Annotated in this window: 47 protein-coding genes and 3 pseudogenes (2 of these 50 cut by a window edge); 20 read left to right on the plus strand and 30 right to left on the minus strand. The window is 68.8% G+C overall.

Annotated features, from left to right (window positions below; genetic code table 11):
• From MFF26_RS08260 to MFF26_RS08275, 4 genes are all read right to left on the minus strand, one after another.
• A protein-coding gene (locus tag MFF26_RS08260; protein WP_210236181.1) for a ChaN family lipoprotein crosses the window boundary here: on the minus strand, positions 1–550 show its 5' portion. The gene continues 335 nt to the left of window position 1, outside the view; the window shows 550 of its 885 coding nt (coding positions 1–550); the start codon lies at positions 548–550; its stop codon lies off the left edge, out of view.
• Complete coding sequence (locus tag MFF26_RS08265; protein WP_137827902.1) at positions 543–1,268, minus strand: hypothetical protein; 726 nt, start codon at positions 1,266–1,268, stop codon at positions 543–545. Before MFF26_RS08265 ends, MFF26_RS08260 begins: the two co-directional genes overlap by 8 nt.
• Positions 1,269–1,279: 11 nt before the next feature.
• On the minus strand, positions 1,280–3,403 hold the full coding sequence (locus MFF26_RS08270) for a TonB-dependent hemoglobin/transferrin/lactoferrin family receptor (RefSeq protein ID WP_238307869.1): 2,124 nt from the start codon (positions 3,401–3,403) through the stop codon (positions 1,280–1,282).
• Between the two features lie 1,488 nt (positions 3,404–4,891).
• Positions 4,892–5,563 carry a hypothetical protein gene (locus tag MFF26_RS08275; protein ID WP_238307870.1) on the minus strand — a complete coding sequence of 224 codons (672 nt, stop codon included), beginning with the start codon at positions 5,561–5,563 and terminating at the stop codon, positions 4,892–4,894.
• A gap of 569 nt (positions 5,564–6,132) precedes the next feature.
• Between MFF26_RS08275 and MFF26_RS08280 the strand changes: the two genes are divergently transcribed.
• The 9 genes from MFF26_RS08280 to MFF26_RS08320 all read left to right on the plus strand — a co-directional run bounded on the left by MFF26_RS08280 (position 6,133) and on the right by MFF26_RS08320 (position 18,479).
• Positions 6,133–7,587 carry a tyrosine-type recombinase/integrase gene (locus tag MFF26_RS08280; protein ID WP_238307871.1) on the plus strand — a complete coding sequence of 485 codons (1,455 nt, stop codon included), beginning with the start codon at positions 6,133–6,135 and terminating at the stop codon, positions 7,585–7,587.
• 436 nt (positions 7,588–8,023) lie between these two features.
• Entirely contained in the window at positions 8,024–8,836 is an 813-nt protein-coding gene (locus tag MFF26_RS08285) for a hypothetical protein (protein ID WP_238307872.1), read from the plus strand.
• Positions 8,837–10,283: 1,447 nt separating this feature from the next.
• Complete coding sequence (locus MFF26_RS08290) at positions 10,284–10,664, plus strand: hypothetical protein (RefSeq protein ID WP_238307873.1); 381 nt, start codon at positions 10,284–10,286, stop codon at positions 10,662–10,664.
• Positions 10,665–11,147: 483 nt separating this feature from the next.
• Positions 11,148–11,840 carry an RNA polymerase sigma factor gene (locus MFF26_RS08295; RefSeq protein WP_238307874.1) on the plus strand — a complete coding sequence of 231 codons (693 nt, stop codon included), beginning with the start codon at positions 11,148–11,150 and terminating at the stop codon, positions 11,838–11,840.
• A 35-nt stretch (positions 11,841–11,875) separates the two neighbouring features.
• The gene (locus MFF26_RS08300) at positions 11,876–12,469 is read left to right on the plus strand and encodes a hypothetical protein (RefSeq protein WP_238307875.1); all 594 of its coding nucleotides are present in this window, start codon (positions 11,876–11,878) and stop codon (positions 12,467–12,469) included.
• On the plus strand, positions 12,456–15,887 hold the full coding sequence (locus tag MFF26_RS08305; RefSeq protein WP_003596988.1) for an ATP-dependent helicase: 3,432 nt from the start codon (positions 12,456–12,458) through the stop codon (positions 15,885–15,887). Before MFF26_RS08300 ends, MFF26_RS08305 begins: the two co-directional genes overlap by 14 nt.
• Positions 15,888–16,031: 144 nt before the next feature.
• Positions 16,032–16,745, plus strand: a complete 714-nt coding sequence (locus MFF26_RS08310) for a multiubiquitin domain-containing protein (protein WP_003596987.1) — start codon at positions 16,032–16,034, stop codon at positions 16,743–16,745.
• A gap of 1 nt (position 16,746) precedes the next feature.
• Positions 16,747–18,141, plus strand: coding sequence for a ThiF family adenylyltransferase (locus tag MFF26_RS08315; protein WP_238307876.1), 1,395 nt, complete (start codon positions 16,747–16,749; stop codon positions 18,139–18,141).
• The gene (locus MFF26_RS08320) at positions 18,141–18,479 is read left to right on the plus strand and encodes a ubiquitination-like system serine protease family protein (RefSeq protein WP_003596985.1); all 339 of its coding nucleotides are present in this window, start codon (positions 18,141–18,143) and stop codon (positions 18,477–18,479) included. The genes MFF26_RS08315 and MFF26_RS08320 overlap by 1 nt, the downstream gene beginning before the upstream one ends.
• Positions 18,480–18,854: 375 nt before the next feature.
• On the opposite strand, the gene MFF26_RS08325 is transcribed toward MFF26_RS08320, so the two are convergent.
• The 8 genes from MFF26_RS08325 to MFF26_RS08360 form a co-directional block, all read right to left on the minus strand.
• Positions 18,855–19,334, minus strand: coding sequence for a hypothetical protein (locus MFF26_RS08325; RefSeq protein ID WP_003596984.1), 480 nt, complete (start codon positions 19,332–19,334; stop codon positions 18,855–18,857).
• A gap of 227 nt (positions 19,335–19,561) precedes the next feature.
• The gene (locus MFF26_RS08330) at positions 19,562–21,961 is read right to left on the minus strand and encodes a heavy metal translocating P-type ATPase (RefSeq protein ID WP_003596983.1); all 2,400 of its coding nucleotides are present in this window, start codon (positions 21,959–21,961) and stop codon (positions 19,562–19,564) included.
• A 148-nt stretch (positions 21,962–22,109) separates the two neighbouring features.
• A complete protein-coding gene (gene copM / locus MFF26_RS08335) occupies positions 22,110–22,487 on the minus strand; it encodes a CopM family metallochaperone (protein ID WP_003596982.1) in 378 nt (125 codons plus the stop codon).
• 91 nt (positions 22,488–22,578) lie between these two features.
• The gene (locus MFF26_RS08340; RefSeq protein WP_003596981.1) at positions 22,579–22,821 is read right to left on the minus strand and encodes a hypothetical protein; all 243 of its coding nucleotides are present in this window, start codon (positions 22,819–22,821) and stop codon (positions 22,579–22,581) included.
• A gap of 159 nt (positions 22,822–22,980) precedes the next feature.
• On the minus strand, positions 22,981–23,346 hold the full coding sequence (locus tag MFF26_RS08345; RefSeq protein ID WP_003596978.1) for a hypothetical protein: 366 nt from the start codon (positions 23,344–23,346) through the stop codon (positions 22,981–22,983).
• 18 nt (positions 23,347–23,364) lie between these two features.
• On the minus strand, positions 23,365–26,514 hold the full coding sequence (locus tag MFF26_RS08350; RefSeq protein ID WP_003596977.1) for an efflux RND transporter permease subunit: 3,150 nt from the start codon (positions 26,512–26,514) through the stop codon (positions 23,365–23,367).
• 12 nt (positions 26,515–26,526) lie between these two features.
• Complete coding sequence (locus MFF26_RS08355) at positions 26,527–28,266, minus strand: efflux RND transporter periplasmic adaptor subunit (RefSeq protein WP_238307877.1); 1,740 nt, start codon at positions 28,264–28,266, stop codon at positions 26,527–26,529.
• Positions 28,267–28,351: 85 nt separating this feature from the next.
• A complete protein-coding gene (locus MFF26_RS08360) occupies positions 28,352–28,822 on the minus strand; it encodes a hypothetical protein (protein ID WP_017484333.1) in 471 nt (156 codons plus the stop codon).
• Between the two features lie 394 nt (positions 28,823–29,216).
• On the opposite strand from MFF26_RS08360, the gene MFF26_RS08365 reads away from it, so the two are divergent.
• The 3 genes and pseudogenes from MFF26_RS08365 to MFF26_RS08375 all read left to right on the plus strand — a co-directional run.
• Complete coding sequence (locus MFF26_RS08365; RefSeq protein WP_096486613.1) at positions 29,217–29,558, plus strand: hypothetical protein; 342 nt, start codon at positions 29,217–29,219, stop codon at positions 29,556–29,558.
• 131 nt (positions 29,559–29,689) lie between these two features.
• A complete protein-coding gene (locus tag MFF26_RS08370) occupies positions 29,690–31,054 on the plus strand; it encodes an efflux RND transporter periplasmic adaptor subunit (protein WP_238307878.1) in 1,365 nt (454 codons plus the stop codon).
• A gap of 12 nt (positions 31,055–31,066) precedes the next feature.
• Positions 31,067–31,630 (plus strand): annotated as a pseudogene (locus MFF26_RS08375) (efflux RND transporter permease subunit); the annotation flags it as partial.
• Here the strand turns inward: MFF26_RS08375 and MFF26_RS26620 are convergent.
• Positions 31,555–31,737, minus strand: a complete 183-nt coding sequence (locus MFF26_RS26620) for a hypothetical protein (RefSeq protein ID WP_017484334.1) — start codon at positions 31,735–31,737, stop codon at positions 31,555–31,557. The pseudogene MFF26_RS08375 and the gene MFF26_RS26620 sit on opposite strands and share 76 nt — an antisense overlap.
• A 35-nt stretch (positions 31,738–31,772) precedes the next feature.
• Here MFF26_RS26620 and MFF26_RS26625 point away from each other — a divergent pair, with 35 nt between their 5' ends.
• On the plus strand, positions 31,773–31,985 hold the full coding sequence (locus tag MFF26_RS26625; RefSeq protein WP_158022301.1) for an efflux RND transporter permease subunit: 213 nt from the start codon (positions 31,773–31,775) through the stop codon (positions 31,983–31,985).
• Between the two features lie 90 nt (positions 31,986–32,075).
• On the plus strand, positions 32,076–32,399 hold the full coding sequence (locus MFF26_RS08380; RefSeq protein WP_003596966.1) for a YnfA family protein: 324 nt from the start codon (positions 32,076–32,078) through the stop codon (positions 32,397–32,399).
• 127 nt (positions 32,400–32,526) lie between these two features.
• Here the strand turns inward: MFF26_RS08380 and MFF26_RS08385 are convergent, their stop codons facing one another.
• The 4 genes from MFF26_RS08385 to MFF26_RS08400 all read right to left on the minus strand — a co-directional run bounded on the left by MFF26_RS08385 (position 32,527) and on the right by MFF26_RS08400 (position 37,149).
• Positions 32,527–33,249, minus strand: a complete 723-nt coding sequence (locus MFF26_RS08385) for a cytochrome c biogenesis CcdA family protein (protein WP_238307879.1) — start codon at positions 33,247–33,249, stop codon at positions 32,527–32,529.
• 36 nt (positions 33,250–33,285) lie between these two features.
• On the minus strand, positions 33,286–34,353 hold the full coding sequence (locus MFF26_RS08390) for a L,D-transpeptidase family protein (protein WP_238307880.1): 1,068 nt from the start codon (positions 34,351–34,353) through the stop codon (positions 33,286–33,288).
• 88 nt (positions 34,354–34,441) lie between these two features.
• Positions 34,442–34,954, minus strand: coding sequence for a signal peptidase II (gene lspA / locus MFF26_RS08395; RefSeq protein WP_003607368.1), 513 nt, complete (start codon positions 34,952–34,954; stop codon positions 34,442–34,444).
• Positions 34,954–37,149 (minus strand): heavy metal translocating P-type ATPase, encoded by a 2,196-nt coding sequence (locus MFF26_RS08400; RefSeq protein WP_238307881.1) that lies wholly within the window; start codon positions 37,147–37,149, stop codon positions 34,954–34,956. The genes lspA and MFF26_RS08400 overlap by 1 nt, the downstream gene beginning before the upstream one ends.
• Before the next feature lie 100 nt (positions 37,150–37,249).
• Between MFF26_RS08400 and MFF26_RS08405 the strand changes: the two genes are divergently transcribed.
• Positions 37,250–37,651, plus strand: coding sequence for a MerR family transcriptional regulator (locus MFF26_RS08405; RefSeq protein WP_007557643.1), 402 nt, complete (start codon positions 37,250–37,252; stop codon positions 37,649–37,651).
• Positions 37,652–37,669: 18 nt separating this feature from the next.
• Here MFF26_RS08405 and MFF26_RS08410 read toward each other — a convergent pair whose 3' ends face one another.
• Entirely contained in the window at positions 37,670–37,858 is a 189-nt protein-coding gene (locus MFF26_RS08410; protein WP_238307882.1) for a hypothetical protein, read from the minus strand.
• 272 nt (positions 37,859–38,130) lie between these two features.
• On the opposite strand from MFF26_RS08410, the gene MFF26_RS08415 reads away from it, so the two are divergent.
• Positions 38,131–38,790 (plus strand): NYN domain-containing protein, encoded by a 660-nt coding sequence (locus tag MFF26_RS08415; RefSeq protein ID WP_238307883.1) that lies wholly within the window; start codon positions 38,131–38,133, stop codon positions 38,788–38,790.
• Positions 38,791–38,883: 93 nt separating this feature from the next.
• On the opposite strand, the gene MFF26_RS08420 is transcribed toward MFF26_RS08415, so the two are convergent.
• From MFF26_RS08420 to MFF26_RS26710, 6 genes and pseudogenes are all read right to left on the minus strand, one after another.
• Complete coding sequence (locus tag MFF26_RS08420) at positions 38,884–39,360, minus strand: DUF411 domain-containing protein (RefSeq protein WP_238307884.1); 477 nt, start codon at positions 39,358–39,360, stop codon at positions 38,884–38,886.
• Between the two features lie 19 nt (positions 39,361–39,379).
• Positions 39,380–42,553 (minus strand): efflux RND transporter permease subunit, encoded by a 3,174-nt coding sequence (locus MFF26_RS08425; protein ID WP_238307885.1) that lies wholly within the window; start codon positions 42,551–42,553, stop codon positions 39,380–39,382.
• Positions 42,550–44,031 (minus strand): efflux RND transporter periplasmic adaptor subunit, encoded by a 1,482-nt coding sequence (locus MFF26_RS08430; protein WP_166060454.1) that lies wholly within the window; start codon positions 44,029–44,031, stop codon positions 42,550–42,552. The genes MFF26_RS08425 and MFF26_RS08430 overlap by 4 nt, the downstream gene beginning before the upstream one ends.
• On the minus strand, positions 44,028–44,438 hold the full coding sequence (locus MFF26_RS08435; RefSeq protein WP_096486602.1) for a FixH family protein: 411 nt from the start codon (positions 44,436–44,438) through the stop codon (positions 44,028–44,030). Before MFF26_RS08435 ends, MFF26_RS08430 begins: the two co-directional genes overlap by 4 nt.
• An 81-nt stretch (positions 44,439–44,519) precedes the next feature.
• On the minus strand, positions 44,520–44,930 hold the full coding sequence (locus tag MFF26_RS08440) for a hypothetical protein (RefSeq protein WP_166060452.1): 411 nt from the start codon (positions 44,928–44,930) through the stop codon (positions 44,520–44,522).
• A 183-nt stretch (positions 44,931–45,113) separates the two neighbouring features.
• Positions 45,114–45,266: pseudogene (locus MFF26_RS26710) on the minus strand (response regulator); the annotation flags it as partial.
• Positions 45,267–45,366: 100 nt separating this feature from the next.
• On the opposite strand from MFF26_RS26710, the pseudogene MFF26_RS08445 reads away from it, so the two are divergent.
• Positions 45,367–45,749 (plus strand): annotated as a pseudogene (locus tag MFF26_RS08445) (IS3 family transposase); the annotation flags it as partial.
• On the opposite strand, the gene MFF26_RS08450 reads toward MFF26_RS08445, so the two are convergent.
• On the minus strand, positions 45,722–47,233 hold the full coding sequence (locus MFF26_RS08450; protein WP_166273455.1) for a T6SS phospholipase effector Tle1-like catalytic domain-containing protein: 1,512 nt from the start codon (positions 47,231–47,233) through the stop codon (positions 45,722–45,724). The pseudogene MFF26_RS08445 and the gene MFF26_RS08450 overlap by 28 nt on opposite strands.
• Before the next feature lie 892 nt (positions 47,234–48,125).
• Between MFF26_RS08450 and MFF26_RS08455 the strand changes: the two genes are divergently transcribed.
• The 3 genes from MFF26_RS08455 to MFF26_RS08465 are packed head-to-tail and all read left to right on the plus strand — an operon-like array spanning position 48,126 to position 53,491.
• Positions 48,126–49,853 (plus strand): efflux RND transporter periplasmic adaptor subunit, encoded by a 1,728-nt coding sequence (locus MFF26_RS08455; RefSeq protein ID WP_166060450.1) that lies wholly within the window; start codon positions 48,126–48,128, stop codon positions 49,851–49,853.
• 12 nt (positions 49,854–49,865) lie between these two features.
• Complete coding sequence (locus tag MFF26_RS08460) at positions 49,866–53,093, plus strand: efflux RND transporter permease subunit (RefSeq protein ID WP_166060449.1); 3,228 nt, start codon at positions 49,866–49,868, stop codon at positions 53,091–53,093.
• Positions 53,094–53,125: 32 nt separating this feature from the next.
• Positions 53,126–53,491 (plus strand): hypothetical protein, encoded by a 366-nt coding sequence (locus MFF26_RS08465; protein WP_003596849.1) that lies wholly within the window; start codon positions 53,126–53,128, stop codon positions 53,489–53,491.
• A gap of 66 nt (positions 53,492–53,557) precedes the next feature.
• Here the strand turns inward: MFF26_RS08465 and MFF26_RS08470 are convergent, their stop codons facing one another.
• The 5 genes in view from MFF26_RS08470 to MFF26_RS08490 are tightly spaced (at most 42 nt apart) and all read right to left on the minus strand, a layout consistent with a single transcriptional unit that may run on beyond the window.
• Complete coding sequence (locus MFF26_RS08470) at positions 53,558–53,728, minus strand: hypothetical protein (protein WP_003596848.1); 171 nt, start codon at positions 53,726–53,728, stop codon at positions 53,558–53,560.
• 12 nt (positions 53,729–53,740) lie between these two features.
• The gene (locus tag MFF26_RS08475; RefSeq protein ID WP_003596846.1) at positions 53,741–54,682 is read right to left on the minus strand and encodes a cation diffusion facilitator family transporter; all 942 of its coding nucleotides are present in this window, start codon (positions 54,680–54,682) and stop codon (positions 53,741–53,743) included.
• Between the two features lie 42 nt (positions 54,683–54,724).
• On the minus strand, positions 54,725–55,267 hold the full coding sequence (locus tag MFF26_RS08480; RefSeq protein ID WP_003596842.1) for a hypothetical protein: 543 nt from the start codon (positions 55,265–55,267) through the stop codon (positions 54,725–54,727).
• Between the two features lie 27 nt (positions 55,268–55,294).
• Positions 55,295–55,648 carry a hypothetical protein gene (locus MFF26_RS08485; RefSeq protein WP_003596841.1) on the minus strand — a complete coding sequence of 118 codons (354 nt, stop codon included), beginning with the start codon at positions 55,646–55,648 and terminating at the stop codon, positions 55,295–55,297.
• A 5-nt stretch (positions 55,649–55,653) separates the two neighbouring features.
• On the minus strand, positions 55,654–57,283 hold the 3' portion of the coding sequence (locus tag MFF26_RS08490; RefSeq protein ID WP_003596840.1) for an efflux RND transporter permease subunit. It continues 1,619 nt past the right edge of the window; only the last 1,630 of its 3,249 coding nucleotides appear in the window; its start codon lies off the right edge, out of view; the stop codon is at positions 55,654–55,656.

Consider the following 57,283-nt stretch of genomic DNA (forward strand, 5'->3'; position numbering starts at 1 on the left):
CGCCCCCCGCCGCGCCGATGAGATCGAACAGGTAGCGGCGATGATCGTCCGTCGCCGGCCGTGCCGGCGTGACGCCGTCGCGCTCGTCTTCCGGGATCGCCGCCCAGCCTTCGCGTCCGACACGCGACACCAACGGTCGGGGACAGTTCATCGCCACCATCCGGATGCGATGCTGGCGGCAGAAATGGAACAGTGGAAAGTAGAGGTTTGGATCGAACCCCCAGATTTGCGACCATTCGCAGGTCTGCAGAAAAGTCGTGGCGTCGAAGCACCCTTCGATCCAGGCATCCAGCACGGGTTGGAGACGGCGCGGAAACATCTCGAAAGCGACCGCGAGGTTCGGCCGATACAGGTGAAGCGCAGCGAGGATGTGCAGCTGCCAGCGATGGATCTCGGCGATGTCGTGGGTCTCGCCGAGAAGGACGACCCTGCGCTCGGCCATACGCATCATCAGATCGCGATGGGCGATCGGATTGCCCGTATCCGGGATCAACCAGGTGCCGCGCGGATGCCGAACCGTGTCGGCGGTCGGGGGAGCGATCTCAATCAAGGTCGATCACGTCCGCATGTTCAAGGAAGAGGCCGAGGGGCGCTCCCGACGGATCGAGTGCCTGCATGACCTGGGCGTCTGCCCTCCTCTCGGAATGCCAGCCACCGATCGCACCGGCGCGCAGATGCAGGTGGAAATCGGCCTGGATGACGTTGAGGAAGCCCATGGCCGGCAGCACGGACCCGATCGACCCGCTCCACCTCTGCCGAACACCCGGCACCACAAAGCGCAGCTGGGCGATGCCCGGCTTTGCGGCTGCCCGCTCCAGTGCGAGACCTCCGGGATCAGGCCCCTCACCGGATGCGTCCGCGACCGGCTGTGGAGCGGCTACGATGGTCGGCGCTGCGGAAGGATCGAAAGCGAGTTCGTCCGCCGCACCATCGAAAGCCGCGAGGCCGTCGAGGGCGATGAGGGCGAACAGAATCGCGCCGTCATGGCCGAGGGCCTGGAGGCGGGGTAGTACCCGGCTTCCCATACGCGGCGTCCGATCGGCCAAGATCGCCTTGAGGGCGGACAGATCGATCACCGCGTCATGGGCCGAGCCTCCCAGCCGCAGCGTGTGATCGACACGCTGCACCATCTCAACGGCACCGATGCGCTCATGGGTGATGCCGTGCCGGGCAACCGCCAGCATCACGCGACCCATCCGCGTGACGCTGGCGATCGCCGCGGATGGGTCGCCGACGACGAGCGCCCGTTCGAACGTCAGGGCGTTCAAGACGTTCTCGCTCAGAAGTCGAGGGTCGCGCCGATTTTCCAGGTGCGGCCGGCGCCGACTTGGAGTTCGAGTGGATTCTGAGCGAACACCCGCATGTCCGTCGTACCGAGATCGTAACCCCTTATGGTCGGAAAGTAGCGCGCCTCAAAGATATTCTGTACGCCGGCACGGATCTTCAAATTCTCGGTTGGCCGCCAATTGAGATAGGCGTCCCACACGGTGTAGCCATCGGCCTTGAAGTATGTCGGTATACTCGCGCGTGAGACCGGTGACGCAAAGGTCGCCAGCACCTCCGTCTCTAGGCCATAGCGCGGACTGATCCACTTCAAGCCGACTACGGCTTTGAACGGGCTAGCCGCATCGAAGGCTGTGCGAATGGCGCCAGGGCGAACTTTCTGATTGCCGTACTGGTAGGACAGTGAGGACGTGGCGACGAGGGATTCGGTAAAGGCCCACTCTGCCGAGGCCTCGATACCGCTCAGCTGCACCCTGGATAAGTTGCGTGACGTATAATCAGTCGTTCCGGGGATTTGAAAAAGTTCTTGGATAAAGTCTTTGTATTCAGTGTGGAAGGCGCCCAACGAGAACCAACCGTCCTCGAACCGGCCTCTAACACCCGCTTCGTATGATCGGACAGTTTCTGGTCGGAGATCGGGATTAGGCACTAAATTAGAGCTGCCGAAGGGCATTGAAGTGAAGAGTTGTTGTGATGTCGGCATCTTGAAGCCTTCGGCATAACGTCCGTAAAGGGCGTAGACATCGTCAAGCCGGAACACCGCTCCGATCTGAGGAATCAGGCGGGAGGAATCGAGACGCCGCGGAGCTTTGCCGGGGACGATACGGTAATCCCGGTCGGGGCGCGGATCGATCGTGTAATTCGCGAAACGCAGACCGGGTGACACCGTCAGCCGCCCGTTCATGAGAGCGATTTCGTCCTGCAGGTAGCCGTCGGCGCGGGTCGTCGTTGCGTTCGCAAAGTTGAAGCCGCCACCGCGAGTCACGGTCGTGACGTTTGTCGACAGATTACGCACAATGTCCTGGCGCCGGTAATCTGTTAGGATTCGGTCGCCTTGGAAGCCGTAAGTAAGCCGATGTTCGGTGCCCAGAAGCCTGAAGGAAGAGCTGAACTGAATATCGCCTTGCAGAAATTCTTCACGATAATTTAGTGTACCGAGCGTGTAACGCGTTTGATTGTTCGACGTGAACTGTGTCCGGCGGTTGGTGAGGGAGCGTTCCTGGGGTGAGTATGAAACGTTCCAACGGATGCCATCGAGAAGCGGCAATCCGACGTTCCATTGATGGGCGAATTGGATTCGATACCGGCTTAGATCCTGATCGCGCGAGTAATCACCGTTACGGATGCTGGACGACACGATTCCGTAATCATAGAGCTGCGTGACCGTCGACTTGCGGTCGAACAGCTCGCCAGTCAGCTTGAACTGCTGATCCGGTGTCGGCCGAAAGACGATCTTGCCGAGAAAATTGATGCCGGAGGTGTCGACCGGATCGAGCACGTTGCAAGGGAGGAAGCGCAGTGTCCGTGGGCATCCGGCGACACCGCCATCGGCTCGCGCCGTGGTCAGCTTCGGCTCATGCGCGGTCCGATGGTTGAAACCGGCGAGCACTTGCCACTCGCCAGCCTGCACGGCGCCGATCACCGACTTCGAGAAGGATCGGTCGAAGCTGTCGTAGCCCACATCGCTGCGGACGGCCCAGTTCTTCCTCTTGCCCGCCAACAGATCGTCGGGTTCGAGATTGCTGTAGGAAACGATGCCGCCGAGCGCGTCGGCGCCCCACAGAGTGGAGCCGGGTCCGCGCAGGATCTCGACTTGGCGAATGAAGGGAAGATCGACCAGATCGCGGGTCCCGTCGGTGATCCGCTCGATGACACGCGTGCCATCGACCAGGATCTGGACGCGATTGTTCGTGACCCCGCGGATCGTGAAGCTACCGAGATTGTGCCAGGGGTCCGTTGCCGACGTCACACGGCCAATATCGACGCCGGGCTGATACCGCATCAGATCCTGCACATCGCGGGTGACGCGGCTCTGGATTTGCTCGCGCGAGATGACGGTGACCGTGGCCGGTGCGTCGAGCGCAAGGGTCGGCTGCCGCGTCGCCGTGACCGTGATCATGTCGAGGTCGACAGCTCCAGTCGAGGACGCGACCGGTTTGAGCGAGGCCGGATTGTTGGCCGCGTCGTTCGCGGTCTGAGCGGCGACCGGGAGTGATATAATGCACCCCAGCGACAAAACTGAAAGAAATACTGTTCTAGACTCGGACATATTGACCGCCCTCAATCAATGGGGTCGGCCTATGTGTTGAAAAAACAATCGAGTCAAAGATATGTTTTTTAAATCGACATATTATAAAGTATCGATATGAAAGTATCAGATTATCACACACGATCGAACGTCGTACAACTTTAAATTATCTCGTTTGAGACGGTGGATAGAGGGTCAGGCACGCGCGCCATTCACGACGAGGCGGATACGGGCATTCCTCGCGGCGGCAGGGTAGCGGTCTCAGCCCCTCCGTTCGATGGGTGCGGGCGAGGTGTTCGTGAAAGGCGTGGACGAGTTCGGGCCGTTGATCCCCACCGTGCGAACAGGCCCTGCAATGTTGCGATGGTGCCGGCCCCACCAATCCCGCCGCAGGCCTCGGCTCGGCTGAGCGAGCGATCTGGTTCGTCGGGCTGGGCGATCACAGGGCCAATGTGGGCTCGACGCTTCGTCGATGGATCCTTCGGCGTGATGCGTGGCAGCTCGATCCGTGATCTGTCAGCATCCGACCTGAGTTGAATAGCCATCGATCGGTGACGCCGCCGACCTAGGCGGGCACGACAACCCACTCGGATGTTCCGGAGCTACCGGCGGTTGGCTGGTTTCCCATAGATCCACGGCGATCGAAGCTGGCATACGCGCCGATGATCACGCGTTTCGCGCGGTACCGAATGAAGCGCGGTAGAGGCGCTCAAAGAGCTGCTATTTTCGAGGGGCAGATTAGCCTCGAAGTTCGTGCCCCGCCGAACGCTCAGCCCCTAACCCGGTCAGGAGTGCGTTCAAAATGAAGAATGCAGGCTGGACTTCAATTGCCACCATTTCCCCGCATGTGACGGGAAACCTGGTGGAGCTGAGGGGACCGTTACCCCGGTCGGAGCTAAGCCATTGAACTGAAAAAATACTCTTTCCCCTCCGTGACTTGTCGGGAGATGGCTTGGGAGGGCCGTGGGATTTATGGACCCTTGGGCCTCGTCTTACCACCCCCAGGGGTTCCCCGCCTCGGATGTGGATCAGCGGCCTTCGCCGCCAGATCCCGTGGTCATGCTCGACCCGGTCCGTCGTGGTTCCATCCGGCTCGGATGCCGGCGCGGCGACGCTTCGAGAGACCCGTCCCCGGAACAACGCATCGCCGTGTTCGTGTTTTGGGTTCGTCCGCCTGAGGAGGGTGGCAGACCGCGAAGCCTGCCGACCGTCCTCGATCCCGGGCGCGTGCAGGTCATGCCGCCTCCTCGTCCCCGGCGAGAACCGCAAGCCCATGCGCCGAAGGCTCGTGTGACCCCGGGTCGGCAATGCCACGCCGCTCGCCCGCGACTACGGGTGAAGCCGAACGCGAAGGCCGGTTCAGGATGCCTGGCTCATCGCGCCGCGTCCGTCGCCGTAAGTGAGCCAAGCTTGCTCGGCCTGCATGCGGTCGAGGAACCGGAGGGCCACAGCTCTGGTGGGAACGCCCTTGGTGCCCTGGCTGATGAGCATGAGCCGGCCTTCGCCCTTGGCCAGCATCTTGCCGACCCCACCGGGAGAGGATGGGTCCGACCAGACCGCGTGCACCACGTCGGCCCGGAGGAAAAGGTCTTCCACGGTCACCTTTCCGTCCCTCACCAGATCGCCGTTTCGGTTCGCCTCATCGACGAGGCGGCGCATCTCGGTCGTGTTCGCACGCAGCAAGGCCGCGACTTCAGGAGAGGGTTGCGCAGTTCCTGACAAGGTGGTGGATCCGTCGCCGTAGGCATCGTTCAACGCCTCCGCCATGAAGCGGTCGATGCATGGAACCGCGGTCACCTTCCCCTTGAGCCGGCCGGACTTCTCCATACGCCGGCCCACGCGCTTCCCCTTGACGAGGATCACGTGCGGGACGCCCGATCCCTCCCCGTCCGGGAACACGGCCCAGGCACAGTCAGCCGACCCGACGAGCGAGCGCATGTATTCCATGCGTTCCCGAACGGGTAAGGCGTTCAACGCCTGAGCGTGCTTGTTGGCCATTCCGGTTAGCTGTGCCAGGAGCCGCTGGTCCATGTATCCCCCCAAGTTGCGAACAGGGTGCACGGAACAAGACTCGCAGTCGTGAACGCCCAGGCTACCCGCGCCGCAAAAACGATGGCGTGGTTGAGAGCGCGTAACCGGTCTCGGACCCTGTGGACGCTGCTGCATACCCGCGTCGGCACGGTCCCGAGGCTTCCGGAGAAACCCACATCCATATCCCGGTGCACGAGGCGCCCCTCGGCGCGTGATGCGTCCTGCCAAAAGGGAGCAAAGCACCGGCATGACGGGTCCGGTCGTGTCATCGGCCCTGTAATTCGGTGGGCATGAAGTGACATGAGCTCGCTCTCGCCGACGCGCATCGGTCCGAGCTGCGCGCCGGGCGGTGGCCATCGTTTTTTATCTCCGGTATAATTTACCATCCACGAATAGCACGGCGAACGGTTTGCGGACCGGGGCGGAACCGGGTGGCGGCAGCACGACGCGTTAGCGTTGGATCAAGGTACTCGCTCCATCATCGGCACTGCAGCGGACCGACGATTGACTGTCTGAGGTGCCCGGCATCCCGCTTGGCAGGAGTGAAGCGTCGCCGCGCTGGACTCCGCATGGAGTACGTCTTGGCCCGCACGCCCGACCCGAAGAAGGCTTACCTGGAATTGCACGGCGGCACGTGGCGGGTCACGGTCTCGGTTCCGGTACCGGTGCGGCGCGCCCTCGGGGCCACGAAGCTCGTGCACAATCTCGGCACGGACAGCCTCAGGGAGGCGAACGTGCTCAAGAGGAAGCACGTGGAGCGCTTCAAGCGGCGGATCGCGGAGGCCATGGAGGCGGTGGGGCGTCCCAGCGTGGACGACATGAAGATCGCCGTTGAGTTCTCGAAGGTCGCCGAGGAACTCAAGCGGAACGGCAGTGCCGAGGATTGGCAGGAGTTTCAGGAGGCGGTCTACGAGCGCCATGCGGAGATCCGCTGGAAGGACGCGCGTTGGGTTAGGGTCGAAGATCCCGAGGAAGGTCCGAACGAGGTCGAGGAGGCGCTTCCCGAGCAGACCGAGAAGGCCATGCTCTTCTCGGCGATCTCGCACGGTCGGGCGACTCCCGTCGACCTGATGCACGAGGACTACCGCAAGCAGCTCTTCGTCAAGGACCGGACCCGGGCGGACGACGCCCGCGCGCTGCGCCTCCTGCAGGAATGGTGCAAGCGCGAGCGCATCCCGGCCACGCTACAAGAGATCGACGTGAGGCGCGCGCACGCCTTCGCCGACGCGCTGGTCGAGATGACCGGCCTCCACCACGTGACGCTCAACAAGTACATCGGCCGGCTCTCCGGCTACTGGCAGTGGATGGTGCCGAGGACGGCGGCCGTGTCGGGCAACGTGTTCGCCAACGTCCGCCTCAAGGGCCCGAAGGAGAAGCACGACCAGAAGGAGAGGCCCTTCAAGGACAGTGAAGTTGCGGACCTGCTACGCGGGCCCGCCCCGCCGAAGCTGCGAGACTTGATGATGATCGGGGCGCTGACCGGGGCGCGGCTCGACGCCATCGTCGACCTGAAGGTCCGCGACACGGCGTACAATTGCTTCCTGTTCAAGCCTCAGAAGCAGGAGGCGTCGGCCCGCTACGTCCCGATCCATCCCGACCTGGCGGAACTCGTCGCCCGGCGAACGGCCGGCAAGCAGCCCGAGGACGACCTTTTTCCGGAATGGCCCCCAGTCAAGAAGGCCGGCTCGATGCGCGAGCGCAGCTTCAAGGCCTCGAACCGGTTCACGGAATACCGCCGAAGCGTCGGGGTCGACGAGGTGGTGCCCGGCAAGCGGCGGTCCCTGGTGAATTTCCACTCCTTCCGGCGCTGGTTCAGCAGCCGCATGGAGCAGGCCGGGGTGCCGGGCGAGATGATTTCCGCGATCGTCGGGCACAAGCGCAGCAGCATCACCCTGGACGTGTACAGCGAGGGGCCGCACATGCGCGCGGCGCGCCGAGCCATCGCCAAGCTCAAGTTGCCCCCGCTGGACGGCAGCCCGATCCGCGATGAGATGACCCTCAGGCCGCGGGCGCATCCCAGGTAGGGCGCGGTTTCGACGGGCGGGCAGGCGCATCCGGCATCCGCACGGGCAACCGTCCGCGCGACCGGCTTGCTCCGTCCCCCCCAAGGAACCGTTATGGGCATCGAGTCTCGCCTCGCCCATCGGCGTCGCCCTCGCGTGATGGCCTCGTCCCGGGAGCAAGCGCCTGGTCGTTGCCAGCCACGCGACGTGACCCAAGGTCATTTGTCTGCATCCTGGAGGTTTGCGGTAACCTTCATGGCGGCTTCGGGTCGGCTCCGCGCCACCTCCACCTTGTCGCAGATATTATACCGATGGTATAAATAAGCGTCGCTGAGGGACGAGGTTCGAGCGTGCACTGACGGAGGTGGCAATGGTCGTGGGGTTCTTTTCTGACGATGGTTCCGCTCTTTACGCCGCGCTGCTGGCCAGCTGCGGGCTCGCGTGCGTAGGACGGTTCATGACCGTCATCGACGGACACGAGATCGGGCGGCCGACCTGCGGTCCATCCATGGAGGACGCGGCGGCATCCCGGGCGGACATGTCCGCGACGCTCGCGCGGGCCGCGGTCGGCGGCCAAGCCGACGTCGCCTTCGTCGCCCCGCTCGGCTTCCTGCATGAGGGCGGCGTCTGGACCCACCTCGACGTGGCCGTGGTCTCCGGAGGGGACCCCCTGCAAGCCAGGCGCGCTAGGCGGTCCGCCGGTCACGCTGACGGCGGAGAGCTCGCGTCCGGCGCGAAACGTCGGAACGCATCCGACTGCTGCGCGCGGCGCCCGTGGCTCCTGACGTTCGGGGCGGGGCGGCCTCATGGGCCTGCCGCATCGCCCAAGCATGGCCTGCAGGGACGCGGCACCGAAGCCGCCGCGAGGACGCTGCCGGTCCGGGTGCCTTTGCCCGGCCGATCCGTGAAGGCCGCCATGGACCGCGGGCTTCCGACACTTGAGACCCTACGCATCGGGATCCTGCTGGCGGCGACCTTTGAGGTCGCCGCTGCGGTTCCCGACGCGGCCGCCGTCGAACTCGCGACGATGTCCGACCTGATGTCCCCGGCCTCTCATCCGGCTGACCAAGCCCTGGCCGGACGCCTGTCCGATCTGGCGGATCGACTGGTCGACATCGAACGGGCGCTGGGTACGCCGGCATCGCCGGCCGCCTCCAACAGGCGGGATCGGGGCATGCGGAGGATTGCCAGGTCCTGTCGCGACGCCGTCCCGGAACTGCCGACGGCATCCTGGCCGACGGGCAGCGCATCCGCCGCCGGACGTCGATAGCCGGAATCGCTTCCCGCTACGCGACCGTGCGTCGGCACCTGACCCGCCGATCCGGTCTCAAGAACCGCTCCGCCCCTGCCCGATCCGGTTCCGGGAGGGACGCGAGCCGGCCACGGTGCATCGGGAGCCCGCTGCGCCCCGCCCAAGGTCCGAGGCACTGGTCCGTGCCGTGGCGGAACGCGTCTGCCCCGCGGCCACGGAACGGCCGAGCTTGATTGCCCGTTGAGCCGTCATGAGGCTCCTCATGACGATCCTTGCGGCGACGGCGATCTGCGCGGCTGCACTGACCGTTGTCGGCTATGGGGCCGGCGCGCGGCCAGACGACCGACCGCTGACGGGCCTCACGGCCGCGACCATCCTGGGGACCCCCGCGGCAGGCGCTCCGGGCGACCACGGGAGCCGAAGAAAGCGTGCCGGGACGGTGTCCGGCAACCACCAGGCGGAAAAAGTATCCCCGCTCGGGGAAGGCACGCCCCCGGCAGACGGCCCGCAGGGCTAAGCGCGGGCCCTCCCCCCGGATCGCGCGCCGGGCATCCAACCGGATATGACGCCTTCGCGCGGCACCGGCCGCTCCGGAGACGGCTATGTGCCACCGTCGCCCTGGCCGCCTCGCTACTTGGGCCGGATGGGACCGGCGGCCGACGAAGCCCACATCGCGCACCAGGAGCTGCCCCGCTTCCGACACGCGGATCGCCCTTGAGGCCGGTGCGGCCGTGCCAAGCCTGCCTGCGGTTTCCTCCACCCGCCAGCGAAGGATTGCCGGAGCAGGGGGCAAGGATTGCGTCGTTGCTCCTTCCGTCGCCTCATTGGTCGGGCATTCTGCATAAGTGGCTGTCCGGATTGATCTTTTTCATATTTCAATATCAAATCCGAAAGAATAGGCTATTCGATCCTTGGAATGCTTCGACGTCCCTCTGATGTCCTGCTTCAATCGAGCATCATCTCGCGATCATAGCAGATCGCAGGCCGATCCTGCAGTAAAAGGCGGGGTCCAGACTTGACTCCCAGGGCCGTGCTCGCGGTACAAGGCGCTGCCCGGGCCGCATCGGCCCGAGCCGACCAGGAGTAAGGGAATGACCGTGCCGGAACCGCCGTCGCGCAGGTAGGCGTGTGCGGGTAGCCGCCCACACACGCCTCCTTGCGATCCATCGACCGGGATGCGCCCTCACGAGGCCAAAGGCACCCCGGTCAGCAACCCCGAACCGCCGAGGGCGGAAACGGGCGCTTCGGCGCATGGGCAGTGGATTCGCATCTCCCGCCGCCCTTGGCAAGAGTCCCCGTTCCGCTCCGGCTCGAACGACGCCAGCCGACAGGCATCGACCGGCCGTGCGTCGCCAGCGCGGAGCTGTCATTGAACACGAAGCATGATCGAGATCCCGCACGCGAAGCGCGGGAGACGCCCGATGACGCCGGCGCGTCGGCCGTCGGCCCGGGGGTGCCCGAACCCTTGTATCCGCCGACGAAGGTTGCCGGGGCCGACCTGATGGTCGTCGGCCTCGCCTACCGGTCCGACGAGTGGATCGAGTTCCTGGATGGCGAGGATCCCGGCGGCCGTTTCGAGGTCGCCGCAGTGGTCGACCCCGCCGACCTTCGCCAGATCGAAGCGATGGTGGCGGGGCGCACCTTCCGTCTGGCGGCCGTCGACCAGGAGCTCGCCATGGGCACGTCCCTGGCCGTTCAACTCGCCTTCTTCGGGCCGCCGTCGGTCAAGGTCCTGCCGCCGCCGTCGGAGCGCAAAAGGCTGGTCGGCTCCAAGGCGCGGCGCCCCCCCGAGAGGCCCTGGGTCCACACCCTCGGCGGTCCGCGGGAGCCAAGTCCGCGACGGTAGGAGACCGCGTGTCGGGAGGGCGCCGGGTTGCGCCCTCCCGGGCATGAGGCGGACGCCTCACGGTCGCGCTCGGGGAAGAGGGTTGCCGCCGTGCCCCCGCGCGTCGGATGAGCCTGATTTGGATCGGGGTAGCGACTACTCCGCCGAGCCGGCCCGCGACACCTTGAGCGCCCATCATCGGCTGCGTCGGCGCCGACGATACGAGGCCCGCCGTCTCGAACCCGCGGTCCCCGCCGGAGCGGGCATTCCGCTCCTCGATATCCTGGGGCGATTGAGTTCATGGAGGCGCGCAAGATCCCCAAGCCATTGCACAACCGTGTCGGCGCTGCCGAATTTCGGCCACTCTAAGTAGCCACGTGAGCCGGGCGATCCCCGTTTCCATGGCTTGATCCCGACTTCGCGATGGCTCCCCCGCTCAACCGACGAACCAAGAAGGGAGAGCCGTATGTGCGCCCCCCTTCGATAGAAGCCGCCCTCGACCGATTGGCCGCCCTCGACCTGGATGGGATCGTGCGTGAGGCACGGGCGGAGGACCCCAAGGCGCCCGGCTACGTCGAGAGCGAATGCTTGGTCCATCTGCTGCGCTCGACACGCCACGACAACACGGACACCCGTTTCCAGAGACTGTTCGAGGTGTTGATCGAGAGGGTCGAGCGCTCCCTGAAGGGCTCGATCCGGACCAGCCGCCGCTACGACGCGGAGGAGTTGCGGACCGAGGTCGTCAACCGCCTCGTCGATCTCCTCGTCGAGGACAGGCAGTCTCCGGGCATCAAGCTGGATTTCTTCGAGGTGCGGTTCGCCCGCGCTATGGCCGCCTTGCGCATCGGCGTGCTGCGGCGTTCCGAAAGCCAGGCGGAGGGGACCGACCACATCGAAGACATGGGCGACGGTGAAGGTGATGCCGTCCCGGACCTGACGAACCGTATCAGCCAAGCCTTCGCCGCCGACGAGTCCGAACAGGAAAAAGAACATTTCCGGAACGAGCTGCTTCGCGCGATCGACCGTCTGCCACCCCTTCAACGGGAGGCCGTAGCCCTCTTCCTCGAAGGCCACCGCATCGAGGGAGAAGACACGGAGACCATAGCGAAGCTTTGCGGCGTCTCGGACCGGGCGGTACGTTATCGCCTCAGGAATGCGTACGAGACGCTGCGTCGGGAACTCGGAGAGAGACGATGACGACCAGCCCCTCGCACCGCGCGCAAGAAATCCTCATGACCTTCGCGGCGGAAGGCGAACCCACCCCGAAGCGGTTGGAGGCCTTTACGAAGGAGTACCCGGACCTCCGCCGCGAGCTCACCGACCTTGCGGTCGAGTTGGTGCTGGAACCCTCGCGGCCGGTCCCCGCGGCTGACGCCGCGACGGCGCGCACCGTGTCGTCGGCATGGGCTCGCTTCCAGGCAGGCATCGCCAGCCCCCCGGCGAAGTCCCGGGCCGGCGCGGTGGTCGAGCCTTCGCCGGACGTCTTCGCGGGCTTCGCCGGCCCGTCATTCCCACGGCTCGCGGCCCGGCTCGGAGTGACCCCCGCCTTCCTGATCAAGGTCCGGGACGGCCTGATCGAGGCCGCGTCCTTCCCCAAGGCGCTGGCCCGGGACATCGCGGACGAGGTCGGGCATGGCGTCGACACGGTCATCGCCCTGTTGGAGCGCCCCGCATCCATGCCGGCCGGAACGATGGCCAAGGCCGACGGCAAGCCGGAGGTCGGCGTGAAGCAGACTTTCGAGGAGGCGGTGGCGAGCTCGGGCCTGACGGCGGATCAACGGCGGCGTCTGCTCGCGATGGCAGAGGCCGAACGTGGATCCGATTGAGGCGGGGCGGAAGCAGGCCGCCCGCATCCATGCCGAGATGGTCGCCGAGGGAGCCGATCCCTGGCAGCCGTTCGACCTTGCCGTGCGGGCCATTGAGGGCCACGGCCTCTGGCACCAGCCCGTCCACGCGGGCGACGTCTCCCTGAACGGAGGCCGGGCACGGCTCGACCCGAAGTCGAAGGGCATCCTGTACGGCGAGACGGGCACTCCCGGAGGCGATGCGCTCCTGCTCGGACATGAGCTCGGGCACGTGGTGATGCACGGCGGGACCGCTCCCGTCGTCACCACGCATACCGACCCGAGCCGATCCTCCGAGAGCGGCAGCGCCGTCGAGCGGCTGGCCGACTACGGGCGTGGGGAGCGCCGCGAGGTCCAGGCCGACCTGTTCGCGCGCGAACTGGTGCTGCCGCGAGCCGTCGCGCGTCGCCATCACCAAGACGGGATGAGCGTCGCCGACATCGCCGGGCGGCTCGGCATCTGCCCGGACGTGGTGACCCAGCAACTGCTGGACGCGCTACTGCTTCCCGTCGTGCCGGACGCCGCCCCCGCCCCCGCGGCCACGATGCGGCCGGACCCGAGCCAGGATGCGGCGGTCGCCCATCGTGGCGGCCCCTACCTGCTCCAGGCGGGGCCCGGGACGGGCAAGACCCGCACGTTGGTCAGAAGGATCGAGAGCCTCGTCGACGAGGGGATCGACCCGAACGGAATCCTCGTCCTGACCTTCTCGAACAAGGCGGCGGCCGAGCTGATGGATCGGCTCGCCCTGTCGCGGCCCGAGGCGGCCGCCTCGGTCTGGACGGGCACCTTCCACGCGTTCGGGCTGGACGTGATCCGCCGCTTCCACGAACGCCTCGGACGAAGCGCGAGCCCGAAGCTCGTCGACAAGCCCACGGCCATCACGATGCTGGAGGGGGTTCTGGCGAGCCTGCCGCTGGCGCATTACCGGGACCTCTGGGACCCGGTGCAGGATCTCTCGAACATCCTCTCGGCCATTTCCCGCGCCAAGGACGAACTCGTCGACCACGTGCGCTACCGTGAATTGGCCGATGCGATGCAGCGTGCCGCCACGGACGACGCGACGCGCCTGAGGGCGGCGCGGGCGCATGAGGAAGCCATCGTCTACGAGGCTTACGAGAGGCTGCTCTCGGAGGCCGATGCCCTCGATTTCGGTGACCTCGTCATGAGGCCCGTGCGACTTGCGGCCGAGCATCCCGACGTGGCCAAGGCGCTGTCGCTCCGCCATCGCCACCTGCTCGTCGACGAGTACCAGGACGTCAACCTCGCCACCGTGCGCTTGATCCGGGCGCTGGCGGCCGACGAGGGCGAGCGGCTGTGGGTCGTCGGCGACGCCCGCCAATCGATCTACCGGTTCCGGGGCGCCACCTCGGCCAGCATGGCCGCGTTCCGGGCGCACTATCCCGGGGCGACCCTCGGGGCGCTCGACGTCAACTACCGGTCGCGCAAGGAGATCATCGACACCTTCACGAGCTTCGCCGCGAGCGTCGACGCCTTCCGCCCGCTCGGCGCGCTCGGCCTAGCCCCCGACAGGGGGGCGTCCGGCCTCAAACCGGTGCTGCACGACGCCGGCACCCCCGACGACGAGGTCGCGCTGGTGGCCGCCTCCGCGGCGCAGGCGAAGGCTGCGGGGGTGGACTACCGCGAACAGGCGGTCCTGTGCACGACCAACGACCGCCTCGCGGAGTTCGCCGCAGGCCTGATCGCCCGGGACGTACCGGTCCTCTACCTCGGGCCGCTGTTCGAACGGCCGGAGGTGAAGGAGCTGCTCTGCCTGCTCGCACTCTTCCACGATCCCCGCGCCGCAACGCTCGTCCGCGTCGCCACGATGCCGGGGTTCGAGATGGAGCTCGGCGACGTCGCCGCGGTCGCCGCCCATCTGAGGGACGCTTCAGGGCCGCCCCTCGACTGGCTGGCCGCCGCCGACGCCATCCCCGGCCTCGGCCCCTCGGCGACGGCGCCGCTGCGGCGCCTGCGAGAGGTCTGCGGGGGCTTCGCGGATCGGACGCCTCCGTGGCGCATCGCGAGCGCGCTGGTGCTGGACCGGCTCGGCATCGGCCGGAGGATCGCGGCCTCAGGTACCCTGCCCGAACGGATGGCGGGCATTGCGATCTGGCAATTCCTGAACTTCCTGCGGTCATTGCCGGTCGAGGGTCAGTTCCCGACCTTCGAGGCGCTCCGCCGGATCAAGAGGCTGGTCGTCCTCGGCGAGGAGAAATCGCTCAGGCACGTCCCGGACGCCGCCCTCGAACTGGACGCGGTGCGCATCATGACGATCCACGCCTGCAAGGGCTTGGAGTTCCAGCTCGTCCATGCGCCCGGCATGATCAAGACGGGCCTGCCGCGAACGGCCAAGCCGCCGCCTTGCCCGCCGCCGGACGCGCTGATCGAGGGCAGCGACGGCCTCACCGGCCCGCAGGCCTGCCTGACGGGCCACGAAGAGCAGGAGGCCTGCCTCTTCTTCGTCCTGCTCTCCCGCGCGCGAGACGACCTGCGCCTCTACCGGTCCACCATGATGGCCGGCGGGACCAAGAAGCGGAACCCGTCCGACTACAACGCCCGGATCGCCGCCACGCTGGGCCGGCCGCCCGCACTCGTCCGGCTCCCGTCGCCTCCGCCGCCATCCGGCCCGGCCGCCGTTCCCATCACATGGGAGACGCCGTTCGCGCTCGACCACCAGCACCTCGATTCCTACGGGAAATGCGGGCTGCGCTTCCTCTACACCTACCTGCTCGGCCTGGGCGGACGCCGCGACGAGACGCCGTACATGCGGATGCACAACGCCGTGGCGGAGACGGTCCGTTGGCTCGACCGCAACTTCGACGCCGGGCGCGCTGAGCCGGAGGGCTTCGGCGAGGCCTTCGCCGCGGCCTGGACCGAGCACGGCCCGGTCGACCACGGGCACGCCGAGGCTTACAGGACCATCGCGGACGAGATGCTGCGGTTCCTCCTCGGCCTGCGTGACGAGGAAGGCAGGCTGCCTCCCGAGGCCTTGAGCCTGGCCGTTGCGGGAGGAAGCGTCCTTTCCAGGGCGCACGACGTGGTCCGCAACGCGGACGGACGCCTCGTCGTGCGCCGCGTCGCGACGAGGAAGGCACCGTCGGCGCTGCTGAAGGAGATCGAGTACATCGTCCTGGATGCCGCGGCGGAGGTGACGTTCGGCGAACCCGTTGTGGTCGAGGCGGTGCATCTCACCGGCGGCAGCCGGCAACCGGTGGAGATCCCGCCGAAGAAGCGGGACGAGCTTCGTGCCGCCGTCGTCGCTCACATGTCCGGCATCGGGGCGGGACTGTTCGCCCCGAGCGTGGGATCCCGCTGCCCGCGCTGCCCGCATCACTTCGCCTGCCCCGGCCTTCCCGGCGGCTCGGCGGTGGTGCGGCGACCCCTGGCGTGGGGCCGGTAGCGCGGCCCGGAGCCCCTAACAGACTGCTCGGCCCGCGGCCGAAAAAAACTTGGCCCGGCCGTTTCCGGCTTGGCCGGCCCCTTTCGATCAACCCCTCGACGGGCCGGGAAGGATGGCTTCCCGGGATGATCGAAAGGCAACGGGATGAACACCAACGAGAACCACGGCCACCACGACGACGACGCCCCCCGCACGGACGAGGACGGCGTCCGCGCGGTCAAGGTCTACGGCTTCCGCATCGACAAGAAGAGCTACGAGAACCCGCTGCCGGACCTCACCGGCCGAGACCTGCTCGTTATCGCGGGCAAGGCGCACCCGGATCGCTGGAAGATTTTCCAGAAGGTCGGCGCCCAGTTGAAGCGCATCGGCCTCGACGAGGTCGTGCACGTGAGCGACAGCGGCGAGGAGCGCTTCGTCACCCTGCCGCTCGACCAGACGGAGGGGGAGCAGCCGCTCCCCCGCCGCCGGGATTTCGCGCTTCCCGAAGGCGACGAGGAGACGCTCGACGCGGCCGGCCACCGCTGGGAGGCGATCCAGGAGGCGGGCGCCACCCGCGTCGTCGTCCGCGACTATCCCGTCCGCACCGGGTACGCCCCGGCCAAGGCGGACCTGATGCTGCGCCTGCTGCCGGGGTATCCCTCGACTCAGATCGACATGTTCTACTTCCACCCCCCGCTCGCCCGGGCCGACGGGGTTCCGATCCGCGCCCTGGTCGGGGACACCTTCGAGGGCAAGCACTGGCAGGGTTGGTCGCGTCACCGCACCGGCGAGAACCCCTGGCGCCCGGACGTCGACGACATCGGCACGCACCTCGCGCTGGTTGAGCATTGCCTCGCCAAGGAAGTGGGGGCCGCCTGACATGCGCACCACCCTCGCCCTGACCGGCGCGCAACACGCCGCGCTTTGCGCCCACCTCTTCCCCGGCGACGGCCGCGAGGCGGTCGCCCTGATGCTCTGCGGGCGCGCCGTCTCGCCCGGACGGACGAAATTCGTCGTGAACCGGATCGTCCCGATCCCGCACCATGCCTGCGAGCGCACCGACAGGCGCGTGACTTGGCCGACCGCCTACCTGGAGCCCCTGCTCGCGGAGGCGGCGAAGCGCGGCATGGCCGTGGCCAAGGTCCACAGCCATCCGGGCGGCGACCTGCGCTTCAGCGAGGTGGACGACGCCGCGGATGCCGACCTGTTCGGCGGGGTCCATGCCTGGGTCGACGACGGCCAGCCGCACCTCAGCGCGGTGATGGTCCCGGACGGGACGATGATCGCCCGGGCCCATGGCGAGGACGGCACGCACGCGCCGCTCGACCACGTCGGCGTCGTCGGCGATGACCTCCGCTTCCACCGGCCCCCCGTTCACGCTGCCCAGGCCGTTCCCGAGTTCGCGCGGCGGCACGCCCAAGCCTTCGGACGCGCGACGTTCGAGGCGATGCGGCACCTCCGCGTCGGGGTCGTGGGGTGCTCCGGGACCGGCGGTCCGGTCGTCGACCAGATCGCCCGCCTCGGCGTCGGCGAGATCGTGCTGGTCGACCCCGACCTGGTCGAGGACAAGAACCTCAACCGCATCGTCAACACGACGCTCGCCGACGTGGGTCGGCCGAAGGTGGAGGTTCTGGCGGCCTTCGTCGAACGCCTCGGGCTCGGTGCGAGGGTGGAGGCCTTTCCCTGCGACCTGTCCCGACCGGACGCGCTCAGGGCCGTTTCGACCTGCGACGTCGTGTTCGGGTGCATGGACGGGGTCGAGGGCCGCGACCTGCTGAATCGCCTCGCGACGTTCTACGTCCTGGCCTACCTGGACATCGGGGTGATGCTCGACGCCGATGGCGAGGGTGGCATCGACCAGATCTGCGGGTCGGTCCACTACCTGCAGCCGGGGCGCTCCAGCCTCCGGGGGCGCGGTCTCTACACGGACGGGATGCTTGAGGCCGAAAGTTTGAGGAGGCAGGACCCCGCGGCCTACGAGGACCGCCTCGCGCGCGGCTACATCCGCGGCGTGCCGCAGGAGCGGCCGGCCGTGGGTGCGGTGAACGGCCTGTTCTCCAGCCTCGCGGTGGTCGAGTTGCTGCTGAGGCTGCATCCGTCGCGGCTCGACCCGAACGGCGATTTCGCCGTCCAGACCCTAAGCCTGACGGCCGGGTTCTGGCAGTTCGCGCCGGAAGAGGGCACGGACGACGCGCTCGCGCGATACCTCGGTCGAGGCGACATGAGGCCGTTCCTGAACCGACCGCATCTCGACATGCTCATGAGGGCGGCGTGATGGCGGGACTTCCCGTTACGCTGCTCCGGGCGTCCCTGTCCTGGGTCGCCCGCCGCCTCGGGCGTCACACCGTGGATTTCGTCGACGAGGAGCCCGATACGCCCGCGCCTCGCACGGTCTACGTCGTGGGTGAGGATGGCCATCAGTGGTTCGCGGCCTTCGGGTGCCCGTGCGGCTGCGGCGAGACGATCAAGCTCTCGCTCGTTCCCGGCGACCGGCCGGGCTGGCGCATCCGCCGACACTGGGACGGGACCGCGTCGCTGACGCCGAGCGTCTGGCGTCAAGTGGGATGCCAGAGTCACTTCTGGCTGAGGAAGGGCCGGACCGACTGGTGCTGACCGCCTTCGCCCGCCGCGGCGCCGGTTCCGCCGACGCCGAACCTGTCGCCTCCGGAGCGGGGAGGATTCCGCCGCGGTGAACGGAGGTGAGGTCGACCCGGAGCTAGGTCGCCGCTGGCCGGACTGGGGTGAATTCCGGACATGGGGCCGTTCAGGAGGCCCTCGTTGCGACGAACGGTGCCGCTTGGAGGCCGTTGCCTCGGCCATATCACGCCGGAAAAATTGACCGGCGGAGGGATGTCGCTTCCATCGTTGCGGTCCGGACCAAGCCGAGGGCCGGATAAGCGCCGCCCGCCCGAACGCGTGATCCCCGGCCGTCGGCGGCAGGACGAACTCTGAACGGGGCGGCGCACGTGCGCCGCCCCGTCGAAGCCGTTAGGCCAGGGCAGCGGCCCACTTCGTAGGATCGGGTGACTTGTTCTTGTAGATCGTCCCGCCGAAATCCACGTGAAGCTCGGCCCACGCCCCGCCAGCCTGGCGCGCGAGAACTTCGAAGTGCTTCGGCTTGCGGCGAAGGTCCCCCGACGGGGTCCAGCCCGCGGCCTTCACCGCCTCCAGCACGCGCGATGGGTCGGCCGGCATGTCCGGTCGCTTATCGCCAGGCGGGTGACAAGGCTTCTTATGCTGGATGTGCACGGGTTCCCGGCTCTCGGCTGCGATCCGCGTCACCTTGATCTCGGACGGGCGACGCTCGCCCTCGATGTCCACATGCAGGCCCGCCACGAGCGGGAAGGCCTCCGCTCCCTTAGGGCCGAGATCGGCCAGATGCGTCCCGCCGCCGGCCTCCACCGTGAAGCGATGGGCAAAAACGTGCTGAATGACCCCCGAGAGGGCCGTCGTGTCGTGGTGCGGCATGATCTTCTCCGTAGGGCGCCCATCCGCAGGCGCGGCCCGTCAGGTGGCCTGGCCTCACACGCCGTTCAAGATTGACCCCGGCCGGTGCGAGCGAGGGGACGATCACCTTTCTGTGCTTCGTCCCGAGGCCGCGGGGGCCCGTGCGCGGCTCACATGCCGGGTCTGCGGACCCATGGTGCTGCCGCGATCATGCTCACGCGCAGACCCTGCTCGGCCGACACGTAGCCTCAAGGATCGAGCCGGGCCGTCCGCAGGCGCAGGGCGTTGCCGATGACGCTGACCGAGGACAGCGCCATGGCAGCGGCGGCGATGACGGGCGAGAGCAGGATACCCAGGAACGGGTACAGCACCCCGGCCGCGACCGGCACGCCGGCGGCGTTGTAGACGAAGGCGAAGAACAGGTTCTGGCGGATGTTGCCCATCACCGCCTTCGAAAGGCGCCGCGCCCGCACGATCCCCATCAAGTCGCCCTTGAGCAGCGTCAGGCCGGCGCTCTCGATGGCCACGTCCGTGCCGGTGCCCATCGCGATGCCGACGTCCGCCGCGGCGAGCGCGGGGGCGTCGTTGACGCCGTCGCCCGCCATGGCGACCACCTGCCCGGCCGCCTTGTAGCGCTCGACCACGGCGGCCTTCCGGTCGGGCAGCACCTCCGCCTCGACCTCCTCGATGCCGAGGCGGCGGGCGACGGCCTCGGCGGTGGTGCGGTTGTCGCCGGTCAGCATCACCACCCGGATGCCCTCGGTCCGGAGCGCCGCCAGCGCCTCCGCGGTCGTCGCCTTGACGGGGTCGGCGATGGCGATGACGCCCGCCACCCGTCCGTCGACGGCGGCGAAGATCGCGGTCGCGCCGTCTCGCCTCAGTTCGTCCGCCCCTGCCGCATATGCCGACACGTCCACGCCATGCTCGCGCAGGAAGGCCGCGTTGCCGAGCGCAACCCGGCGCCCCTCCACGGTGCCGAACGCGCCCTTGCCGGTCGGGCTTTCGAAGTCGGCGACGGCGGCGGTCGCGACGCCGCGCTCCTCCGCGGCCCGCACGACCGCCGTGGCCAGCGGGTGCTCGCTCGCCCGCTCGACGCTCGCCGCGAGGCGCAGCACCGTAGCCTCATCGAAGCTAGCTGAAGGCACGATCCGGGTGACCGCCGGCTTGCCCTCGGTCAGCGTGCCTGTCTTGTCGACCAGGAGGGTGCCCACCCGCTCCATGCGCTCCAGGGCCTCGGCGTTCTTGACCAGGACGCCGGCCCCGGCACCCCGTCCGACGCCGACCATGATGGACATCGGCGTGGCGAGCCCGAGCGCGCAGGGGCAGGCAATGATGAGCACCGCGACGGCGGCCAAGAGCGCGAAGGTGAAGCGCGGCTCCGGCCCGAAGACCATCCAGGCGAGGAACGCGAGGACCGCCACGCCGATGACGGCGGGCACGAACCAGCCGGCCACTTGGTCGGCGAGGCGCTGGATGGGTGCGCGCGAGCGCTGGGCCTCGGCCACCATCTGGACGATGCGGGCCAGCATGGTGTCGCGCCCGACCTTCGTGGCCTCGATCACGAGGGCCCCGGACTGGTTCAGGCTGCCGCCGACCACGGGGGCGCCCGCCGCCTTGGTGACCGGCATCGATTCCCCCGTCACCAGGCTCTCGTCCACCGAGCTCCGCCCCTCGGCGACGAAGCCGTCGACCGGCACCTTCTCGCCCGGGCGCACCCGCAACCGGTCGCCGGCCGCGATGGCGTCGAGGGACGTCTCTTCCTCGGAGCCGTCCGGTCGAATGCGGTGGGCCGTCTTCGGCGTCAGGTCGAGCAGGGCACGGATCGCGCCGCCGGTGCTCTCGCGGGCGCGAAGTTCCAGTACCTGCCCGAGGAGCACCAGAACCGTGATGACGGCCGCCGCCTCGAAGTAGGCAGGCACGGCCCCGCCATGCCCGCGCAGGGCCTGCGGGAACAGGCCCGGGGCAGCTGTGGCGACGACGCTGTAGAGGAAGGCGCAGCCCGTCCCCAGCGAAACCAGCGTGAACATGTTGAGGTTGCGCGAGACCACGGAACGATAGCCACGCACGAAGAACGGCCAGCCCGCCCAGAGCACCACAGGCGCGGCGAGCACGAACTGTATCCAGTTCGAGGTTTGCTGCCCGAGGCGTTCCGCCAGCCCGAACAGGTGGCCACCCATCTCCAGGACGAAGACGGGGAGCGTCAGCACGAGCCCGACCCGAAAGCGTCGGGTCATGTCGACCAACTCCTCGCTGGGGCCGGTGTCGGCGCCGACCACGGCCGGCTCAAGCGCCATCCCGCAGATGGGGCAGCCTCCCGGGCCGACCTGCCGCACCTCCGGGTGCATCGGGCAGGTGTAGATCGTACCCTCCGGCACCGGCTCCACCCTCGCCTGCCCCGGATCGAGGTAGCGGACCGGATCGGCCTCGAACTTGGTCCGGCATCCGTTCGAGCAGAAGTAGTACGGGTGCCCGGCGTGCTCGGCCCGATGCTTCGCGGCGTGCGGATCGACCGTCATCCCGCAGACGGGATCCTTGACCGTCCCGGTGCCGGAAGCCTGGGTCTCGTGATCACCGTGCCCAAGTTGCGCATGGTCGTGCCCGGCATGATGGCCGTGGCGCTCGTGCGAGGGGGGGACGCTATGCGGCATGACCTGGCTCCCGTGGGTTCGCATCGCCTTCGGTCACCGGCTTCCGGTGACGGGAAGCAGGCCGAGGCTGTCCAAGGACGTCGAACAGGTGACGGGGACGGCGGGCGTCCCCGTCGGGATGGGTGCCCCGGATCGGGGCGCGGCCGACCTACTTGGCGTGCTGCTTCAGCCACGCCTCCATCTCGCCGATCTCCTTCTCCTGGTCGTCGATGATCTTCTGGGCCATAGCCTTGGTGGACGGGTCCTTGGCGTGCTTCAGGGCAACCCTGGCCATCGCGACCGCGCCCTTGTGGTGCGGAATCATGTGGGTGCGGAAATCGACGTCCGGGTTGCCGGTGTAAGCGACGGCCATGTCCTTCATCATGGCCATGTCGGCGGCCTTGAAGTCCTTGGTCGAGGCGTCGTCCTTCGGGTCCGGCTTCATGGAGGACATCGAACCGTGGTCCTTCATGTCCTGCGCGTGGGCGGTACCGGCCAAACCGAGACCGAGAATGGCGGCGATGGCGAGCGTGTTCGGGATTTTCATGGTCGTTACCTTTTTCGATGGCGTGGGATGCCGTCGCGCCGGAACGGACGTCCGCTCCGGCGCGACGGGGCGTCGTGAGGCGCGGCGGCGTTCAGTGACCGTGGGGAGGCTTGGTGGCCGTTCCGTCGGAACGTCCGTGGTCCATCCGCTCGCCGGACTTCGCGGGGGCCGTGTCCCCGAGACGCATGTCGTGGGCAGGCCCTCCCGCCGTGCCGCCGCGGCTCGGCGTGGGCTGCGTCTGCTGCTCGGCGTTCGCGTTGCCCTGGTCGTCGGCGAAGGCGGGCGATGCCGCACCGAAGGCCATCAGAAGGGTGGCGAGAGCGGCGATTTTCATGTGGTGAACTCCTTGGCTCATTGAGGTTGGCCGGTCGCCGGCGTGCAGCTCGTCGACCGATGGCTCCGGCACGGGCACCCGCCTCGGGCGGCTCCCCCTGCATCCCTGCGTGGGATCTTCAGGCCCCCTTCCGGTCGCGCTCGCGACAGGGGGCGATGTTCAGTCGAACTTGCCGCTGGCCGTGGCACCGTCGGGCGCGGTGAGCTGCACGGCGCCCTTCGGGCTGTCCCCGAGCGCCACCGGGGCCGTCCCTGTCAGTCGGTTGCCGTCGGCCGGCTGCAGGGGGACCCGGGTCGGCTTGCCGCCGACGACGAGGATGGCCGTGCCCTTGAAGCCCGTGGCCGGCACCGGCTTCTGGCCGCCGTCCGACAGGAAGACGTCGACGGTCTCGCCCTTGGTAGCGAGCTCGACGTGGAACTTCCCGGCGTCGGCTACCCGGCCGCCGTGCTGGCCGGCGCTTTCGTGGGCGTACGCCGCGGTCGCCGCCATCAGGCCGGCGACGAGGGTCAGTCTGTGCAGGATCATGCTGGTTCTCCTCGGGGGTCAGTAGGCCTCGGCCGGGCGCGGTCGCGCGCCGTCCGGGGACGGGTCGGCCGGCGCCTCGGCGTGCAGGGCGTGCAGCCGCTCCAGCGGCTTGCGGCCGAAGCGCAGGAACAGGACGGGGGTCAGGAAGGTGTCGAGCAGCGTCGCGCTGACGAGGCCGCCGAAGATCGTCACCGCCACCGGGTGCAGGATCTCCTTGCCCGGGCTCGCGGCGTCGTAGAGCAGCGGCACCAGCGCCACGCCCGCCGAGAGCGCCGTCATCAGCACCGGGGTCAGCCGCTCCAGGCTGCCGCGCACCACGAGGTCGGGCCCGAACGGCATACCCTCGTGCAGTGACAGGTTCAGGTAGTGGCTGATCTTCAGGATGCCGTTGCGGGCGGCGATGCCGGTCAGCGTGATGAAGCCGATCATCGACGCCACCGAGAGCGGCTGCCCCACCAGCCAGAGCGCGGCCACCGAGCCGATCAGGGCGAGCGGCACGTTGCCCATGATGATGAGCGCCAGGGCGGCCGAGCGGTAGCGGCTGAACAGGATGGCGAAGACCAGGGCCAGAGAGAGCGCCGAGAGCGCCGCGATGGTCCGGCTCGCCTCCTCCTGCGCCTGGAAAGTGCCTTCCAGGCTGGTGAAGAAGCCGGGCGGCATCGGCTCCTTCGCCACCGCCTCGCGGATGGCGGCCACGACGGTCGCCATGTCGGTGCCGGCCGTGGTGTTGGCCTGCACCACGATGCGGCGCCGGGCGTTCTCGCGCAGGATCTGGTTCGGCCCGTCGGTCTCGCGGATGTCGGCGACCTGGCGCGCCGGCACCCAGCCCGAGGGCGTCTCCAGGAGGAGGTCGCCCAGCCCCGTCGTCGTCCGGCGGTTCTCGGCGAGGCGCAATACCACGTCGAAGCGGCGCACGCCGTCGACGACCGTCGAGACCACCCGACCGTTGGAGAGGCGGCTGATCTGCTCGACGACGGCCGCGGGCTGGACGCCGTAAAGGGCCGCCCGGGTGTAGTCGACGCGCACCTCAAGCTGCGGGATGCGCACCTGCCGCTCGACTTGCAGGTCCGCGAGACCCGGGATCGAGGCCATGCGGTCGCGCAGGGAGTTCGCGACCCGCCGCAGGGCGTCGAGGTCGTCGCCGAACACCTTGAGCGCGATCTCGGCCCGCACGCCCGAGAGCATGTGGTCGAGCCTGTGCGAGATCGGCTGGCCGACGTTGACCGCCACCGGAAGGGCGGCGAGGCGCCCGCGGATGTCGGCGACCAGCGCCTCCTTCGGACGCTTCGTACCTTCGTCGAGCGCCACGTCGATCTCGGAGGAGTGGACGCCCTCGGCGTGCTCGTCGAGTTCGGCCCGACCGGTCCGGCGGCCCACCGCCTTCACGCCCGGGATGTCCAGGAGCAGCTTCTCGGCGATCAGCCCGACCCGGTTGCTCTCGGCGAGCGAGATGCCCGGGTTGAAGGTCATGCTGACCGTGAACGAGCCCTCGTTGAACGGAGGCAGGAAGGCCCGGGGCAGGTTCCAGGCGGCGACGCCCGCGGCGGCGACCGCCACGGCGACGCTTCCGACGAGCCAGCCCTTGTGCCGGAAGGCGACCCGCAGCAGGGCGGCGTTGCCCCGCTTGAGCAGCTTGAGGAAGCGGCTGTCGTGCTCCTCAAGGTTCCTGAGCCCCGGGAGCAGCAGCGACGCCAGCACCGGCGTCAGGGTGATGGAGGTGAGCAGGCTCGCCAGGATGGAGATGATGTAGGCCTGCCCCAGGGGTGCGAAGAGCCGGCCCTCGATGCCCGAGAGGGCGAAGAGCGGCACGAACACCAGGATGATGATCAGCGTCGCGTAGACGATGCCGGAGCGCACCTCGTTCGAGGCCTCCACCACCACCTGGAACACGCTCTTCGGGTTGCCGGCCTTTCGGTTCTCGCCGAGCCGCCGGTAGATGTTCTCGACATCGACCACCGCGTCGTCGACGAGCTCGCCGATGGCGATGGCCAGGCCCCCGAGCGTCATCGTGTTGATGGACAGCCCGAACAGGTGGAACACCACCGCGGTCGTCAGCACCGAGACCGGGATGGCGAGCAGCGAGATCGCCGTGGTGCGCACGTTCAGCAGGAAGGCGAACAGCACCACCGCCACGACCAGCACGGCCTCGACGAGGACGCGCTCGACGTTGCGGATCGAGGTCTCGATGAAGTCTGCCTGCCGGAACAGCACTTGGTCGGCCTTGATGCCGCCGGGCAGGTTCGGGTTGAGTTCCTTCAGTGCGGTCTCGATGCTGCGGGTCAGCCGCACCGTGTCGACGTCGGGCTGCTTCTCGACCGAGACGATGACCGCGGGCTTGGCCATGTAGCCGGCGTCGCCCCGCTTCACCTTCGCGGCAAAGGACACCTCCCCGACCTGGCGCAGGTATACAGGCGTGTCGGCGACCGTCGCGACCACGAGGTTGCGCAGGTCGTCGAGGCTCATGGTCCGGCCGATGCTCCGGATCAGGTACTCGCGGGCGTTCTGATCGGTGAAGCCGCCGCCGGCGTTGGTGCCGAACTGCGCCAGCGCCGTCTCCAGCTGGGCATTGGTCACCCCGAGCGCGCGCATCGCCGCTGGGTTGGGGCTGACCCGGAACTGGCGCACCTCGCCGCCGATGGGGATGACCTGCGCCACGCCCGGAATGGTCAGCAGGCGCGGCCGGATGGTGAAGTCGGCGACCTCGCGCACCTGCATGGGGGTCGCGGTCTCGCTGGTGACCGCCACCAGCAGGATCTGGCCCATGATCGAGGAGACAGGGCCCATCACAGGGGTGACGCCGCGGGGCAGCTGGTCCTGGACGAGGGACAGGCGCTCCGCGACCTGCTGCCGGTTCCGATAGATGTCGGTCCCCCAGTCGAACTCGACGTAGGTGATGGACAGGCCCACGCCCGAGACCGAGCGCACGCGGGTCACGCCGGGGAGACCGTTCATCCGGGTCTCGATGGGATAAGTGACGAGTTGCTCGACCTCCTGGGGGGCGTACCCTTCCGCCTCCGTCATGACCGTGACGGTGGGTCTGTTGAGGTCGGGAAAGACGTCGACCGGCAGCTTGGTCGCGGTGAAGGCGCCGTACAGTACCAGCACCGCGGCGAGCGCGAGGACGAGCAGGCGGTTGCGGACCGACTGGCTGACGAGGAAGGTGAACATCGGGCGGCCTCCTCAGCGAACCTGGTCGAGGAGTTCGGCGCCCTGGGTCACGACCCGCTTACCGGACCCGATCCCCTCGGCCACGAGCACCCGGCCGCCGTCGAGCGGCTCGACCCGAACGGGCCGCGCCTCGAAGCGCTCGGCGGTGGTGTGCTCGTAGACGACGTCCTGCCCGTTGCCGGTGCGCACCACGGCAGAGCGCGGCAGCGCCAGGCCGGCCTGCTCGGTGTCGGTCCCGGCCAGCACCGTGACGAACTGGCCGACCCGCAGGCCGGAGGCGTCGCCCTGGACCGCGAACTGGACCGGTATGGCCTGGTTGCGGTCGGCGAGCCCCGTGCCCTGGTAGGCGAGCTTCAGGGTCCGTCCGTCGGCGAGACGGGCCGTAGCGTTCTGCGCCGCGGTCAGAGCGTCGAAGCTGAGGGCCTCGACCCAGAGGCGGTTTGGATCGACGATCTGGAAGACCATGGCGCCGGGCGCCGCCATCTGCCCGGCCACTGCGGTCGCCTGCGCCACCACGCCGTCGACGGGCGAGACCAGGGCCTCGGGCTGCTGGCGGATCTTGTCGAGGGCCGCGCGGCGGTCGTGCAGGCCATTGAGCTCCGCGACCGCGTCGTCGAGCTGGGTCGTGGCGACGGCGCCGGTCGTGGCGAGCTTCCGGTAGCGCTCGACCCGGCGCTCGACGATGGCGATCTGCTGGTCGAGTTCGCCCTGGCGCTGGCGCATGTCGGAGACGTCGACGGCCTGGACCGGCGGCGTCACCGTGGCGAGCACGTCGCCCTTGCGAACCTTCGTGCCGAGGCGAGGGAAGACGCCGGACGGCGGTGGCGAGATCCGTCCGCCGACCGAGGACTGGACGACGCCGCTGGCGTTCGGGTCCGGGATGATGCGGCCCGGCAACTCGACCGAGCGGTGGAAGCTGCCCTGCTCGGTCATGATGGTGCGCAGGACCAGCAGCCGTTGCGTCGGCTTCGGCACGAAGACGGAGCCGTCGGGCAGGCGCTGCGCGAGGTCCGACGAGGCCGGCGTCGTCTGGCGCGGCTCGATCAGGGCGGCGCCCTCAACGGTTGAGCCGTGGTCCTCGTCGCCGTGCGCGAAGGCGGCGGTGCCGAGGACGAGGGTGATGCCGATGGCGACCAGCGCCACCGCCGGCGCGCCACGGCGCCCGCGTGCGAGCGCCGTCACGAGCACGCCGAGCAGGAAGGCGACGGCGACCGCGGCCACCAGGGCCGGGTCCTTGGCCATCAGCCGTTCCCTGATGCCGTGGGCGACCTCGGAGACGCGCGCCAGGGCAGCCTGAGCCGGGGCCGGCTTGGCAGGCGCCGCGGCCGCGGCGACCTTCGGGTCGGGCACTGTGATCGCCACGGTCAGCACATCGACCGCGTCCCCGGCCGTGACGGTCGCGAGGAGCTCGTGCCGGCCGGGCTTCGACAGCCACGGGACCGGCAGCGCGTAGCCGCCGTCGGTCGTGGCGGTCGCGACCCTGGGACCGTCCGGCGTCTCGACCTCGATGGTCGCGCCGGGCACCGGCTCGTTCGTCCGGAAGCGGTCGAGGAACAGCGTCAGGGTGCCGTCGCGCGGGACGGCGACGAGTTCGAAGGCGTCCGAAAGCGCCTCGCCGCGCGGCGCGATGGTCTTCGAGAGGGGCGGCGGCACGGCGCCGTGGTCGTGGCCCTCGTGGGCAAGCGCAGGCCCCGTTAGGACGGCAGCAAGCAGCGCCACCACGCCATAGGCGGCGGCAAAACGGGTCGACATGAATAGGAATCCTCGCGTCGGGAAGTCCGGACGGCGCCGATAGCGGGCGCATTCCGGGCGTCGCGCGCCTCAGGCGCGCCCTACTTCACGCGAGGGTTCGTGGGGGCTCGGGCAGGGCCTCGGGGTCGACGCCTGAACGGGCGTCGACGTCGTGCGGGATCAGCACGACGTTCCCAGACAGGGGCCTGGAAAGCGACGCGGCGCCGGCGACGACGCCGGACGGGCAGCATACCATCGTCCCGCAGCATGAGCCCCTGCAGCCGACAGGGCAGCATCTCCCACCGGCATCGTCAGCCTGCAGCGAAGACAGCGGCTCGGCTGCCGGGGATTGTCCGTCGAGCGCAAGCCGGGTTTCGGCAGGGCCACCGACGATGCGGGACGGGAGGGTAATCGGCCTCGTCGCGACGGGAGGCGCTGCGTTCGCCTGAGTCGTTGATTGATGACGACCGTGGTGGGCATGGCCGTCGTGGGCTTGGACGGCAGACGGCGCGACGTAGGCGATGATCGCGAGGATCACCACCGCCGTCAGGCGCATGATTTGCCGGTCGAGGCTCATGAGGTCTGGCTTACACCGATTTCGGTGGCGGGACCATGTCCGCATGTGAAACGAAAATGGGGGGATGAAGGTTTGGTTGCCGCTGCGGCATTTCAAGCTGCCGCGAGCAGCGGCTCAGCCGGATCCGCGGCCACGGACACGAGATTGGCCCGCAAATCGATCCCGACTTGAACGCACGGCTCGATGGCTTGGATGGTGCAGGTGATGGGCTTGGTGCAGCCGCCGCATCCGATCTTGTAACGGAACAGGACGCGCTTTCTTTGATGACGTGCCGCGGGTAGTGGGGCTTCCCGATTTGGGAGGGTCGGGGCGTGATGGTTGTTCTTGTGCGAACAAACCAAAATCGCGCATAAGAACCTCGATGGGTGTCGGCGGTTGGCATAGGCGTTGTGCCGTGTTGCAGGAGTGGTGCGCATTCGGTGCCCGCGCGCTCTTGCTCGCCCTGGCCATGTTCATCGTTTCGACCGTTGCGGGCTCCGGCGACGATCTTGCTGATCATGGCGGCCGCTACCACAACGCAATCGATGTGGGGACGCTAGTCACGCCCATGCCCACCGAGGCCGGCAATCCGGGTTTGGCCTGCCGCCTCCTTTGTGGCTGCCATCAGGTGGCCCCTCTCCAAGTCTCCTCCTACGTCACGCCGTCGACGGAGTTCGCCGGCCTGGGCTTTTCCTGGGTGGCCGAGGTTCCGACCTCCGTCACTCCCGACCGACTGGCGAGACCGCCCCGCGCGTAAGGTGACGCCGCGCTCCCAAGAGCGCGTTCGCCCGGCCCACATCTCGGCGCCGGTTCGTCCATCACCTGATCCAACGGGAACGACCGTGACCGCCCAAGCGGGCCGTCCGGCGTCCTTGTCGAGCGGCCCCCATGCGCATCCTCCTGTTCGCGGTCCTCCTGGCCACCGGCATCGCCATAGGCGCAGCCGTCCCCGCCGTCGCCCGCTTCGTCCAGGACAATCTGGCCGCCGCCGGGCTGCCGAAAGACCTGTTCACCATCATCGTGCCACCCATCACCGCCAACCATGAACCCTCGAAGGCTGGGACGCCGCCCGACGGAGATGACGACGTCAAGAAGCCGGGAACCCCCAAGGCCACGAACGGCCACGAGATCGGGAAGCACGGGTACGAGCCGGGCGAGGAGCACCCCGAGAAGGGCGCAATCAGGATGGGACCCGAGGAGGTGGCGGCGCTCAACATCTCGGTCGTGAAAGTCGAGGGCGGCACGCTCGCCCGGCACCTCCTGGTACCCGGCGCCATCACCCCCGACACCGACCGGATCGCGCGCGTCCCGGCCCGGGTCGTGGGTACCGTCACGGAGATGCGCAAGCGCCTCGGCGACCGGGTTGCCAAGGACGAGATCGTCGCCGTCCTCGAAAGCCGTGACGTCGCCGACGCCAAGAGCGAGTACCTCATCGCCTCGGTACGCGCCGAGCTGGAGAAGACCAACTTCGACCGGCAGCAGGCGCTCTGGGACAAGCGCATCTCGTCGGAGCAGGTCTACCTGCGGACCAGGGCAACCTACACGGAAGCCACCTTGCGCGTCGACCTCGCCAGCCAGAAGCTGTCCGCCCTCGGGCTGAGCGCGACCGATGTCGCAGCCGCACAGAAACGAGAAGGTGCCACCCTGAACCAATCCACCCTGCGCCGGTACGAGCTCCGCTCGTCGCTCGCCGGCCGGGTCGTCGAGCGCAAGGTCGAGGTCGGGACGACGGTCGGCGGCAAGGGCGACCCCGCCGACATCTACACCGTCGCCGACCTCTCGACCGTATGGATCGAGCTGTCGGTGCCGACACACGAGCTCGCCATGGTTCGGGAGGGCGCACCCGTAGCTGTCACCCATGCCCATGAGGCCGGCGGCCGCCATGCCGACGGCAAGGTCGTCTTCGTCAGCCCGTTCTTGAACCCGGACACCCGCTCGGCGCGGGTCATCGTCGCCCTGCCGAACCCTGACCTTGCATGGCGCCCCGGCGCCTTCGTCACTGCCGGGGTGGAGATCGCGAACGACGCGGTCGAGGTGCACGTCCCGAAGGCCGCCCTGCAGACGGTCGGGGGCGAGCGCGTCGTTTTCGTGCGCACTGAGGAGGGCTTCGAGAAGCGGGAGGTCGAGCTCGGACGCTCGGACGACGATTCCTACGAGGTCGTCTCCGGACTGAAGTCGGGCGCCACCATCGCGGTTGCCAACTCCTTCATCCTCAAGGCCGAGCTCCGCAAATCCGAAGCGGGCGACGACTGAGGGCGACCGGACCTGATCTCCCGTATCCTCGCCTTCCCCGTTCGACAGGGCTGGCTCGACTTCGTGCCCGATATCAACAGCAACCAGGTGCTGTTCAACACCGTCGCGCCCACGCTCTCGCCCTTCGATATCGAGAAGCAGGTGACCTGACCGGTCGAGACCACGCTCGCCGGCATCAAGGGTTCGGAATACATCCGTTTGCGTTCGCGTAACGACTTCTCCCAGGTCACGGCGGTCTTCGCCGACGAGGTCAAGGTCTACTTCGCCCGCCGCCAGTTGGTGGAGCGCCTAGGCGAGGCGCGCGAGGGGCGGCCGTCCGAATTCCAGCCTCATATGGGGCCGATCATGACCGGCCTCGACGAGATATTCATGTGGACCGTGCGCTACACGGCGCCCGACGCGTGGAAGGCGTCGTGTTTAGGCGAACCGGGCTGGCAATCGGACGACATATACCTGACACCTGAGGGACTGGGGCTGAGGACGGAGCTGGAGAAGGCCGCCTACCTGCGGACCTTCCAGGAATGGATCGTCCGGCCGCAGATCAAGACCGTGCCGGGCGTGGCCAGGGTCGAGGGCAAGATGTTCGAGCCGATGGCGCCGACCGTCATCATCGCGCTCGTTGCCGCCTTCGTCCTGTCGCTGACCTTCGTGCCGGCGCTGATCGCCATCCTGAAGGACGCCATGACCGCGCTTGTTGCCCTCGCTCGGGTTCGTCCCGGTGACGCTGGCGGCGGGGACCGGCACGGAGGTCCAGAAGCCGCTCGCGACCGTGTTCATCCGCGGCTTGATCAGCGCCACCATGCTGACCCTGGTCGTACTTCCGGCCCTCTATGCGCGCTTCGGCGGCGCCCGCGCCACGGCGCCGGTCAGCCATGACGAGGACGACGGTGGCGCCGCTCTGTTCCGGCAGGTCGCCGAACAGTATCCGTGAGCACCACGCGAACCAGCGGCAGTCCTATCAGGATCGCGGACCTCGCATTGCAAGCTTGACAGACTTCAAGAGCAACGAGACCACTCAGAAATGACGACTTTCCTCGCCTATGCGGGCGCGGCCCTCGCCGAAATCGTTGGATGCTTCGCGTTCTGGGCCTGGCTGCGCCTGGACAGATCACCCCTCTGGTTGCTCCCCGGCATGGCATCGCTTGCGCTCTTCGCCTACCTGCTTACCTTAGTCGAGAGCGAGGCGGCAGGCAGGGCTTATGCGGCCTACGGAGGCATCTACATCGTGGCGGCCATCCTCTGGCTATGGGGTGCGGAAGGCTACCGTCCGGACCGATGGGACGTTACGGGCGGTGCGATCTGCCTCGTCGGCATGACGGTGATCCTGTTCGGCCCACGCCCCTGAGGCCCTCGCGGCGATGTGCGCGGCTTACCCAGGATAGTGCCGAATCTTGTTCTTCAACAAGGGCCGGCTCACGCTCGTGGCAGCCTGCAGTCGCATGCTCAACAGCACGCCTGCGGAGGACCATGCCTCAACCGATCCGCCCAAGCACGGGGAAGGCCTCCACGAGGAGGGAAGCCACGGCGCTCATGCGGTCGGTCACCATCAGCAGCCCCATCGCCACCATCACGCCCCCGCCGACGAGCTGAAGCGCACGACCGAACCAGCGTAGGGTCCGAAGGCGCGCGACGAAGCCTGACAGGAAAAGGGCCGCCGCCACGAACGGCACGCCAAGCCCGAGCGAGTAGACGGTGAGCAGGGCGACGCCCTTGCCCGAGGCCGAGGAGGCCGTGACTGCCAGGATGGCACCGAGGACGGGACCGATGCACGGGGTCCATCCGAAGGCGAAGGCCGTTCCGAGGAGATAGGCGGCGACGGGCCCCCGACCCGGCGGATCGCCGTGCCAGCGCAGCTCACGCTGCAGCCAGGCGGGCCGCAGCAGACCGGCCGTGAACAGGCCGAACAGGATCACCAGCAAGCCCGAGGCGAGGTTCAGCGCCTCGCGATGGGCGAGCAGGGCGAAGCCGAGCGCGCTCGCCCCCGCGCCGAACGCGACGAAGACGGTCGTGAACCCGAGCACGAAGCAAAGGCTCAGGCCGAGCGTGCGCAGGCTGTCGCGCTCGCCGGCGGCCGACTGCCCGGCGACGTAAGACACGTAGCCCGGAACGAGAGGCAGCACGCAGGGCGATAGGAACGACACGGCGCCGGCCGCGAAGGCCGCGAGGAAGCCCACGCTTGAGGCGTCGATGGCCATCGGTTCAGCCCCGGCGGAATGATGGACGCAGGATCGTCACTCCTGACCGGCCCCGGCCGCGGCGAAGATCTTGAGAAGGCGTTGGCGCTCCGCCTCGGTCCCGCCGGGCCCCGTCGGCTTGAGCGCCGCCGCGCCCCGGACCGGCTCGCGCTTGCCGGCGAGAGCAACTGGGCCCGCGGCCGGCATAGCGACCTCACGCGGCCCTGCGGCCAGAGCCTCGGGGCGGCTCACCTCGCCGAGACCGCCTCCGGCCGCGACCATGGTTTCCCGGAACGACCGGTGCTGGCCGCCGTCCTCGTACACCAGTCGGACGGCCGGCGTCCCGCTCGCCACGAGGGCGGCGACCTGCCGCTCGTCATCCGCCTGCTTCCGCGCGACCGCGCCGGCCGTGGCCTCGTCGCCGGCATCGAACCCGTATCGGCCATCGGCGACGCCGACGCCCGGCTCGGCCCCCGTGACCTCGAACCGGTCGGACCCCTCCTTGAGGTTCCTCCAGAACGCGATGTTCGGGTCCTGGCGATGCCGGGCCAAGTTCTCCGGCGTCATGCGGAACGGGTAGGACTGGAACTGGACGGCGCGCTGGCCGCCCGCGAAGGCCTCCCGCACCACGGCATAGAGTTCCGAGATTACCTCGTCCGTCATCGCGAAGCAGCCCCGCGACGAGCACGAGCCGTGCACCATCAGGTGCGCGCCGGTGCGTCCCAGGGAGCGGTCGTACTCGTTCGGGTACCCGAGATTGAACGAGAGATAAAGGCTCGAATTCGGGTTCATGGACGCGGGCGTCACCGCGTAGAAGCCCTCCGGCGCCTGCCGGTCCCCCTCCCGGGTCTTGGGCCCCAGCTGACCCGACCAGCGGCACATCGCGTAGGTCTTCAGGAGGGCGTACTTGCCGTCCGTGCCGCGCTTCCAGAGCTCGATCTCGGACTCCTTCTTGTAGGCCCGCATCAGGATCGGATCCGCCGGCGAGACACCCTTGGCCGACATCAGGGCCAGGGTCGCCGGCGGGATCGGCGCGAGGTGACGCGTCGAGGCCGCGTACTGGCCGTCCTGGCAGGCGGACAGCGCCAGGAGGAGGGCCAGACCGAACGTTGTCGTCTTCAGCATGTCGGCCTCGCCGAGGTCGGCCTCCGAGCCTGGGCTCGAAGGGTTGATGACAGGTTGCCGTGGCTGTGGTTCGGCGGAAGCGGGCCGCTTACGGGATCGGATCCCCGGCGCTGCGATGCCTCCGCCGCAGGGGAAGTCCGTCGAGGAGCAGCAGCACCACGCCTGTCGAGATCCAGACGTCCGCCAAATTGAAGGTGAACCAGCGGATGCCGCCGGTGTGCAGGTCGAGGTAGTCCGTGACGACGCCGTCCACGAGCCGGTCGACGAAGTTGCCGGCGGCCCCGCCCGCTATCGCGGCGAGCCCGAGGCGTTCGAGCCCGCCGCCCGCGGCCAGGGCCCAGCCGGCCACGAGGCAGGTGAGCGTGCCCTGGATGGCGAGGAGCAGTGCCAGGGAGGACGGGTCGTGCGCCGGGAACAGGCTGAAGCTGATGCCGTAGTTGAATGACAGGCTCAGGTCGACGAAGGGCAGTGCGCCCCTGACGGCGCCTTCCTCCAGCCACGCCTCGGCCACCGCCTTGGCGACGAGGTCTATGGCCGCGGCGGCCCCCGCCACCCCGGCCACGGTCGCCGCCCGGCCGGCCCACCCTGACAGGGAGATCATCAGGCCCTCAGGAGACGGAGCGCGTTGGCCGTCACCAGGACGGTCGCGCCGGTGTCGGCCAGGATGGCCGGCCAGAGGCCGGTGATGCCTGCGACGGTCGTCATTAGGAACACGGCCTTCAGGCCGAGGGCGATCGCGACGTTCTGGCGGATATTGCCCAGGGTCGCCCGAGAGAGGGAGACCAGCGCCGCCACGTCGCCCACCCGGTCGTTCAGCACCGCCGCGTCCGCCGTTTCCAGGGCCGCGTCGGTGCCGCCGCCCATCGCGATGCCGACGCTGGCGGCGGCGAGCGCCGGCGCGTCGTTAATGCCGTCGCCGACCATCGCCACCGGAGCCGCCGCCTTCAGGGCCGCGATCTCGGCGAGCTTGTCCTGGGGCAGGAGCTCGGCCTTCACGTCGAGCCCGAGTTCGGACGCGACCGCCTCGCCCGTGCGCCGGTTGTCGCCGGTCAGCATCACGCTGCGGACGCCGAGCTTCCGCAGGGCCGAGATGCCGGCCGCCGCGTCGGCGCGGGGCTCGTCCCGGACCGAGATGGCGCCCAAGGCCTCGGCGCCGCGGACGACGATGACCACCGTCTTGCCGCCGGCTTCCAGGTCCGCGACCGCGCGCTCGGCCTCGGGGCCGAGCCGCGCGCTCTCGGCGGCGTGGCGTGGGGAGGCGACGAGCACCGTCTGACCCATCACCGTGGCCGACACCGCCTTGCCGGGGATGGCGCGGGCGTCCCGCGTCGGGCGCAGCGGCACCCCGTCCGCGCTCGCCCGGTCGAGGATGGCCCGGGCGATGGGGTGGCCGCTTCCGCTCTCGACCGCGGCAGCCAACCCGAGAAGCGAGCGCTCCGACGCGTCCGGGGCGAAGACCAGGATGTCCGAGACCCGCGGCCGTCCGGCGGTCAGCGTCCCGGTCTTGTCGAACGCGACCGTGTGCACCCGCCCGATGACCTCCAGTGCGGCGCCGCCCTTGACGAGCAGCCCGCGTCGCGCACCGGCGGCCAGTCCGGAGGCGATGGCCGCGGGGGTCGAGAGCACCAGCGCGCAGGGGCAGGCGATGAGGAGGAGCGCCAGGCCCCGGTAGATCCAGGTGCCCCAATCGGCGCCGAGCAGCGGCGGCACGACCGCAACGGCGGCCGCGAACGCGAACGCGATGGGCGTGTAGACCGCGCTGAACCGGTCGATGAAGCGCGCCGTGGGCGACTTCGACGCCTGCGCCTCCTTGACGAGGTGCAGGATGCGGGCGACTGTGTTGTCGGCCGCCGTCTTTGTGACCCGGACCTGGAGCGCGCCATCGGCGTTGACGCTGCCGGCGTAGACCGGGTCGCCGACCTCCTTGGGCTTCGGGACCGATTCGCCAGTGATGGGGGACTCGTCGAGGCTCGACGCGCCGTCGGTGATCACCCCGTCGGCAGGCACACGGTCGCCCGGCCTCACGACCACGACTTGCCCGATGGCCAGCGACGCAGCGGCCACCTCGCGGATGGTGCCATTGGCCTCGTCGACGAGGCGGGCGGTCTTCGGCACCAGGGCGGCGAGCGCCTTGATGCCGGCACGCGCCCGGCCCGCCGCCACGACCTCCAGCATCTCGCCGACCGTGAAGAGCAGCACGACGATGGCGGCCTCCTCGGCGGCGTGGATGGCGAGCGCCCCCGCGGTGGCGACCGACATCAGCATCTCGATGGAGAAGGGCGTGCCGGCCAACGCCGCCACGGCCGCGCGGCGGCCGTAATAGGCGAGCCCGACGAGCGCCCCTGGCCAGTAGGCGTACTCGCCCGCCAGGCCCGGCGCGATCCGCTCGACCAGGAAGCCGGCGGCGAACAGGGCGCCGATCAGGATGCCCAGCCGCGCCTTCCGGCTCCGCCAGAGCGGCGGCTCAGGCTCCTCCGCGGTCCCGGCGGGCGGGGCGCCGCCCGAGGCTTGGGCCATGGCTAAGTCCGCGGCCGTGGGGAGCAGCGCGACGCCGTAGCCCAGGCGCTCGATCCGCCCCTCCAATTCGGTCCTCGGCGTCGCAGCCTCATCGAGCGCGAGGTCGAGGACTTGGCTGCCGTAGTTCACGCGCACGTCCGCGACGCCCGGCAGCCGGGAGACGGCGGTCTCGATCTTCCCGGCGCAGGTCGGGCAGTCCATGCCCTTGACCCTGTAGCGCAGGGCCTGCGGACCGTTCGTGGGGAAGGATGTGCGGTCCGCGCCGGCGGCCTGGCTCATGGTGCGCTCCGTTCGCCGGGCTCCTGGTCCGGACTGGGAAGGCCCCCTACATGCACCCTGTAGTCACTACAGGGTCAAGGCCGTGCGGACCGCTTCTTCCATGACCATCGGCAGCCTCGCGGAGGCCACGCAGACCCGTGTCGAAACGGTCCGGTGGTACGAGAAGGTCGGGTTGCTGCCCCCGCCGGCGCGGTCGAGCGGGAACTACCGGCTCTACGGGCCCGAACACCTGCGCCGGCTGAGCTTCATCCGCCGCGGTCGCGCCCTCGGCTTCACCGTGGAGCAGATCCGGGACCTGCTCGCCTTGGCGGACGACCGGGATCGCTCCTGCGGCGAGGTCGACACCATCGCCCGCGCCCATCTCGCCGACGTGGAGCGCAAGCTGGCCGACCTGACCCGGCTCGCCTCGGAACTCCGCGAGGTCATCGGCCAGTGCGGCTGCGGGTCGGTCGCCGACTGCCGCATCATCGAGGCGCTATCGCCGTTGGGTGAACCCGCGTGAGCGATCTGGGCGCGGGGGTCAGCGAGCGACGTAGGGCGTCATCAGCACTCGGCTCGCGAACAGCCCCTTGGCCGCGAACCCGCAGCACGCGACGGCGAGGACAGCGACCGTGATCGCGACGAAGGCTCGGCGCGCGGCGGTCCGGACGTGCGGCCTGATGCGACGGCGGCGGCCCGCGTTCCTCTGGCCCCAGGAATGGCGTTCCACGCGAACCGCCCCGTTCCGCCCGACGAGCATCGCAGGCTTGCCACCGCGACCTTACGAGGCCCGGGGATACCATGCCGGCGGCCAAAGCCGGAAGGGCCGGCGCGGTCAACTCGCGAGAGACAAAAAGACAGTACCACGCGAGGCGAACTCAGAATAGAACAGCCTCGGAAACCAAGAAGCCCACAGGTTGGAACCTGTGGGCTTCACACGGGCCGGAGCCCATGGGTTGCTGACGGCGCACCGTTCAGCGTTGACGGATCGGATATGAGTGCATGGAGCTGGATAGTCAAGCGGGAAAATCCAGGATCCGGGCTGCACTCTACATCGACGGCTTTAGTTTGTATCATTCCGTCAATGATTTAGGAGAGCCCTTTCTGAAGTGGTGCAACTTCTGGAAGCTGGGGGAGTCGATCATCCCGCGCCAGTCGGAGGAGCTCGTCCGCGTCGTGTTCTGCACGGCCTATTACCCGGGCGATCACAGCAAGAAAATCCGCTATGAACGCCTGGTCCGGGCGCTCAAGCTGGTCGGCGTCGAGACCGTCCTTGGCCACTTCAGTCATGAAGATGCCAAGTGCCGGGATTGCGGCTCCATTTGGCAGAAGCCGACCGAGAAGGCGACGGACATCAATCTCGCGCTTAGCGTCTATGACGATGTAGTACAGGATGTCATGGATACTGCATATCTCCTGACCGCCGATACGGACCAGGCGGCGACAGCCAAGCTGTTCGCCAAGCGCTTTCCCGGCAAGAAGCTCGTCAGCGTCAGCCCCCCGGGCCGGACCCACTCGCAGCACATCCTGTCGCACACCCCGCACAAGATCGCGCTTACCGGGAGCATATCGAGAGGGCGCTGTTCCCGGGGCTCGTCACCGCGGAGGGGCAGGCCTCCGTCATGCGCCCGCACGAGTACGACCCGCCGGCCGGCTACGTGATGTGGGATCAGCGTCCGAAGCCCGCGCCCAAGTCGGGGGCGAAGGCGGCCGCGCCGGCGGCGGCGATGCCCGAGCGCTGAATCCGCCGTGGCCTCAGGCCAGTTCCCCGCCGCGGTACCGCGCGAACGTCGACCGACCGTCCTTCCCGAACAGGACGACGTCGTAGGTATCAGGCTGCATGTCCTCGACCTCCATGCCGGGCGAACCGACCGGCATGCCCGGCACGGCCAGACCCATTCCCTCGGGCCGCTCCGCGAGGAGCCGCTTGATCGCCCCGGCCGGGACGTGCCCCTCGATCACGTAGCCGCCGACCTGGGCGGTGTGGCAGGAGGCAAGCTCGCGAGGCACCCCCAGGCGGATCTTGAGCGGGTTCACCGGGCCCTCGGTCACGGTGACGGTGAAGCCGGCCTCGCGCAGGTGGGTGACCCATCTCTCGCAGCAGCCGCAGCTCGGGTCCTTGGTCACCGCGACCGTCGGCGGCCCCTCCGCCAAGGCGCCCCGTCCAAGCACCAGCCCCACCGCCAAACCCACGAGCACGGTACGTCTGGATGGCATCGCATCGCTCCTCATCGTCATCTCCCGTTCGCTCTCACTCGGCCGCCTGCGGCAGCCGCATCGCCTCACCATCCGTCCCCTCGCGGACCGCGCCGGCCGGGGGTAGGCCCCGCCCCTTCACCAGGGCGTAGACCGCCGGGATGACCACCAGGGTCAGCGCAGTCGAGGAGACCATCCCGCCGATCATCGGCACCGCGATGCGCTGCATGACCTCGGAGCCTGAACCGGTACTCCAGAGGATGGGCAGCAGGCCCGCCATGATGGCGACGACCGTCATCATCTTGGGCCGGACCCGCTCGACCGCGCCGACCATGATGGCCCGGCGCAGGTCCGGGCGCGCGAGCGGGCGTCCCTCGCGCTCGCACTGGGCGCGGACCTCGTCGAGGGCGTGGTCGAGGTAGACCAGCATGATCACCCCGGTCTCGGCAGCGACGCCGGCCAGGGCGATGAAGCCGACCGCCACAGCGACCGACAGGTTGAAGCTCATCCACCAGAGCAGCCACACCCCGCCGACCAGGGCAAAAGGCAGCGACAGCATCACGATGAGTGTCTCGGTCAGGCGCCGGAAGTTCAGGTAGAGCAGCAGGAACACGATCAGCAGCGTCAGCGGCACCACGACCGCGAGGCGCGCCTCCGCACGCTCCAGGTACTCGTACTGTCCGCTCCACTGCAGGGTCGTGCCCTGGGGAAGCCGCACCGCGTCTGCCACCGCCTTGCGCGCCTCGGCGACGTAGCCGCCGAGGTCTCGCCCGGCGATGTCGACGAAGAGGTAGACCGCGAGATGCCCGTTCTCGGTGCGGATCAAGGTCGGCCCTCGGGTGAGCTCGACCTTCGCCACCTCACCGAGCGGCACCGTGCCGCCGGTCGGCAGCGGCACCTGGACCTCTGTCGCGATGGCCCTTGGGTCCGAGCGGAAGGCGCGCGGGTAGCGCACATTGACGGTGTAGCGCTCGCGGCCCTCGACCGTGTTCGTCACGGACTGCCCACCCAGGGCCGTCGCGACGACGTCCTGCACGTCCCCGACCATCAGGCCGTAGCGCCCGAGCGCTTCGCGGTCCGGCGTGATGTCGAGGAAGTAGCCCCCGATGACCCGCTCGGCATAGGCGCTCGACGTGCCCGGCACGGCCCGCACCACCGTCTCCACCTGGCGGGCGACCCCCTCCATCGCCCTGAGGTCGGTGCCCAGCACCTTCACGCCCACCGGGGTGCGGATGCCCGTCGAGAGCATGTCGATGCGCGCGCGGATCGGCTGCGTCCAGGCATTCGACACACCCGGGAACTGCAGGGCCGCGTCCATCTCCGCCTTGAGGCTCGCGAGCGTCACGCCCGGGCGCCACTCCGCCTTCGGCTTCAAGGCGATGACCGTCTCGAACATCTCCATCGGCGCGGGGTCGGTGGCCGTGTTGGCGCGCCCAGCCTTGCCGTAGACCGAGGCCACCTCGGGGAAGCTCTTGATGATGCGGTCCTGGGTGGCGAGGAGCTCGCCGGCCTTGGTCACCGAGATGCCCGGCAGGGTCGTCGGCATGTAGAGCAGCGTGCCTTCGTCGAGCTCCGGCATGAACTCGGATCCGAGTTGCCGGGCCGGCCAAGCGGTCGCGGCCAGTACGCCGACGGCGAGCAGGATGGTGAGGAGTCGGGCTCGCAGAACGCCGGCGATGAGAGGCCGGTACAGCCAGATCAGGAGCCGGTTCAGCGGGTTGCGGTGCTCCGGGACGATGCGCCCGCGCACGAACAGCACCATCAGGGCTGGCACCAGCGTGACCGAGAGGAGCGCCGCCGCCGCCATGGCGAAGGTCTTGGTGAAGGCGAGCGGCCCGAACAGCCGTCCCTCCTGGCTCTCCAGGGTGAAGATCGGCAGGAAGCTCACCGTGATGACGAGGAGCGAGAAGAACAGGGACGGCCCGACCTCCGCAGCGGCCTCGACGAGGACCTCGACCCGCGGCTTGCCCGGGGGCGCCCGCTCCAGGTGCTTGTGGGCGTTCTCGATCATCACGATGGCGGCGTCGACCATGGCGCCGACCGCGATGGCGATGCCGCCCAGGCTCATGATGTTGGCGCCAATTCCGAGCGCCCTCATGCCGGCGAAGGCCATCAGGATACCGACCGGCAGCATCAGGATGGCCACGAGCGCGCTGCGCACGTGCAGCAGGAACACGATGCAGACGAGAGAGACGACGATGCTCTCCTCGACCAGCGTGTGGCGCAGGGTGTCGATGGCCGCGTCGATGAGCTGCGAGCGGTCGTAGACCGGCAGGATCTCGGTGCCGGCCGGCAGGCTTTTCGCGACCTCTGCGAGCTTCGCCTTCACCCCCTCGATGACGTTGAGTGCGTTGGCGCCGAAGCGCTGCAGGACGATGCCGCCGGCGACCTCGCCCTCGCCGTTCATCTCGGTGATGCCGCGGCGCTCGTCCGGCCCGAGCTCGACCCGGGCGACGTCCCGGAGCCGCAGCGGCGTGCCGCCCACGGTCTTGAGCACGATGTTCTCGATATCGGCGACGCTCTTCAGGTAACCGCGCCCGCGCACCATGAACTCGAACTCGGACAGCTCGACCGTGCGCCCGCCGACGTCGGCGTTGCTCGACTGGATGGCGTCCCGGAGCTTGTTGAGGCTGATGCCCTGCGCGCGCAGCCGGTTCGGGTCCACGACGACGTTGTACTGCTTCACGAACCCGCCGACGCCCGCGACCTCGGCCACGCCCTCCGCGCGCGAGGCCCCGAACCGGATGACCCAATCCTGCAGCGACCGAAGCTCGGCGAGCGTCCGTTCCTTCGCGACGACGACGTACTGGTAGACCCAGCCCACACCGGTCGCGTCGGGTCCGAGGGTCGGCGTCACGCCGACCGGCAGGCGGCTCGCTGCACCGTTGAGGAACTCCAGCACGCGCGAGCGCGCCCAGTACGGGTCGGTGCCGTCCTCAAAGATGACGTAGACGAAGGACACCCCGAAGAACGAGAAGCCGCGCACCACCTTCGCCTTCGGAACCGTCAGCATGGCGGTCGTGAGGGGGAAGGTGACGACGTCCTCGACGGTCGTCGGACTTTGCCCGGGGTATTCGGTGTAGACGATGGCCTGCACGTCCGAGAGGTCGGGGATGGCGTCGAGCGGCAGGGTCTTGAGCGCCAGGACGCCGGTCGCCACCGCGAACACGGTCCCGATCAGCACCAGGACGAGGTTGCGGGCCGACCAGCCGATCAGGCGGGCGATCACGGCGTGCCTCCCGCGCTCGCCGCCTGCCGGTCATCCTTGGGCGCGGTCATGCCCTGCAGCGCCGCCTTCAGGTTGCTCTCGGCGTCGATCAGGAAGTTCGCCGCGGTAACCACGCGGTCACCGGCCGTGACCCCCTCGCGGATCTCGACGTAGCCCCGGCCGCGGAGGCCGACCGTCACCGGCTTCGGCTCGAAGCGCCCCTCGCCGTGGTCGAGCAGCACGACCTGGCGCTCGCCGGTGTCGATGACCGCGTCGTCGGGCACCGCCACCACTGGCTTGGCGTCGCCTGTCGCGATCTCGACGTCCGCGTACATCGACGGGCGCAGGGCGCCGTCGGGGTTCGGCAACTCGATACGTAGCCGGGCGGTTCGGGTCTCCATGTTGAGGTGGGGGTAGATCCGGGTCACCGTCCCGCTGAAGGTCCGGTCCGGGAAGGCCCGCGCCCGGACCGTCGCCCTCTGCCCCTCCGCTACCCCGGCCAAGTCGCGCTCGGTCACGTCGGCTAGCACCCAGACACGAGTGTGGTCGACGATGCGGAACAGGACGTCGCCGGACTTGGCCTTCATCCCGTCCGAGACGTTGCGCTCGACCACGACGCCGTCCCGGGGCGCGAACCATGTGATGGAGGGTGGCACCTTATGGGTTCGCTCGATCTCGTCGATGACCTCCGGCGGGATGGCGAGGTTCTCCAGGCGCCGACGGCCGCCCTCGTAGCCGATGGAGGTCAGGTACTGGGCCGCGACCGCGTTGATCTCGGGCGCGAACAGGCGCAGCAACGGCTGGCCCTTGCGGACGTGGTCGCCCGTGGTGACCGGCTCGACCTTCTCGATGAAGGCGTCCGTGCGCATGGCGATGACGGAGACGCGGCGCTCGTCCTCCTCGACGCTGCCCGGCGCCCGCACCAGAACCGACAGGACGCGGCGCTCCGCGAGCTCGGTCCGCACGCCCGTGCGCTGGACCTTGCCCGGCGAGACCGTCACGACGCCGCCCTCGTCCTCGCCCGCGTAGACGGGGATGTAGTCCATTCCCATCGAGTCCTTCTTCGACACCGGCGAGGTGTCCGGCAGCCCCATCGGGTTCCGGTAGTAGAGGACGCGCCGGGCGTCGCCGCCGGGCTTGGCCGCCTCGACCGGCTCCGCGTCGTGCCCGGCCATGTCCGCGGGCATAGACTCGCCGTCCTCGTCGTCGAAGCGCACGTCCTCGCTGGCGCGGACGGCCCGGAACTCCCGGCCGTCCGCCGTCACCATCGGCGACGCCGAGTAGGCGGGCTTCCCGTCCGGGTCCCGGTAGTAGACCACCGGTCCGGACGCGGGCTTGGACGGAGCCGGCGCCTGCGCGGCGGGCAGCAAGCGGGCGACGCCGTGCCGGGCCCGCTCGACCAGCGCCGGCACGGGACCGTCCTGCTGTCCGGCCCAGTAGCCGAGGCCCCCCGCCGCGAGCGCGGCGAGGGTGCCGGCGAACCATGCCTGGCGGGTCATCTCGCGGCCTGAAGGACCAGCCTGTCCTCGACCGTGCCGGTCTCGCCTTGGATCTTGGCGGCCAGCGACAGGCGCCAGCGGCCCTGCATCGAGAGCTTGGCCTTGAAGCGGTAGACGCCGGGCTCGGTCGAGGGGACCTGCTCCACCTTGGTGGCCATCTCCTCCATGGCGTCGGGGGCCATGTCGAGGCGCTTGGCGAAGACCACGGCGTCGGTCACCGGCTTGCCGTTCCGCTGGTCGACGAGCCGGACGGCGATGACGGCCTCGCCGACCTTCGCCTCCTGCTGCAGGAGTTCGAAGCGGTAATCCTTGATGTCTGCCAAGGCGGGCGGGGCGAACGTCGACACCGACAGTGCGGCGCCGAGCAGCGCGGCCGGCACGGCGCGCGCGAAGGGGTTCTTGGTCACGGATCTCATCTCCTGAACACGATGGATGGCGACGCGCGGATGCGTGTCACCGTGCCGGCGCGAGCGCCGGCGGCATCGGGTTCAGGCTCGGGGTGGCTCGGGTAGCGGTGGCCCGTGCAGGCTGGCGAAGGACGCCGTGTCGGGCCAAGCCGGTGCCGCACGCGTCGCGCTTGGCGCCGCGATGGTGATCGCGATCGGCAGCAGAGAGGCGACGCTGGCGAGGCAGAGCGCCATCAACGGGCAGCCCGACTTGGCGCAGTCCGGCTTGTCCGCCTTCTCCGGCGGGCAGCAGGGCATGTCGTCCATGTTCATGCCGCCCATGTCCATGCCGGCATGGTCCATGGCGGGCATCGGCTCGTGCGAGCCGCGGGCCTGAACCGTCGCGAACGCGTGCATGCCCGCGGCGGCCGCGGAGGCGGTCACCGGCGTCAGGGCTAGGCTGAGAACCGCCAGGAGCGGAAGCAGCCGCCAGAGGGCGAGCCAGAACGTCACGAATCGACGATGCCAGTTTTTAGGGTAAGCATAAAGCCTTCCGGCCTCCCGCACGTAGCAGTTGGCCCGGATAAGGCTTTCCACGATGGGAAGGTCAACCCTGTGAGGGTAGCCTGCCTTACGGTCGTCGAGAATCACGCCCTAGGGGACTATGCGTCGCCCGATCGGCTCTGCGTTAGATGGCTAGATCATGGAGCGGATGCGGGCGGCCATCGTGTCGACGGCGAATGGCTTGGTCAAGACCGCCATGCCCGGTACGAGATGCTTGTTTTCGAGAATCTAATTCGCGGCGTAGCCGGTGGTGAACGGCACCTTCAGGTCGGGCCGGGAGACACGACCCACATTGTCCATGTGTCCGCCGTCAGCGCTCGTGAGACGGATTGAGGCCCCTGCACGAACGGAGGATGGCTGGTTCATCGTAGCCCCAGGAGCGAAGATGAAACAGTCATCCAGGCTGGTGAAAAAGCCGGCAGAGACCGTGCTCAAGGACATCCGCCGGGCCACGCGCCGGCAGTTATCGGCGGAGGAGAAGATCCGCATCGTGCTGGAGGGCCTGCGCGGTGAGGACAGCATCGCCGGACTGTGTCGGCGCGAGAGCATCGTCTCGTCAATGTACTACGGCCGGTCCATGGAGTTCCTGGAAACTGGCAAGCGGCGGCTTGCCGGCGACACGCCCGTGCCGCAACTGCGGATGAGGTCAAGGACCTGCGCCGCGAGGCGGGCGCGCTGAAGGAGGTCGTGGCCGACCTCGTTCTGGAGAACCGCCTGCTCAAAGAAATGCATGAGCGGGGCTATGGACGACGAGGCATGAGGTATCCGGATTTCGCTGCCCCTGGGTTTGGCGAGCCCGGCGCATAAGCGGTCCGGAAGTCCCGGTGGTTCGCCAACGCCAACGGCCTATAGGGACCTTTCCCATCACATTGGGTCACCTCGGCCAGATCGAATCTTTCCCTGACGCTCGGGTGGACCAGGGCATCCTCCGGGATCTCCCGGACCTTCACCGGCCATCCCAGCCATCCCATGCGACGGGACAGCCAGCGGGGAAGGATGCCGGCGATGGAGTCGTGCATGCCGGCGACCTCGCAGTGCTGCATACCATCGGACGCCGGATGCAGGTGCAGCCGGCCGGTACCGGGCTCTCCGGACACCATCCCGTCGACCCGAAGCGGATCCGGGATCTTGGTGGCCTGCTCCACCATCCACTGCAAGGCGACGTCGGACAGCCGGCTCTCGGCTTCGGGGTAGCTGCCGCCGATGTCGGAGTGGTTGCCGGCGAACCACATCTGGATGAGCGGATCAGGCTCGCCCTGGACCTTTTTCCGCACCCCGTCCCGGCTGCCCCACCTGACCCGCGGGAAGTCGGCGCGGGTCTCGTCGATGGAGAGGGCATGCCGGGCATAGCCGACATGGCCGCTCAGCAGTTGGTCGTAGTTCCCGGAGCGCCATTGCGCGATGTGCCAGCGCGCCTTCCCGTTCACCGGTGAGTCGGTGATGGTCTTGACCGCTGTCGGCAGCCAACGCCAGAGGACGAACGCCGCAGTGAGCGAGAGGGTGGCCAGGAACGGGCGCCAGTAGCCGGTGCCGAACGCTAGGTCGGACAGGACGGCGGGCACGGCTGCAACCAGCACGGCCAGGATCGTCAGGCCGGCCGCGATGCCCCACCACTTGGGTCCGGTCGCGCCGAGCGAGGCGACGGTGTCGAACACGCCGATGAAGTGCGGTGCCACGTTCGAGGAAAGGTCGTCACCCGACCTGTACTTGCGCCGGAATCGCCTCGCCAACTCGAACCGGTCCTTCTCGTAGTCGCCGCCCCGCGGTGAACCCGCGCCGTACTCATAGACCTTGATCACCGCCTCATCCGCGATGTCCCGCGTCGCCTTGCGGAAGCGTGGAAGGTCTCCGCCCGGCACTTTCGTCGGGACGCCGCACAGGAACAGAACGTTGGCCACGCAACGGGCCGTGTAGGCCCCTCGGCTGAAGCCGATCAGGTAGATGCGGTCGCCGGGCTCGTAGTGGTTGATGACGAACTCGTAGCAGTCGGCGATGTTCTTCGTGATGCCCAGGCCGGTCACCGAGGACAGCAGCTTCTGCAGTCGGCGGTAGGCACCGACGAAACCCGGGGCCGAGCCGTCCGTGCCGAGGCCGGCGTCGTAGAAGGCGACCTGCTCGCGCGGGTCAATGCCGCTGTCCGGCCCGACCCGGCAGACGCGGTAGAGCTTGTAGACGTTGCTGAGGCGCTGTTCCTCGCGGAGGCCACCTTCCTGGCCGGTGCCATCCGAGAAGACCACGATGTTCTTGGCCACGCCCCCCTCCTGCAGCCGGGATGGTCCTGGAATGGAACCCATCTTGCGAGGCTGGATCGCGTCCGACGCCCAGTCAGACCCGTTAAGCCCAGCTTCGAGAGTCGCAACCGCTAGGTTCTTTGTTTGTTCCCAATCTGAAACCAGAGTGTACGCGGTGACGGAGGCCATGGCCTCCGAGCAGGAAGCCCGGCGGGCGAAGTCGCGCCCTGCACGCGAACAACCTCACCCCTGACACTAAGGCGGCCGGAATGGCGGCCGGGACCTAACCCCCTACCGGCGGCCGGCCCCGCCGGTGCCCGGATTTGAACCTCGCTCACCGGACCGAACGGTTGGGGCGGATACATCCAAGGACTTTCGTCGGGGCGCCACTCGTTGAGCGCCAAAAAGCTCATGGTCTGCCCGCGTGGATGTGCTATGCACCCCGTATCATGTCGGCCACCCGGTCCTTTTGGCGTTCGTTGCTCACGGTCTTCCAGATCGTGTCGCTTGCCGCCTTTTCGGTGGCGGGTGCTGGACACTCGCACGCGGGGGAGCTTCACGTCGGACACGACACGTCCGTCTCGGTCGGGTACCAAGTGACTGGAGGGCCAGGTCAGGTTGACGACATGGTGGGCCATGCCGACCGAAGCGCCGAAGAGTCGGTGGCTGGTCCTTGCGGCCTTTGCTGCCCAGCGTCGTTCGCGCGCTGGGACTGCTTGACCGTCGTGGTTGCCTGGAAGCCCGAGCGAACGTTGGCTGGCGTCCGCAAAGTCACGTTCGACAGCGTGGTTCCTGAGACGCTTCCTAAACCCCCTCGAACCTTCGCCTGAGGTCCGCGCTCCAACGCGCGCCCTGAGCGGCTGTCCGTGAACGACAGCCGCCAGCCTCCTTTACGCGAAGGCTCGATCATCCCATGCGTGTTCTCTACGCCTCCGCCCTGCGGACGGCTCTCCTGGCGTTTGGCCTCTGGGCCGGTGCGCCGACGCTCGCCGTCGCCCATGAGGGGCACGACCACGGCAACGAGGCGCAGGCTCCGGCGGCGGCTACAGCGCCGCGCAGTACGTCGAGCACCGACGCGCTCGAATTGGTCGCCATCGTCCGAAGCGGCCGCTTGGCCGTGTTCCTCGACCGTGTGGGCACCAACGAGCCTGTGACGGACGCCGTCGTCCGAGCCGAGACGCCGGACGGCTCCGTCACCGCCTCGCCCATGCCGGACGGCAGCTACGCGGTCGATGCACATTGGAGCCTGCACCCCGGCGAGCACGAGGTGCTCTTCACCGTGACCGCGGCAGGCTCAACCGACATGTTTCCGGTTACGTTGACGGTGCGGGAGGCACCGCCGCCGAAGTCTGAGGCGGGTGTCTCCGCGTGGGCATCCGGCCTCGCCGCGGCCCACGACTTTCAGCGCCACCTGAAGGAGGCCGACCCGCTGCCGCTGGCCATCGGCGGCACCGGCTTCCTTCTCGGCATCGCGGTCACGCTCCTGATGAAGGGGCGCCGTTACTTGCCGGCCACTGCCCTCGTCGCCCTCATCGTCGCCCTCGCGTTCGCGCCGCGCGCCTTCGCGGGCGAGGGGCACGGTCACGGGAGTGCCCCCGGATCGCAAACCACCATCATGGCCGCCCCGGCGCCGGGGGGACAGGACTTGGCGCGACGTCAACCGGACGGGTCGATCTTCGTGCCCAAGCCCACCCAGAGGGTACTGGCCGTGCGCACGGTGGTGACATCCTCCGACATCATGCGCCGCACCGTCGAGCTGCCGGGGCGCATCGTGCCCGATCCGAGTGCCAGCGGGGTCGTGCAGTCCTCGGTCGGCGGCCGGCTCTCGCCGCCGGAATCCGGGATCTTCCCGCGGCTCGGCACGCGGGTGCGCAAGGGCGAGGTGCTGGCCTACGTCACGCCGCCGGTGCAGGCGGTCGACGCCTCCGACATGCGCCAACGCCAGGGCGAACTCGACCAGCAGATCGCAGTCACCGAGCGACGGGTCGAACGTTACCGCAAGCTCGCACCGGGCGGCGCCGTATCGCAGGTGCAACTGGAGGACGCCCAGGCCGAGCTGAAGGGTCTGCTCGACCGCCGCGCCGCCCTCGACACAATCCGCCAGCAGCCCGAAGCACTCAAGGCGCCGGTCGACGGCGTGATCGCCGAGGCGACCGCCGTGGCCGGGCAGATGGCGAGCCCCGGCGTGCAGGTGTTCCAGATCGTCGACCCGACCCGCCTCTGGGTCGAGGCGCTGAGCTTCGACGCCCTCACCGGCGGCCAGCACGCCACCGCCCGCCTTGCCGACGGTCGCATGCTGCGCCTCGCCTACATGGGCGCAGGGCTCGCCGACCGCAGCCAAGCCGTGCCGATGCACTTCGCCGTCGAAGGCGCGCCGTCGGAATTGCGGACCGGGCAGTTCGTCACCGTGCTGGCCGCAACCGACGCACAGCAGAAGGGGTTGGCGCTTCCGCGCATGAGCGTGGTGCGTGGCGGCAACGGCCAAAGCATCGTCTATGAGCACACCGCGCCGGAGCGCTTCGAGCCCCGCGAGGTGCGGGTCGAGCCGCTCGATGCGGGGCAGGTTCTGGTCGTCTCCGGGCTCGCCGCGGGCAAGCGGATCGTGACCCAAGGCGCCGAACTCCTCAACCAGGTCCGCTGAGGAGGCCAACCCGTGTTCACGCTCCTCGTCACGCAATCCCTGCGCAACCGCCTCCTCGTACTGGCGCTCGCCGCGGTGCTCGTCATCTACGGTGCCTTCACCGCGACCAAGCTTCCGGTCGACGTATTCCCGGACCTCAATCGGCCGACGGTGACGATCATGACCGAGGCCGAGGGACTCGCCCCCCAGGAGGTCGAGCAGCTCGTCACGTTCCCGGTCGAGACGCAGATGAACGGCCTGCCGGGCGTGACCCGGGTGCGTTCCGTGTCCGGCGTCGGCCTCTCGGTGATCTACGTCGAGTTCGACTGGGGCACCGACATCTACCGCAACCGCCAGCAGGTCGCCGAGCGCCTCGCGATGGTGCGCCCGCAACTACCCCCAAACGTCAACCCGATGATGGGTCCGGTCTCCTCGATCATGGGCCAGATCGTGATGGTCGCCCTCAACGGCGGCACGGTCTCGCCGATGCAATTGCGGGAACTCGCCGACTTCACCATCCGACCACGCCTGCTCTCGATCCCCGGCGTCGCCCAGGTGATCCCGATGGGCGGCGAGGTGCGCCAGTTCCGCGTCGCGCCCCAGCCGACGGCCCTGCGGGCGCTCGGCGTCACCCACGGCCAACTGGAGACGGCGCTGGCTCAGTTCGGCACCAACACCGGCGGCGGCTTCACCGACCAGTACGCCCGCGAGTACCTGATCCGGAACCTCGGCCGGAGCATGAGCCTCGACGACCTGCGCAACATGGTCGTCGCCACCGTCAACGGCCGACCGATCTACCTGCGGCAGGTGGCCGAGGTCTCCTTCGCGGCCCGGGTGAAGCGGGGTGATGCCGGTTACATGGGCGCGCCCGCGGTCGTGGTCTCGGTCGAGAAGCAGCCGGGCGTCGACACGGTGCGGCTCACCCGCGAGGTCGAGGCGGCCCTCGCGGAGATCACCGCCAGCCTGAACGCCTGCGGCCCCGACGCGGGCAAGGGCAGCTCGGATCGGACGGGTCCGTCCGTGGCCGAACCCGTCGGCGAGGCCTGCGCCTTTCGCGGCGTGCGCGCCGACCAGCTCATCTTCCGGCAGGCGAACTTCATCGAGACCTCGATACGCAACGTCGAGACGGTGCTGATGGAGGCCGTCGTCGTCGTCGCGGTGGTGCTGTTCGCCTTCCTCTTGAACGTGCGCACCACCGCGATCTCGCTCACGGCGATCCCGGTCTCGATCCTGGCGACCGCGGTCGTGTTCCACCTCGCCGGGCTGTCGATCAATACGATGACCCTTGGCGGCCTCGCCATCGCCATCGGCGAACTCGTCGACGACGCGGTGGTCGACGTCGAAAACATTTTTCGGAGACTCGGCGAGAACCGTAAAGCGGGTAACCCCAAAAGCGTCTTCACAGTCGTGGTAGAGGCCTCGAACGAGGTGCGCTCCGGCATCGTCTACGCCACTATGGTGATCGTGCTGGTGTTCGTGCCGCTCTTCGCCCTGTCGGGCATCGAGGGCCGGCTCTTCGCCCCGCTGGGTCAGGCCTACATCGTCTCGATCCTGGCGAGCCTCCTCGTCTCCATCACCCTGACGCCGGTGCTGGCCTACTACCTGCTGCCGGGCCTCAAGCGACTGGAGGAGCATGACAGCCGATTCCTCAAGTGGCTTAAGCGCGGGAACGCCGCCCTGCTGCGCGGCCTGCTCGGGCATGGCCGGCCGGTCATGGCGGTCGCCGGTCTGGCGGTGGCGGCGGCCGGGCTCGCGGCGACCTTCCTGCCACGCACCTTCCTGCCGCCGTTCAACGAGGGCTCGTTCACGGTCAACATGACCTTCAACCCCGGCATCTCGCTGGCCGAGAGCAACCGGATCGGACTGGTGGCGGAACGGCTGCTCCTGGAGATGCAGGACGTGAAGTCCATCGGTCGCCGCACCGGCCGGGCCGAGCTCGACGAGCACGCGGAAGGCGTCCACTCCTCCGACCTTGAGATCGACCTGAAGCCGGGGTCGCGACCCAAGCCCGAACTCGTCACCGACATCCGCGGGCGCCTCGCGGTGCTGCCCGTCAGCGTCAACGTCGGCCAGCCGATCTCGCACCGGCTCGACCACATGCTCTCGGGCGTGCGCGCCGAGATCGCGCTCAAGATCTTCGGCGAGGATCTCGACACCCTGCGCGCGCTCGCCGAGGACACGAGGGCGCGGCTCTCGGACATCCCCGGCCTCGCCGACCTCCAGGTCGAGAAGCAGGTGCTCATCCCCCAGTTGGAAATTCGCGTCGACTATGCCCGCGCGGCCCTCTACGGCGTCCAACCCGCGGCCCTGGTCGAGCAGTTGAGCCGCCTGTCGAACGGGCAGGTGGTCTCGCGGGTGGTGGACGGCTACCGCCGCTTCGACGTGGTGATGCGCCTCTCCGACACGATGCGCACGACCCAGCGCCTCGGCGACCTCCTCATCGAGACCCCGTCCGGCTGGGTGCCGGCCCGCCAGATCGCCGACATCCGCGAGACCGACGGGCCGAACCAGATCCTGCGCGAGAACGCCCGGCGCCGCATCGTCGTGCAGGCCAACACCCAACCCGGCTCCGACATGGGAAAGATCGTCCAGGCCATCCAGGAGAAGGTCGCCGCGGCGAACTTGCCCAACGGGTACGCCACGAGCCTGGAGGGCTCTTTCCAGGCCCAGGCAGAGGCGAGCCGGACCATCGGCCTGCTGTCGCTGCTCTCCCTCGCCCTGGTCTTCGCGCTGCTCTACTCCCGTTACCGCTCGGTCGTCTTCACGCTGATCATCCTAGGCAGCATCCCGCTCGCCCTGATCGGCTCGGTGGCCGCCCTTTGGATAGCCGGGCAGCCACTCTCGGTCGCCTCGATGATCGGCTTCATCACGCTGACCGGCATCGCCACCCGCAACGGCATCCTCAAGATCAGCCACTACCTGAACCTGGCGATCCACGAGGGCATGCCGTTCGGGCGCGACCTCGTCATCCGCGGCAGCTTGGAGCGGCTGGCGCCGGTCCTGATGACGGCGCTCTCGGCGGGCGTCGCCCTGGTGCCGCTGATGATCGGCGCCGACGCGCCGGGCAAGGAGATCCTGCACCCCGTGGCGGTGACGATCTTCGGCGGCCTGATCAGTGCGACGCTGCTCGACACCGTGCTGACCCCGGTGCTGTTCCTGACCTTCGGCCGCAAGCCCCTGGAGCGGCTGCGGGACGAGGCCCGTCACCGCCCCGAGGCTTCACCCGAGGCACCGAGAAGTTCGCCCGTCGAGGCGTTCTGAGACCTTCCCGACCCCCGAGAAAGGACATCGTCATGCGCTCCCCCTTCCGCCTCGCCGTCGTTGCCGTCGCCATCGCCCTCGCGTCGCCCTGCCTCGCCGCCGGCCCGAACGGCGGCCAGACGACGGTCGCCGATGGACATCCCGTCGAGTTCGTCGCGACCGAGACCGGCATCACCTTCTTCGTGACCGGTGAGGACGGCAAGCCGGTCGAGACCGCCGGCCTCTCGGCCAAGGCATTCGTGCAGGTCGGAGGCAAGACGGAGACGCTGACCCTGAAGCCGGGGGCGCCGAACAAGCTCATGGCCGACCTTAAGGCCCCGCTGGCGGCGGGAGCGAAGGTCGTGCTGTCCGCGAAGATGCACGGGCACAACATCCAGGCGCGGTTCGAGAAGCAGTAGGGCCGTCGGTGGGGCGGCCCGTGCGGTTCCTTCCGCGCAGGCCGCCTCGGCCCGGCTACCTCCGGGTCAGGACAAATGGCCCAGGAGCACCAGGAAGCCCAGGAGCAGGAAGCACACCGCCAGCACCTTGACGAGGTCGCGTCCCGCCCGCCTTCTGACGTGCGGACGGGCACGACGCCTGCCGCGCGGCTTGGACTCCCATCTCTCGATTTCCCGGGCCAGCTTCTTGCCTACCATGGCCGCGCCGCCTCAGACGGGAAGGTGCGGGAACTCCGCGGAGAGTGCCTCGTCCTCGACCTGGACGGTGACGTGCTCGATGCCGTGCCGCTCCTTCATTAGGCCCCGCACGGCACGGATCACCGCCGGCCCGCCGGCGACGTCGTCGACCACCACGTGCCCGCTCATCGCGTCGAAGCCCGACGTCAACGTCCAGGCATGCAGGTCGTAGGCGCGGCGCACCCCCGGCATCGCCTCGATCTCGGTCTTCAGGGCGGCGAGGTCCACGCCGGGAGGCGTGCCCTCCAACAGGATGTGAAGGGCTTCGCTCAGCAGTCGCCAGGTCCGGGGTACGATGAACAGGCCTATGCCGGCGCCGATGAGAGGATCGACCCAGGTCCAGCCCGTGCCCATCACCACGAGGGCCGCGAGGATGACGCCGACCGAGCCCAGCATGTCCGAAAAGACTTCGAAGTAGGCGCCCTTCACGTTGAGGCTCTCGGACGAGCCGCCCGACAGCAGCTTCATGCTGGCGAGGTTCACGCCCAGCCCAACCAGCGCCACCAGCATCATCGGCCAGCCGAGGATCTCGGTCGGCTCCACGAAGCGCCGATAGGCCTCGTAGAGGATGTAGGCGGTGACCCCGAGCAGCACGACGGCGTTGGCGAGCGCCGCGAGGATCTCGAAGCGCATATACCCGAAGCTCTTGCCCGCCGTCGGCGCCTTGGCCGCGTAGTGAATGGCGAGCAACGCCAGGGCGAGGCCGCCGGCGTCCGTGACCATGTGCGCGGCATCCGCCAGGAGCGCGAGGCTGCCGGTGAGCAGGCCGCCGACGACCTCGGCGAACATGTAGGTCAAGGTCAGCCCGAGCGCCCAGGCGAGGCGTCCCTTGTTGCGGGCCGCAGCCGAGCCCGAGGGAATGCCGCCGCCGTGCGAATGCCCATGGCCGCCGCCGTGTGCGTGTCCGTGTCCCATATGCCGATCCCAGGTTTGCGATGATGTGTCCGACCGCGGGTTTCAGGGCGCGATTCCGCCGATCAGGTCGGCCACGTGTGCGCCAGCCGGATGCCCGGCCTCGACGTGGTGCGTCCCGGAACAGGCCTGGTATCCGGGGCCGAACGTCGTCATGACGAGTTCGCGCCGTCCGTCCGCGGTTTCGCGGCTGGCCAGCAGCGCCTGCCCACCGGGCCAGAGTTCCGCATCCGCCGTCGGTCCCGGCTCGGGTTCGCCGTAACGGCGAACGCCTTCGTCGTGGATGGCCCGACGCGCTTTCGCGAGGTCGTCGCCGGAGAGTGGCACGCCGACCCAGACCACCTGCTGCAGCCCCTCGGTCCGGCAGATCACCAGGATGACCTCGGCCGTCCCGGGTCCCGTGGCCGGCCGCCAACCCTGCGGGTAGTACAGGGCCGTCAAGTTCGCCTCGCGGTCGACCTTCAGCGGACGGGGCACTTCGGAGAGCGGTCCCCACGCAAGGCCGAACGGCGCCTCGCCCGCATCGGCGGCGAGGGCCGGGACGACCGCGAATGCGGCCGCGTGAAGGACGCGCAGGTGCCACCTCATCGCTCGGTCTCCCGTCGGACCCGGTTCCTAGGACGCGGGTCCACGCAGTCGGTGGTAGAGGGCACGAACCGCGTCCGAGTAATCGGTGGCCGGATTGGCCGCGCAGAACGTGCGTAGGAAGTCCGCCTGGGCGGCCAAGGGCATGGAGGGCGGCGCGAGGTCCAAGCCCTCGTCGACCCCGTCCGGCGCCCGGATCAGCGCGCCGCTCATGAACCCCTGCGCCCAGGCGAAGTAGTCGCGCTCCATGGCTGGCTGCGCCGCGGCATCCGCGCCGAACCGGGCACAGGAGGCGGCACCGATGCCGACGATCTTGGTCGGCTCGGCCTGAACGGCCATGGTCAAGCCGAACCACACGAGCATGCCCGACCGGACCCTTCCCATCGGGGCTACTCCGCCGCCTTGAGTTGGCGAGGAACCGACGGCGCCGGGCGCTCAGCCGCTGCCGTGGTCTCGACCCTGCCGAAGCGCGCGTACAGGGCCGGCAGGACGACCAAGGTCAGCAAGGTGGCGCTGATCAGGCCACCGATGACCACGGTCGCGAGCGGCCGCTGGATCTCGGCGCCGGTTTCCGTGGCGATGGCCATCGGCACGAAGCCGAGCGAGGCGACGAGCGCCGTCATCGCCACCGGCCGCAGCCGGATCATGGCGCCTTCGAGGATGGCCTCGCGCTTGGGCCGTCCCTCGGCGACGAGTTGCTTGATGAAGGTCAGCATCACGAGGCCGTTCAGCACCGCCACGCCCGAGAGCGCGATGAACCCGACCGCCGCCGGCACCGAGATGGGCATGCCCCGCAGCCACAGCGCCGCGATGCCGCCGGTCAGGGCCAGGGGCACCGCGCTGAACACCAGCAGGGCGTCCCGGGGCGAGCCCAGCGCCGAGTAGAGCAGCAGGAAGATGAGGAAGAAGCAGACCGGCACCACGATCATGAGACGTTGCTTGGCGGAGGCGAGGTTCTCGAACTGGCCACCCCAGGTGACGTAGTAACCGGACGGAAGCTGGACCTGTGCGGCGACCTTTCCTTGCGCCTCCGCCACCAGCGAGCCGATGTCGCGGCCGCGCACGTTGGCCGTCACCACGACCCGACGCTTGCCGTTCTCGCGCGAGATCTGGTTCGGCCCCTCGGTCACCGAGAACGACGCCACCTGCTTGAGCAGGACCGAACTCGCCCGTCCGTTCAGCCCCGGAGGAAGCGGCACCGGGATGTTCTCCAATGCCTCGCGGTCCTCGCGCACCTTGTCGTTCAGGCGCACGACGATGGGGAAGCGCCGGTCGCCCTCGAACACCACGCCGGCATCCTTGCCGCCGATGGCCGCGCCGATGACCTCCTGGATGGCGCCGACGCTGAGCCCGTAGCGGGCGGCCTCGGCCTTGTTGATCTTGATTTCCAGGAACGGCAGGCCGGCGGTCTGCTCGACCTTGACGTCCTCGGCCCCGGTGATGCCGCGCAGCACCTGGGCGACCTGATTGGCCGCCTTGAGCATCGGCTCGAACTCCTCGCCGAACACCTTCACGGCGAGGTCGCCGCGGGTGCCGGCCAAGAGCTCGTTGAAACGCAGCTGGATCGGCTGGGAGAACTCGTAGACGTTGCCGGCGAGTTCGCCGACCGCCTTCTCGATCTGCTCCTGCAGGTCCGCCTTGGACAGGCTCGGGTCGGGCCATTCCTCCTGAGGCTTCAGGATGACGAAAGTGTCCGACGAGTTCGGCGGCATCGGGTCCGATGCGACCTCCGCCGTGCCGGTTTTCGAGAAGACGTAGGCAACCTGCGGGAATTTTGACACGGCCTGCTCGACCTTCAGCTGCATCGCTTGGGACTGGGTCAGCGAGGTCGAGGGGATGCGTGTGGCGTTGAGCGCGATGCTTTTCTCGTCGAGCTGCGGGATGAACTCGGTGCCCAGGCGTGTGGAGAGGATTCCCGCACCGACGAGGAGCAGGAGCGCTCCGACGACGAAGGCGACGGGCGCGCGGACCGCAGCGGCCAGCACCGGGCGGTAGGCTGCCTTGAACGCACGGATGATG

It is taken from the genome of Methylorubrum suomiense (assembly GCF_022179765.1).
In the GTDB taxonomy this organism is placed as follows: Bacteria; Pseudomonadota; Alphaproteobacteria; order Rhizobiales; family Beijerinckiaceae; genus Methylobacterium; species Methylobacterium suomiense.

What these genes read in the sequence shown, in the direction of transcription:
- MFF26_RS08310 (WP_003596987.1), top strand. Translation starts at nt 16,032, where the DNA reads ATGAACACCAACGAGAACCACGGCCACCACGACGACGACGCCCCCCGC.
- MFF26_RS08330 (WP_003596983.1), bottom strand. Translation starts at nt 21,961, where the DNA reads ATGCCGCATAGCGTCCCCCCCTCGCACGAGCGCCACGGCCATCATGCC.
- MFF26_RS08390 (WP_238307880.1), bottom strand. Translation starts at nt 34,353, where the DNA reads ATGCTGAAGACGACAACGTTCGGTCTGGCCCTCCTCCTGGCGCTGTCC.
- copM (WP_003596982.1), bottom strand. Translation starts at nt 22,487, where the DNA reads ATGAAAATCCCGAACACGCTCGCCATCGCCGCCATTCTCGGTCTCGGT.
- MFF26_RS08420 (WP_238307884.1), bottom strand. Translation starts at nt 39,360, where the DNA reads ATGAGGAGCGATGCGATGCCATCCAGACGTACCGTGCTCGTGGGTTTG.
- MFF26_RS08355 (WP_238307877.1), bottom strand. Translation starts at nt 28,266, where the DNA reads ATGTCGACCCGTTTTGCCGCCGCCTATGGCGTGGTGGCGCTGCTTGCT.
- MFF26_RS08350 (WP_003596977.1), bottom strand. Translation starts at nt 26,514, where the DNA reads ATGTTCACCTTCCTCGTCAGCCAGTCGGTCCGCAACCGCCTGCTCGTC.
- MFF26_RS08400 (WP_238307881.1), bottom strand. Translation starts at nt 37,149, where the DNA reads ATGAGCCAGGCCGCCGGCGCGGACCGCACATCCTTCCCCACGAACGGT.
- MFF26_RS08340 (WP_003596981.1), bottom strand. Translation starts at nt 22,821, where the DNA reads ATGAAAATCGCCGCTCTCGCCACCCTTCTGATGGCCTTCGGTGCGGCA.
- MFF26_RS08280 (WP_238307871.1), top strand. Translation starts at nt 6,133, where the DNA reads ATGGAGTACGTCTTGGCCCGCACGCCCGACCCGAAGAAGGCTTACCTG.
- MFF26_RS08270 (WP_238307869.1), bottom strand. Translation starts at nt 3,403, where the DNA reads ATGATCACGGTCACGGCGACGCGGCAGCCGACCCTTGCGCTCGACGCA.
- MFF26_RS08485 (WP_003596841.1), bottom strand. Translation starts at nt 55,648, where the DNA reads ATGGGAAGGGTCCGGTCGGGCATGCTCGTGTGGTTCGGCTTGACCATG.
- MFF26_RS08480 (WP_003596842.1), bottom strand. Translation starts at nt 55,267, where the DNA reads ATGAGGTGGCACCTGCGCGTCCTTCACGCGGCCGCATTCGCGGTCGTC.
- MFF26_RS08315 (WP_238307876.1), top strand. Translation starts at nt 16,747, where the DNA reads ATGCGCACCACCCTCGCCCTGACCGGCGCGCAACACGCCGCGCTTTGC.
- MFF26_RS08320 (WP_003596985.1), top strand. Translation starts at nt 18,141, where the DNA reads ATGGCGGGACTTCCCGTTACGCTGCTCCGGGCGTCCCTGTCCTGGGTC.
- MFF26_RS08470 (WP_003596848.1), bottom strand. Translation starts at nt 53,728, where the DNA reads ATGGTAGGCAAGAAGCTGGCCCGGGAAATCGAGAGATGGGAGTCCAAG.
- MFF26_RS08415 (WP_238307883.1), top strand. Translation starts at nt 38,131, where the DNA reads ATGGAGCTGGATAGTCAAGCGGGAAAATCCAGGATCCGGGCTGCACTC.
- MFF26_RS08475 (WP_003596846.1), bottom strand. Translation starts at nt 54,682, where the DNA reads ATGGGACACGGACACGCACACGGCGGCGGCCATGGGCATTCGCACGGC.
- MFF26_RS08370 (WP_238307878.1), top strand. Translation starts at nt 29,690, where the DNA reads ATGCGCATCCTCCTGTTCGCGGTCCTCCTGGCCACCGGCATCGCCATA.
- MFF26_RS08385 (WP_238307879.1), bottom strand. Translation starts at nt 33,249, where the DNA reads ATGGCCATCGACGCCTCAAGCGTGGGCTTCCTCGCGGCCTTCGCGGCC.
- MFF26_RS08285 (WP_238307872.1), top strand. Translation starts at nt 8,024, where the DNA reads ATGACCGTCATCGACGGACACGAGATCGGGCGGCCGACCTGCGGTCCA.
- MFF26_RS08465 (WP_003596849.1), top strand. Translation starts at nt 53,126, where the DNA reads ATGCGCTCCCCCTTCCGCCTCGCCGTCGTTGCCGTCGCCATCGCCCTC.
- MFF26_RS26620 (WP_017484334.1), bottom strand. Translation starts at nt 31,737, where the DNA reads ATGGCGTCCTTCAGGATGGCGATCAGCGCCGGCACGAAGGTCAGCGAC.
- MFF26_RS08455 (WP_166060450.1), top strand. Translation starts at nt 48,126, where the DNA reads ATGCGTGTTCTCTACGCCTCCGCCCTGCGGACGGCTCTCCTGGCGTTT.
- MFF26_RS08430 (WP_166060454.1), bottom strand. Translation starts at nt 44,031, where the DNA reads ATGACCCGCCAGGCATGGTTCGCCGGCACCCTCGCCGCGCTCGCGGCG.
- MFF26_RS08405 (WP_007557643.1), top strand. Translation starts at nt 37,250, where the DNA reads ATGACCATCGGCAGCCTCGCGGAGGCCACGCAGACCCGTGTCGAAACG.
- MFF26_RS08325 (WP_003596984.1), bottom strand. Translation starts at nt 19,334, where the DNA reads ATGCCGCACCACGACACGACGGCCCTCTCGGGGGTCATTCAGCACGTT.
- MFF26_RS08360 (WP_017484333.1), bottom strand. Translation starts at nt 28,822, where the DNA reads ATGAGCCTCGACCGGCAAATCATGCGCCTGACGGCGGTGGTGATCCTC.
- lspA (WP_003607368.1), bottom strand. Translation starts at nt 34,954, where the DNA reads ATGATCTCCCTGTCAGGGTGGGCCGGCCGGGCGGCGACCGTGGCCGGG.
- MFF26_RS08345 (WP_003596978.1), bottom strand. Translation starts at nt 23,346, where the DNA reads ATGATCCTGCACAGACTGACCCTCGTCGCCGGCCTGATGGCGGCGACC.
- MFF26_RS08300 (WP_238307875.1), top strand. Translation starts at nt 11,876, where the DNA reads ATGACCTTCGCGGCGGAAGGCGAACCCACCCCGAAGCGGTTGGAGGCC.
- MFF26_RS08380 (WP_003596966.1), top strand. Translation starts at nt 32,076, where the DNA reads ATGACGACTTTCCTCGCCTATGCGGGCGCGGCCCTCGCCGAAATCGTT.
- MFF26_RS08275 (WP_238307870.1), bottom strand. Translation starts at nt 5,563, where the DNA reads ATGGACCAGCGGCTCCTGGCACAGCTAACCGGAATGGCCAACAAGCAC.